Raw genomic sequence first — 57,671 nt, forward strand, 5'->3', positions numbered from 1 at the left:
ATTGGCTCTCTGGTTAGTTCTATTTTAAAATTGGCAAAAGTAAAATGGTCATACCCATTAACCCGAATATCAGAAATCATTGCGGTAGCTGCCATCATCTGTGCAGCCGTTATCATCATTGTTGATATGGGACGTCCCGATCGTTTTTTTAATGTTATCTTATACGGAAGAATACAATCTCCTATTATATGGGATGTTCTGGTTATTATGACCTATTTGGTTATTAGCGTTTTACTATTGTATCTGCCCATGCTTCCCGATATTGCACTTTGTCGGGACCGCTTAAAACACGTTGCCCAATGGAAACAAAAAATGTACAAATTTCTAGCTCTCAATTGGCAAAATAAACCCGGACAACTAAACCGTTTAAAAAAAACCTCTACAATTCTCGAAATCATGGTGATTCCAGTGGCATTTGCCATCCACACCATCACATCATGGTTGTTTGCCACAACCTGGCGCCCGGGCTGGGACAGTACCAACTTAGGCCCCTATTTTGTCTCCGGAGCCTTTATGCTGGGAGGGGCCGTTATTATTATTGCCATGTTCTTTATCCGTAAAACATTCAAGCTTGAAGATTTTATCACCAATGAGCACTTCGATAAAATGGGTAAAATCCTGGTCTTGTTATCTCTGGTTTATTTGTATTTCAATATCAATGAATATCTGGGACCGGCCTTTAAAATGGTTGGCGTTGAAGGGGAACATATTACTGAACTTTTCAGTGGTGATTATGCTGCCATGTATTGGCTCGTTCAGATTCCGGGTCTAATGCTTCCCATACTGTTTTTAGTATTTAAGCGCGGACGAAAACCATTTAATATCATGATCATCTCATTCTTCATCCTTATGGGAGCCTGGTTTAAACGATTTCTTATTGTTATCCCTTCACTTCAACACCCTTACTTACCCATTCAGGATGTGGATGAATCGTATTTGCATTATTATCCCAGCTGGGAAGAATGGGCTATCACCTTGGCTTCATTTGCCGGCGTTCTGCTTATTATCACCCTTCTGCTCAAACTATTCCCGATCATCCCCATTCAGGAGTATATCCATCATCAAAATAAAGTAGAAGACCAATCGAATGAAATATGAAAAACTCAATCGCCATAATGCTCCAATACAATCTGATCAGTAAGCTCATTATATTGATTATAATGCTAAGTAGCCTAACGGTTTTCTCTCAGAAAAAACCCGCTGAAATCCATTATAAATTTTTGGATGACCAAGCTGACAAGCGAGTCGCTATTCAGGTTTTCCAACAAGGGGATTCAGTACTTAAACCTGTTGAAGAGCTGGATGTCTCGCTCTATGTTGAGCGTCTGTTTAGTTATTTACCTGTGGGTGATCGATTCAACACAACTGATGAAAAGGGTTATGTTGAGATTCACATGCCATCGGATCTTCCTGGTGATTCAAAAGGAATTCTCAAACTTATAATAAAGATTGAAGATGCCGAAACCATTCGGGATACCCTTATACACACCGAAGTTAAATGGGGCATACCTGTTATTTACGATGTGAGCGAGGAAAAAAGATCGCTTTGGGCCGCAAGGGCCAATGCCCCTCTGAGTCTACTCCTACTGGTTAACTCATTGTTGTTGGCCGTATGGGGCATTATTATTTATATCTGTTACGAAATGTATCTAATTAAAAAGGAATAATCATTAATAAACAAAAATTATGAACACTAAGAATTTAGTTATCGTACTAATTGGAGTCTCAACTTTGTTTTTAATGGCTTTTATTAAACCATTTTCAACAAATGAGAGCTGGGAAGTTCCCTCAAAGTATAAGAAAATGAAGAACCCTTTTGCAGAAGACAAAGATTCTGGCAGAGTCGGTCAAACACTCTACGTGGTCCACTGCAAATCCTGCCATGGGAAAACGGGTATAGGAAACGGGACGAAAAGTAAATCGTTGAAAACACCCATGCCGGATTTCACAAAAAAAGAATTTCAAGATCAAACGGATGGAGAACTCTATTACAAAACCGTTTTTGGTCGGGATGAAATGCCTTCGTATGAAAAGAAAATCAGAGATGATGAAGACCGTTGGTTGTTGATCAACTACTTAAGGAAATTAAAGAATTAAAACCAACATCAAAATCCAGCAATAAGCCTTAATCTTATTGCTGGTTTTTTTTTAGCTTCCTGTTATCAGGCAAAATCACAACTCAAATTACTTTCAAAAAAAATAGCCCCAACCAAAAGCTGAGGCTAGTGACACAGATGGATTTCAAACAACAAAACCCGGTTTTGTGAAAAACAAATTACTTAAACCTAAAATTATTCCGTACTAGAAAGTATATTTAAAATGTAGCTGAAAGCGAGTACTTCCGACTTCACTTGAATCATTAACTGTGCCATCCACCTGAGTTGTTCCATAAGCTGCAGATGTATATAAAATTTGTGTTCCAATCATGAAATGACCTGAGTACACCTCTACACGAGGTCCGAATTGATACACATAGTCGATATCTGAACCACGGCTATACAGCCCCACAAAACCATCGGCATCTGTTGCCAGATTATCATCTGCACCCAAATTCTTTGTGTAACCCGCAAACAAACCATAACGCACATTTCCTGTAGTGGTGTATACATCCGACCAAACAGAACTGGTCTTTATATTGGTGTATTCGTAATCGCCATTCGCTTTCACATTCTTGACGCCATATCCCCCAATCATTACGAAGTTGTACATATTCTGTCCGTAAATGGTTTGCAAATTCCAGGCAATTTTATCTGTTTTTAAAGACATCCAGGCATTCATTTGATAGCTTGACAAGAGTTCATCTGTTTTTACTCCCATTGCGTTTACAAGCATGGGCTTCAAAAACTTATAGCCTGCTGTTGCTCCCAAACTAAATCCCTCTGCTAAATCGTACTTAACTTGAGCTGAAATTTCAGGAATACTGGCTTGTTGTGCATACTTTACATTAGCACCTTCGGGGCCCGTGCTCTTAAAATCCATCTCTGATAAAACAGCCAACATCGCATAGCCTTTGTTACTTAGCTTTCGAGTGTATCGAAACTGAGGGGCTCTTCCCAAAACATTGAAAGGTAAACCACCTCCCCAATGCAAAACATGAGGATAACATGAGGTTACAAACATGGGATGCCAATATTTTCCAACCAATAGCTCATCTTTCTCCCAATTTAATTTCACAAAGGCATGTCGTAAACGAAACAAACCAATTTTATCATTCGATGTTCCGACAAAATCTCCCTGTATGCACGCAGACCCTTTTGCTCCGAAAGCTTCGAAACCCGAAATACCAACATTCAATCGGGAATGGATGCTGGTCATATACAACTGTGACCGATCATTTAGATCTGTCCCATTAATGTCTGCCGACTTGGAGGCGGGATACAATAAAACATCACCCTCACGAGAATTGACTGTTTTTCTTGTGTCCAATATGGCTTCAGCCGACACAAAACCGCTTAATTTTACTTTTATCTCTTCTTTCTTTTGCGCTAAGCCTAAAATTGGAACCAGAGCAAAAAATAGCAACACAATTTTTTTCATGATCATCTTTCATTTAAAACACTTCAGTTTATATAATAAACATCCATCAGTGTTTGGGGTTTTAAATTATAAGGGTTAAATACAGGTTTCTAAATGCACATAAAAACAGACCCTATTCTGTCTTTTTAAAGCTATGTCTAATAAAAATTTTCAGATAAAATATCGGGTCTGTCTTATATGCATTATCACGACTACTTGAAGCGGGACATCGTCCCAAAGACGTTCTTAAACTATTTCTTCAGCAAAACATTGTGCTTGAGTCACCCGATCAACCAAATAGATAATTGACTGATACGGAACACCGCCATTATGACTCAAGCCAATTTCACAAGTTCTGCTGTTGGAATATCCGGCAACAACCTTTCCCTCGTTTAATACGGGACGTAACTTGCGAAGAGCATATTGATTAATCTCCGGAAAATTGAAGCCTCTGTCTCCGGCAAAACCACAACAACCGACTTCGCCAGGCATCACCACTTGCTGAGCACAGGCTTCGGCAACAGCTCTTAATTGGGGCGTTAATCCCATTTTTGTTGTCGTGCAGGTTGCATGAATGGCAACCACCTCGTTCACTTTTGTAAAGGTCAATCGATCCATTAAAAACTCATAAATGAATTCAACCGGTTCGTAGAGCTTTAATTTAGCATCCATCACACGACGCATGCGATACAAACAAGGAGATGTATCACAAAGAATGGGGTATTTTCCACCCTCAGATGCTTTGTTCAGAGCGGCCTCAAGTTCAGAAGATTTTTGATCAGCCTGTTTATTGAAGCCTTTACTCTCCCAGGGTGTACCACAACATAAAGAGCTCATCTTCTCAGGAAAAATCACCTCAAAACCCGCTTTCTCCAACAAATTTTGTGTTACAATATGCAAGGGTTGTTTGTAAGGATCCCCCTTTGCAGGTCCCATGGTTTGAGCAATACAAGAAGGGAAATACACCACTTTTAAGGGGTTTTCTTTATTCACCGGATGCGGTTTAGGCGCATTAGCCCCCTTAGGCATTGCCGGCGTCCAGAGTGGAATCGTCTTACCACTCAGGGTTCTGAACCCGCCAGCCACAGCTCCCAATAGAGTCGACCCCATGACAGTATGGACACCATTCACAAATTTCAAACTACCGCGAATGACGGGTCCCAATTTATGGAAATTGTCAGCCACCCACTGACTCTGTTTTTGTGGTCGATCTCCGGCCACATTTAATGATCTCAGATATTTGATGTACTTACCTGTATCGATACCAACGGGACATGAAGTAGCACATAAACCATCACCGGCACAGGTTTGTTCACCTAAATAAACAAAGCCTTTTCTCAATGCTTCCAAGCGCTCAGCATCTTCACCTGTCATTTCCAATCGCCTGATTTCGCGTTGCACCACAGTACGCTGACGAGCTGAAAGTGAATAACCCGCCGTTAAACAATTCACCTCACAAAAACCACATTCAATACAGGTATCCACAATTTCATGAACGGGTGCTAATGTCTTAAAATTCTTAATGTAACAATCAGGATCATCGTTAATAATCACACCCGGGTTTAATAATTTTTTGGGATCGAAAAGTTGTTTGATCTCTTTCATCAATTGATAAGCCTCTTCTCCCCATTCGTGTTTGACAAAGGGTGCCATATTTCGTCCTGTGCCATGCTCAGCCTTCAACGAACCGTCATATTTATCAACAACCAGATGATCAACCTCAGCCATAAACCTTTTATATTGTTCGAGCTCTTCAGGTTTATCAAAATTCTGATTGAATATAAAATGAAAGTTCCCTTCCAGAGCATGCCCGTAAATCACACCATCCTTATAACCGTGTTTTGCAATCAGATCCTGCAAGTCTGAAGTGGCTTGTGGTAAATCTTTCAGGTGAAAAGCAACATCTTCGATAATACATGTGGTCCCTTTTTCGCGTAAACCGCCAACGGCCGGGAATACCCCTTTTCGGATATTCCAATATTTTGAGTATTCTTCAACTTTATCGGTAAATTCAATAGGACGAACGGTTTCGAAACCCTTTAAAAGCGATTTAATTTCTTTGATATTCGCATAGAGTTCCCCTTTAGAACTAGCCAAAGTCTCAACAAGAATCGCTGTTACGCCATCCGGAAAATCTTTAATAAATGGAGGAATACCATCTGCATTTTCAACCGATCGCAAAGCGACTCTATCAAGCATCTCAGCTCCGTGCACAGGTCCAAGATTCATACTCAATACCGATTCACATGCGCTTACGATATCATGAAAATAAATCATGGCACTGGCTTTGAATTTTGGATTGACAACCGTCTTCATAGTCAACTCAGACATAAAAGCCAAGGTCCCTTCTGAGCCTACCATCAAATTCACAATGATCTGAAACGGATCCGTATAGTCAATAAAAGGATTGATACTCAAGCCTGTGGTATTCTTAATGCTGTACTTGTAACGAATCCGGTCAGCCAAGGTCTGATTGGCACGCACCCGATCGCGCATCTCTTCAATCTTATGAATAAAAGAAGCATGCGTTTTCATAAAATTCTTTTTGCTTTCATAACTGCCCGTGTCAAGAACGGTTCCGTCAGCAAAAATCAACCGAGCTGAAAGAATTGTTTTGTACGAATTCTCGTGTGTCCCACAATTCATACCCGAAGCATTGTTCATCACAATTCCCCCAATCATGGCGGAATTGATGGAGGCCGGATCGGGCCCTAACTTACGACCATAAGGAGCCAGAATCTGATTCACCCGTGCCCCGACAATACCGGGTTGCATTCGAATGTGTTCTCCATCTTTAAACACCTCATAATCTTCCCAGTTTTTACCGGCAACAATGAGTATAGAGTCGGTAATTGCCTGCCCAGCCAAACTCGTTCCTGCAGCCCTAAACGTTACAGGCAATTCATACTTATTGGCTAAGAGCAAGGCCTTTTGAACTTCAGATTCATTCTTAGCCCGTACAATAATCTGAGGAATTAAGCGATAAAAACCGGCATCGGTTCCGTAAGCTAAATTTCTAATTTCATCGGTATATAAACGCGAAGCCTCAATCGTTGTTTTTATTTCATCGTAAAACTTCTTATAATTTCCTTTCAACATTTTTTTATGTTTTAGTATGATCCCAATCTTAGATTAAGCTTAAATTTAGCTCATCGACAAACTGATATATTCAATTTCTATAGCCCGTATAAGCTTACAATGGCATTGGGTCAACGCCCAAACTGATCAAAACCACTATAATTAACATGATGAGAAGATAATAGATGAAGGCAGGAATTGCATTCCGACGTATAATACTTCCCTCGGCTCCGACACAACCCACAGTAGCACAAACAGCAACCACATTATTAATACAGATCATGTTTCCAAGTGCAGCACCACTGGTTTGTGCCGCTACAATTAAAACCTCCGGAATCTGAAGAATAGAAGCTGTTTCGAATTGCAAGGATGCAAACAGTAAGTTGGATACAGTTGCAGAACCCGACATAAAAGAACCCAAAACACCAACGATGGGCGAAATCACCGGGTAAGCGGCTCCAGCCAAATCAGCAATCGAATTTGCCATAACCGTCAACATACTCTCCAGTCCAGCACCATTGGTTCCCGACTTCAACATCAACTGAACCATGGCAACTCCGGCAAGCAAAGCAATTGCAGCACCATTGATTTGTTTAAATGTGGTTTTCCACGAATCAACCACCTCTTTGGTCTTCATACGGTAGATTACATTCGTAATTAAGGCAACCAAAATAAAAGGGATCGTACCAGGCAGATAGGCCCATTTCAGCACATAATTAAGCCCTTCAATCCCCAATACATTCGATAAGCTAAGGGTTTGTGAAGCCAACAAACTTTTTAATCCCAGGGATGGAATTCGTGTCACAACCAAAATGATGGCAATCATTGCATAGGGCAACCAGGCTTTTAAAAGACTCATCTTAGTTTGGCTTGGCTCCTGAATAGTTTCGTTGGACATCCATGAAGACTCCCATTCTGATTTGGCAGGGAAATCCCATTTCTTTTTAGGCACGAGAAAGCCTCTTTTAGCGGCAAAAATAACAATACCTAAACCGATGAATCCTCCTAAAAGGGAAGGTAAATCAGGACCTAAAGTTGCAGCAATCAAAACGTAAGGAATAACAAAAGCTAAACCTGCAAACAAAGCAAATGGCGCCGCCGCTAAAGCGGGTTTGATTGATTTATCCTTTCCGAAGAATCGTGTCAGAATCATCAAGCCCAACAGAGGAATAAAAATCCCTACCATAGCATTGGGTATGGCAATCCACTTGGTCAGCATCAACTTAAATCCTTCAACGTTTGCGCCAACACCCGCAAGATTCTGCTCTAAGGTCACCATGGCTCCTCCGCTGATGGGTGTCCCCACAGCACCAAATGGAACTGGCACCGAATTGTAGATTAAAGCCACCATAGCAGCAGCCAAAGGAGGAAAACCCAAACCAACTAAAAGAGGGCCTGCCAAAGCTGCCGGCGTTCCAAATCCCGCGGCACCTTCGATAAAGGCTCCAAACATAAAGCCAATGATAATGGCCTGAATACGCCTATCTGTGGTTATGCCATTGAAGCCATTATTGATGGCTGCCATCGCTCCCGATATCTTCATGGTATTCAAAATCAGGATTGCCCCGAATATGATAATAAGGATATCAAAGGCCTTTAAAAATCCGAAGACAGAATATCCTAAAATATGGTGCAAATCTATTTTCCAAACACCAAAAGCGATCGTTATTGCAAGTAATAAGGCTAAGGGTAATGCTTTTTTTGCCCCCCAGTTAAAGCCAACCATCAGAATGATGGTCAATAAAATAGGGGAAAATGCTAATAATGCGTTCATAAATTATGATTTAGGTATGGGTTAGTTACTACAGGCTTTATTCATAGCCATTTGATTTGATTGATGATCCTTATCTACAGTTTGATCATCATCCTCCTGAAGGTATTTGAGTTTAAACATGGGGTTCATAATGCCATCCAAGGCAACAAGTTTGCGTCTCAAATTCAATAGGTTTTCATTCGTTTCAATCTTATTTACATTAAATTCCATAGGGCAATTTTTTTTGTTTGTAATTATTCGACAACGACCAGATGATTTTCGATAAATTCGGTAAGGTGCATCACCTTTACTGCTTTCTTTTGGTGCATAAGACCACCATTTATCTGCATGACACAACCCGGGCAATCGGTTACAAGAATCTCAGCGTTGGTCGCTTCGATATTTTCAATTTTCTTGTTCAGAATTCCATTCGAAATACTGGAGAAATCCAAAGAGTAGGTTCCGCCAAACCCGCAACACACATTACTGTCGGTAAGGGGAATAAATTGTTTGCCAAGTACCGATGAAAGAAAAGCTTCGGCAGAATAGCTCAGAGATCTGGAATCGTGACAAGGAGTATGATAAGTCACCCTTTTGTTTCCGAGCACCTTGAATTGTATCCCCTGATCTTCCAAAAACTTCCCTACAGGTGTCACCATCTGTCCCAATTGAGAAGCCTTTTTATAACGATCAGGATCAGCTTTTGTAAAATCCAAAAACTCATGTTTAATCGCTCCGCCACATGTTGGACAAAGAACCAGCAAGGCTTCGTAGTCACCAGCATCATTAAGCTTATCAAGGGTATTAAAAATCATTGTTTTGGCATTGTCAGGATCCCCCGAGGCTATTGCAGGAATACCACAACAGGCTGCCGTTTTAGGAATATCAACCTGAATACCACTTTTCTGAAGCAACTTAACCATTGCCAATCCCATTTCAGGATAAAAATATTCGATGGCACAGCCGGGATAAAAGAAGACTTTACGTTTTGATGAAAACTGATCGTGACCGTCCTTAAAGAAACGTTTGCTAAAGGTTTTGGAAGCCAATGCAGGAAATTTCCTAAAATCCATTTCCTTAGGCAACATAGGAACTGTTTTGATTATTTTTTCCTGATTTAACTTGTTGGTTGAGGTTAAAGGAAACTGGAAATTAGCACCCAGGCTTAAAAGCGATTTCATTCGCTTAGGTTTTGCAACCACCGATTTAAACACCTTCTTTTTTACAGGATTGATACCATACTTCTTACCGACAACCAGTTTCAGATCTGAGATCAAAGTTTGAAGATCGATACCTGATGGACAATTGAAAGAACAAGCCCGGCAACCAATACACATTTTAAGAATGTCTTTGGCAGCCTCATCGCCCTGATAAAGTGCTGTCAGAATCAAGCCAATAGAACCGATATAGCGGTCGCCATAAACATGTCCCCCAACCATTTCGTAGGCAGGACAAATATTGGCGCAACTGCCACAACGAATACATTTTAATGCTTCTTTAAATTTTGGATGTTCCAAAAAGGCCAATCGACCGTTATCAAGAAACACATAATGCGTTTCTTTAATTCCATCCGCATTTTTATGTGATGGCGTTCTTCCCTTAATCCAGGTTGTATAAGAGGTAATAATCTGTCCGGTTGCACTTTTAGGCAGAACACGAACAATATCCAGGGCCTGTCCGAAATCATCGCAAAGCTTTTCGTAACCGACCAAAACAATATGCACAGGAGGCACTGTAGATGACAAGCGTGCATTGCCTTCATTGGTAACCAAACCAATGGTTCCTGTGCTGGCAACAGCAACATTAGCACCTGTCATGCCAATCCCCGCTTTAAAATAGTATTCCCGAAGGAATCGGCGCGCGATTTCAACCATGGCTTTTATATCGTCAGGATCAACTTCTTCCCCAGTATAATCTGAAAAGATCTTAGCAACCTGCTGACGCGTTTTATGAATGGCAGGCATCACCATATGGGATGGATGCTCACTGGCAATTTGCAAAATCCATTCACCTAAATCGGTTTCAATAGGACTCAAGCCTTCTTTTTCCAAGTACTGGTTCAATTGAATCTCCTCAGAGGTCATGGATTTACTCTTCACCATATATTTGGCTCCATGAGACTTCATCACATCGGCAATATATCTGCAGGCATCATCACCGGTTTTTGCCTGAAAGACTTTGCACCCATGCTTCTCAACGTTTTCTTTAAACTGATTGAATTGTTGCATGACTTTATTTAAATCACGATCCTTTAAATCATGAACTCTGGTTCGTAAGGCTTCAAAATCCAATCCTTTATAGGCATTCTCTTTTGATGCCTTATAGGCTGTAGCAAATCCCTTAAGATTTTGATACAAAACTTTATCGTTTAATTTTTCGTCTATTTTTGTATGTATTGTCATGGCTTCGGCTTATAAATCGTTCAAAATAATCACTGTCATTTCCTTGGGACCGTGTACCCCAACAGTCAATACCCTCTCGATATCTGCTGTTCGGCTGGCTCCTGTAATAAAAGCGACATAGCCACCACTCCCTGATGTCCTTTCTTCGAGAAAATCGGTCACATCATGCATACTTTCCACCAGCTTGCTTAAAGGGAGAATCACATCCAATTTTTCAGCCAGACAGCTTGCCAATCTTAAATTCTCGTTGCAACTATCAATAACAACCGAGCCTGTTTCACCAATCGCATAATCTGCCTCGATTAATGCTCTTCCGATACCCGCTTCACCCGTTTGCTTATCAAGAGATAAATTCAGGCTGGGCATATGGATATATTCATAATCTTCCCTTTTAAAATCATTCTGGAAATCTAGCGTTTTCACCAAACGGTTTTCATTCCCAACAAGAGTCGATTTTTCCAAAAACTGTTCTAGTAATTTCATAACTTTCATATAGTATTCGGGGTTAGTTTTTTTGTTTTGATGTGACTTCCCTAACCAAGAGGAGTGCCAAAAAACCACTTCAATTGTTATATAGAATCTTTCTAAGACTTTTAATACTGTATGACAGCACTTTAGGCAACGGAAAGGTTTTCAGAAATGTCCATTTCAATCGTTTTCGCTACTGTTCCATTCTGAACACTAACAAAATACGCACTGTGCCATTCTGAACAGTTGGCTAATTTTGAACAGGAAATAGGTGGGGTTTAAAACCTCAGAAGAGAACTTAAAATCATTAACCCGAAATCGACAAATAAGGGTTCTCTCTATTAAAAATGGAAATCGAAATGGAATCATCTGAGTATCCACAATCAATTTGCAGAATAAAAAAAACCTCTCTATAGAGAGGTTTTTTGAAACACATCCTTGTTTAAAACCCTTAAAGATCTTCAATGATATAAACGATGGTTTGAAGCTTATTTGAAGAGAAACACAGTTCATTATTATAGGATGTGGCAGTATGGCTGGCAATACCCCGAAACAGTTCTACGGCTGGCCTTCCATTCACAAGTTCGTGTTCTGTCATAGAATAAAGAATTTTACTGGACGGAAGAATGATATGCAAGGATTCAGCCAGAAGCAAGTTTATTAAAACATCGGAATCTTCTGTATCGACAAGCAATTTCCCGGAATCAGCAATACCAAAATCAGCCTCCAGGATCGCATTCTTAGAATCCCCTCTGTTTAAAGATGCTTTATTGAGCTCAAAACTTTTTAACCGAATAAATTCAAACTCAACATTGGGTTTGCTTGCCGCTTCAAGAAACAAGTTACGATCAACTTTTAAGGAATCATGGCCTAAGCTTTTTGAGTTTAGCAGAAATAAATCCAAAAGACTTCCATTTTGATTACCGCAAACATTTTTTTTCAATTGTGTATTCGTACTGACATCCATATCCGTTAAATTTAAGTAAGACTTCGCTTATGAGGAGGCAAAAGAAATGCCAAAGATCTAATTGAAAGCTCTAATGAACATAGCAAATCACTACAGTCTAATTACCTGACACTTACAAAACATGGAGCTGTCGTAAAGTAGAAAATCCCAATGTTCAATTCTGCACAGCCCAACAAATCCCCTTTCGAAAATGAACAGGTGTTCCAAATTGCACACAATAAAAGCCAACCCCACATGTACTTAAACATATCGGATTGGCTTTTATATAAATAGGTTGATCGTGTTCTTCGATGAGAATATTAAAGGTACATAAAATGATCTAAAGCTTATTCATCCTGCTACGAAGTGCACTTCTGGTAATGCATAAATAATCAGCCGTTTTAGATTTGTTGTTATCAAACTTCTTCAAGGCTTTCCGAACGATTTCCAACTCCAACTGCTCAATATCCAATTCGTTATCAGGTAAAACAATTCTTCCGGGAACCAAAACATGTTCTAAACTCTCAAAGTCATTATCATCAGCATGCAAAAAGCGCAAATGTTCTGGTTTTAGTTCCAGATCGTTATAAAGCAGCGTTGCTCTCTCTATAGAATTCTTAAGCTCTCTGATATTTCCAGGCCAATCGTATTCCTGTAACATCTTTTTTGCATCCTTACTGATGAAACGGAAGCGACGCCCACGTTTTTTTGAATACTGATCCAAGAAGACTTGCGAAAAGGATAAAATGGCCTCTTTGCGTTCTCTTAAGGGCGGAATATAAAGTCTGCCTGTATTTAAGCGATAATAAAGATCACTTCGGAATGTTTTTTCAGCCACCATCTGTTTCAGATTTCTATTGGTGGCAAATATCACCCTTACATCCAAACTTATGGCCTTGTTGCCTCCCACACGATACATCTCCTTTTGCTGTAAGACACGCAACAATTTGGGCTGCATATCCAAAGGCATCTCTCCTATCTCATCCAAAAACAGAGTTCCGCCTTGTGCCAATTCCAGTTTACCGAGCTTTCCTTCTTTCCGTGCGCCGGTAAAGGCCCCCGTTTCGTATCCAAACAGTTCACTTTCGAACAGTGTTGGCGATATGGCTGAACAATTGATCGAAATAAAAGGCTGAAGAATATCGCTTTCCTGTCCGAAATGAACCAAACGCGCCATAACTTCTTTCCCTGTACCTGTTTCTCCTTCAATCAAAACAGGAACTGTTCTGTCCTCATGAAACTGTTCCGCCATCTTCACCACACTACGCATGGCATCAGAAAAGACCCCCACTTTACCAACACTGGTGATATCGCGAATTGTGGTTTCGTAATATTTCACGCGTTCTCCTTCTTCACTTTTCACATTCGAAAGATCCGTGTTGGCCTGCTTATTTAAATCCGATTTTTCTGCTTTTAATTGAATGCTCTCAACAACCCGCTCAATAAGGATGGCTAATTCCTCAACATTAACAGGCTTAAGCAGGTAATCGTAAGCATTGCTACGCAAAGCCTCAATCGAGGTTTCCAGATCACCAAACCCCGTCATAATCACCACTTCGATTGCCGAGCCATTGGGGAGTTGTTTAATTCTTTTCAGAAGATCCAAACCGGAAATACCAGGCATTCTCATATCAGATATAACCATCTGGAAATTATCCTCTTTTAAAGCAAGCAAAGCCTCTTCCCCATTGTGGCAAAGTTTTGTTTTGTAACCCAGCTGCTCGTCAATAAATTCTGCAACAGCAGATCCACTGGATTTATCATCATCAACAATAAGAATATTCATATGGCTATTATTTCATGTCATTTTTACACTATTATCCGACTAATTTCAAGATAAAGGCTAGCTGTAAGCAAATATACAAGTTTACTTGCGCCCAACAGATTCAAGCTCGAAAAAACCAATCTATTTTCGATTCAGCAATTTAAATCTTAAAATAAAACTAGCCCCTCCATCTTCATTATTGTAATCGGATATCTCTGCTTGAAACCGATCGATAAACAATTTGACTATTGCCATTCCCAGACCACTCCCCTTCCCGGATTCTTTGGTCGTAAATAAGGGATCGTATATTTTCTCACGAATTGCATGATCGATACCTGTCCCGTTATCATGCACCTCCAATACCCCATGGGTATCATCCTGAAGGACAACAAGTCTGATTTTTTTATCCTTCTTCTGAACCTGATCCAAAGATTGAATGGCATTCACGATTAAATTCACAACAACTTGTTCAAACTGCACATAATTGGCATTAACCAAAATGGAACTTTGGGGCAATTCATCAACCAATTCGATACTGTGATCACAAACCTGACGTTTTACCAGAGACAAGGCTCTTTTAACCCCCTCAACCATATCGATGGTATTTTCCTCAACCACATTGGGTTTGTCATAAAACGTTCGCATGTGCTTGATAATTGCATCAATTCGTGAGGTTTCTTCCGAAATTGTGTTGATTTTCCGAACAAACATCTCAGGTAACTGACCCGGATTTCTCTTCTGCCAATACAGGACACTGTCTGCCGATATTTTAATGGCATTCAGGGGTTGATTGATTTCATGGGTAATTCCTGCAGACAAGACCCCAACTGAAGCCAGAAGAGACGACTCCTCCAACATTCGCATGGCTTCAACATTCTTCTGCTCAGCCTCAAGTCTGGCATTCATCAGTGAATTGCGCTCCCAGGCATTTGCTATCATGTTCACCGTCGAAAAGAAAACACCAATTTCGTCACGGGTCCATTTGTGAACCTCATTCTGTGAGAAACCCATCAAACCCAAAACTTCATTCCCAACCACAACCGGTAAAAGCACTACGGCTTTGATGTTTCTTTTTCTGTAATAAGCCTGTTCCTTTTCATTTAAATTTGATAAATCCGTTGAAACAACACTCAGATTCATCTTCACACGCTTAATTGCATGTTCTATTTCAGAAAAATAAAACCGATCAACATCCTTAATACGATCGCCTTTGGTTAAAACCCGACTCTTGATTTTCACAGCGGCATCTGATGAGTCGTTAAAAGAATAAAGACTGACACGAGCGACATTCATTTCATCCGTCATCAATTTCAAAACATCATCCAAAACGTTTTTAAAATCCTCGGACGCATTTAATAAACGTCCAATTTTAGCCATTAAACGCTCGTGCATGACTGATATCTTCAATCGGCCCTGCTCTCTCAACAAGGCTTTTTCTGCCTTAATTCTTCGTAAGATCGCTTGTGACAGAACCAAAATTATGGCTGTTGCAATAAGGAGAATCCCCAAAACAATCTGAATCCATTCCTTATTATCACTGTAAAAAGATTGAGGTTTATTAAGGATATGTGTCTCTGAAGGAAGTATCGCTTCGTTTATTCCAAATCGCTTGAGTTCTTTATAATTCACCACATATTCATCAAGTGGTTTTCGATAAATCGGGATAGAATCAACAGGAGTCCCCTCAATGATACTGACAACCATTTGGGCCGCCATTTGCCCATGCAATTTACCACTGACCACCTTTCCCCCAAAAACCCCATCTGAAATAAAGAAAGCCCATGCAATGTATACAGGCACTTTGCTATGAGGGACTATCAGATCTAAATTATCCTGAAAACTAATAAACTTTCCATTTTTGTCTTTGTTGAAAGTCAACAGCAAAATTGAGGTATCCCCCTGTACTTTATCAACCTTATCAACCAGCTCGTTTAAACTTTCATCCTCGTGATAAATAAAATTCAGTCTACCCTTATATTTCCCTTCAAGATCACGCATCAAAAGTTTATTCAACTTAGCAGTGGTTGTTTTATCATCGTTGATCACAAAAAGATGCTTCGTATTGGGTCGTGTGCTTAAAACCAGATCGACAGTCCCTTCCAAATCCAAATCTTCAGCAATACCGGTAATGTTTTTCATCCCGGCAATCATCTCATCTGCAAAATGATTGATTCCACAAAAGATGATGGGCGTGTTTTGAAAATATTTTTCCCGATGATCTTTGACAAAGGATAAAGCATTATTATCTGAAACAATAATCGCATCGTATTTTTCCTTTAAAAGTTTCAGATCATACAGTTCAGTGATCTTATTAAGGTATTCGAGGGAAGGGTTTCGTTTGGTATCCAGATATTCGTAATCCAATTCAAACTGATTGCCCAAAGAATCCAAAACGGTCTTAATTCCCGAATTGACATTATCGGTCCACCGCAAACCCTGGTGGTAAGAATGCAGCACCAATATCTTTTTTCTAAGAGATGAAAACGATTGAAGAGATATAAATAAAAAGCAAGCTAAAGCAATGTAGCGTATCAACTTCATAAGTAAAATTTTAGAATTGGGGAATTAAGAAGTCTAAAATAAGAATTTTGCCAATGTAATTCTCTTCAAATTTATGATTCTTTTAAAAATAATACAGATTACGGCTAAAATGATTACACACATGCAAGCAAACAGACAATAAACAACGGGAAGAAGGCTATCAGTTTAAACTAATTTCATCTATCTCCAGGCTAAAGGTTTCTGCCTTTTTATTGGCAATCAGGAAAGCAATTTCACACAGGCTTTCTCCCGGGTAATTCGGGCGATTTAATACTCTCCCCCGAAAGCGGGGATGCATATCAGCAAAATTAATTTCGATACTTTGCCACTCACCTGTTGTTGTGAAAAGTTTGACATAGGAATGAACATCACTCAAACTTGATTTAAGTCTGAATTGATAGGTCTTACCATCTCCCTTGATTCGCAGGACTACTTTTTGATGGCTTCTGACATCTATTGGTGTAAAACGATAACGCACAGAGGTAAAACCGCCATTGTTTTCGAGAGAAACCTCTCCTGAAAAAACAGCATGCCCCTCTGAGTTAATTCCAAATTGAGCTTCGGAGTCCCCTCCCATTACCCCATCGTTTACAACTTGCCAGTTGGCAAGTGTGGTATCTTTGTTAAAATCAAAAAGAATCAAATTATTCACAATCATGATACAAATTATAAGAGATAAGACTTTCATCTTCTTAAGTTAACCCTTTTCAATCAAAAAAACAGATGTATAGAATAGAACAAGACCATCAGTAAGCCTCACTTTCAATCCGACTTAAGTACATAAATAATCGGGTGATAATCCTTAATGAAATGGGCCACATCCGCATCTGAAATCCCCAAAGGATATGACATCAACAGCAGATGTAAGGGTTGCCCTCCTTCCCGATAGGCAGGCTGCTCATAATACTGATCGTTTAAAACGAAACCAATGCGTTCGTAAAATTGAATTCGCCTTTGTTTAAGCTCATCATCAGGACGTTCGACTTCCAAAACAACAGGTCTCGTATCCCTTTGCTTGAATGCATTCAGAATATCTTTACCATACCCCTTTCCCCTATGACCTGGAAGCGTCGCAAAATGTTCGATATAGCGTAAATCATCAAATTCCCACCAAAAAAGTAAACCCAGAAAACAATCATCCTCTAAAATCACTTCAAAATGATAATTGGGATGAGACATTATGGAAGCTTGTCGTTTAAGCAAACGTCTCTCATCCATAGGGAAAGCATCCTTATACAATGCCCAGGCATTGTCAAACCAGAGCTGACTTATGTCTGTTAATCTGATCTTCTCCATCATACATCAATCATCTGACTGGCTAAAATTAGGGTCTGTTAAAAACGGTTTCATCTAACTTGCAGAACTTTACAAAACACCTTCCCACTCCTGATAAAACTGTTCCAAATAGGTTTCCATAAAGGCATGACGTTTTTCAGCCATCTTTCTCCCCGCTTTGGTGTTCATTCTATCCTTTAACAAAAGCAGTTTTTCATAGAAATGATTCAATGTTGGCGCAACAGAATTCTTATACGCCTCCTTGCTCATATTCAAATTTGGCTCGATATCAGGATTGTAAATCTCTCTGTTTTTATGACCGCCATAATTAAAGGTTCGTGCAATACCAATGGCTCCCATAGCATCCAAACGATCGGCATCCTGAATGACGTCCAACTCAGCTGACTTGAAGTGCTGAATCTGATTCCCCCCTTTGAATGAGATGTTCGAAATAATATTCTCAACGTGAACAATCACAGCTTCATCCACATTTAAAGACTCTAAAAAAGCACGTGCCTTTTGAGGACCGACGGATTCATCCCCGCCATGAAACTTCGAATCGGCAATATCGTGAAGCAAGGCTCCCAGCTCAACAACAAACCAATCGACTTCCTCTGATTGTGCAATTTGTTTAGCTGATTTCCATACCCTGTAAATGTGCCACCAATCATGTCCTCCCTCGGCATCAGCCAATACGGCTTTAACAAAATCGACGGTCCGCTCTATAATCTGTTCTTGATTCATTTCTTTGTACAACTATTTATGAAGCCCTAAATGTAAATAGAAAGTTATGATTTCAGCAGCTTATCAGCCTATTTTAGTATCAAAAACAAACTTGAAAGCAGCGTAATAATCACGCTCATGTTTTTAAACAAAACGGGTGAAATGCGATGATTCAATCTTTTCCCTAAAAATGAACCCAGATAGAGTATGGGAATAAATAAGAGCGTCATTTTAAAGGTTGTCATGCTTAAGAGTCCCACAAAATAATAACCCACCAGAGCAATACATGCCGTTACAATACTAAACCATGAAAAGATTTCGCGGAATTCCTGGTTATCAACATTTGCAGAATGAAGAAAGAGAGCAAGCGGCGGTCCGCTAACGGATATACTTCCCGTTAAGAAACCTAGGAATGCGCCCATTAGCTTATACGATAAACGAGATAATTTAAGGGTATATTTAACACCTAACAAAGTCAGTATCGACAATAAGATAAAGAAAACACTCATCACAATAATAAGGGTGTGCTCCGAAATATGCTTGAGTAATAATACACCCACAATCGTAAATAATGCCCCATACACAATCAGAATTTGAAACTCTTGGTTCACAAGTTTTCTATCTTTCTTTTGCAAAACAATAACAAGGGAGGAAAACAGATTGCAAAGAATCAATACCGGAATTAACTCTTTGGGCGAATACCAAATCATCAGAGGAGGTAAAGCCACCAAAGCAAAACCAAAACCCGTAATCCCCTTAACCAAACTTGCCACTGATACAATCAGTATAATCCAAAAATAAAGCATCGCATTCAGAATTTAGATGTTAACATGATAAACGAACCCAATCCTATTAGTAACCATAGTAAAATTCCCAGAACAAAACTTTTGTATCCCGCTTTTTTGGCTTCAGAAAAAGAAATATTGGCACCTATTAAGAATAGGGCAACAACCATCCCCCGTTGACCTAACCAGTGCAGATGAGAAAAGGTTTTTGCAAAACCAGGCAGCCAATAGGCAAGCAGTATACTCATTATAAACAGACCTATAAACCAGGGAAACTTTATTTTTCCGGCCGTCTTATCCTTTTGTGAAAAAGCAACCACTAATGATAAAGGTATAATCCATAAGGCTCTTATTAATTTTACGGTTGTCGCTATTTCAAGAGCCTTGGCACCATAAGTGGCTCCGGCACCAACCACCGAACTGGTATCGTGAATTGCAATAGCTGCCCAATAACCAAAGGTTTCCTGACTTAAATGAAAATAGTGCCCAATGCCCGGAAATATGAGCAAAGCAATGGCATTGAGAATAAAGACCACAACCAAAGCAAATGAAATCTGAGCATTCTTAGCCCGAATCACCGGAGCAACAGCGGCAATAGCACTCCCCCCGCAAATTGCTGTGCCGGCAGATATCAAAAGACTGATTTTTGAATCAATCTTAAGAAATTTTCCCAATAATAAACCACAAGTCATCACAAATACAACCGAGATGGCTGTATCCACAAAACCAACCTTTGATGTGTTTATCACTTGAGTCAGATTCATACCAAAACCCATTAACACAATTGAAGCTTGTAGAGAAAAAGCCGTGTACTTGGCCGCATTCTCATATTTTAAACCCAGAAACGAAAGCATGATCCCCAAGGCCAAAGCTATGGCTGGCGAGATAAATGGCAGGAAACAGAGAAAAAGAATGATCCCGTAGAGCGTACTGGTGTGTCTTTGATTTAATTTCATGTTTGTCTTCATTATTTTAAGACAAACTTACGCCCAAGCTATAACCAAAGCAAATACTTAATTCTTATGGCTAATAACTAGAAGTTATATGCAGAAAGGAATTCAATAAATAATTTAGTCGATGAAACCTCATGGCCACGCAGAAGTGCGATTCTGAACTTTCTAGTCAAACGAATGCTATTTAAAGTAAGTTTTGTGATTTCTTTCAGTCTCAATTCTTTTTCAATCGACTTTTCTGAAACAAGGGCAATGCCATCGAAATCGCACAAAAAATTCTTAATGGCTTCGGTACTTCCCAGATGAATTAAAATATTGAGTTTATCTATGGGAATGCTGTATTTTGACAATGCTTTCTGAATCACTTCGAGTGTCCCGGATCCCTTCTCTCTCAAAACAATAGGCAGTGTTTGAAGATCGTCGGCTGAAAGGCTTTTCTTTTTGGCATACACACTGTTACTCGCTGTTACAATAACAAGTTCATCGTCGAGAAAATCGATATATTTAATACTGGCCTGAGAAGACGCATTTTCAACCAGGGCCAAATCGATCTCGTTATCAAACAGTTTTTGCTCCATCTCAAACGAATTGCCGTTTAATAAATAGAGCTCAATTTTGGGATAGCGTTTGTGAAAGGCAGCAATCACTTTAGGTATGATATATTGCGATATGGTTGAACTGGCTCCTATCCGCAATGTGCCCTTAAAGGTATCATTCAGGCGTCCCAGCTCAAATTCCATTTCCCGGTATTCCTGCTTAATCCTGTTTAAATAGTTATAGGTGAGCTTGCCCGCTTTGGTGAGATAAACCTTATTCCCTCTTCGTTCGAACAGGGCCATATTCAATTTGGCTTCCAACTCTTTGATATGCTTGGTTACAGCGGGTTGGCTTATAAACAAATCTTCTGCAGCCTTCGAGAAACTCAGATTCTCTGCAACCGATAAAAAAACCTCATCTCTATAATCCATAATTTTCTCACATCAAAGTTTAAGCATATGCTGGTCCAAACTTATTAAAATCTGTTGAATCAATCGATACCTTCGACAAAACAAAAGCCATGATTGTTAATTTCCGTAACAATAATGTCCTATTAATTGGCGCTTCGCCCCAACTGATCTTTTGCGAGATCATGAGCTTTGCGAATAGACCAAACTTCATTTTTTGGCTTGATCCAAAAAACGAAGCAAAAAAAATCAAGGCTGCTTTTTAAATATATTCCTTATTTGCCTCAAGCTTAAGTGCGGCCGGGTGATTTTCGAACAAAGTTCTCAACTTCCCGGTCTTTCTAAAGCTTTCGTAAAACGAAAAATATTTAAAAAAGATGCCACCTCTTGAGACTCACAAAAATCCTCCCCTAATATTATCATTAGTATAAAGGTATTGCTAGCAATAAAACAACGCACATGAATAAAAAACATTTAGGACGCTAATGTTTCCTTAAATCAATTCGTATCTCGATTTATTTTGCTCAACTTTGCAGCCTTACAACAAGATTCATGAACAAGCAGAATTACCCCGATCGTCAACATACGCTACAGGAGCAAGTCAAACTTAAAGCACAAATTCAGGCTTTAAGTGAGGAATTGATGCGGGTTGAACAAGAAACATTAGCCTTTGAAGCCAGGCTTCGTGCCATCCTCATCGATCTGATTATTGAGGAACAAGAACTCAGTGATCTTTACAGGCGAATGCAGAAAGCAAAAAAAGAAAAACGCCTGGAACAAAAAAAACGAGGCAAGAATTATAAAGAACCCGAACCTGCAATTAAAAAAAACAGAACGGAACACGCAAAACCTGAAACAAAGGAAACAGACAAAGAGAAAAAACGCCTCTACCGCGAAGCCATGCTGCATGTACATCCCGATAAATTTTCGATGAATGAAGATAAGATCGATTTAGCCACTGAAATCACCAGTAAACTGATTGATATTTACAGATCGGGCAGTTTAAGAGAACTCCAGGCCTTCCATTCTCATATTTTTTCGGGGAATGCCCTATTACAAGCTGAGGATTTAAACAGTGAACGCTCTTATTCTTCTATTGAAGATCTCTATTTGCAACAGGAAAAGGAAGCCCTCGAAAAGAAACTGGCTCTGGCCAAAAACAGGCAAACCTACAGGGTGCTTAAAGATTACGAAAATCCCATGCACTTTGCCGAGGAACTCAAAGCCTACTACGCCGATCGACTGTTTAAACTGAGAAAACGAACCCGGAAAGCAAAGTTGGATTAAGTTTTATTTAGATAAAAAAAATTGAATGAATCACCGAACAATCTGATTTCAAAAATGTCTTAATTCCTGCTATTCGATGAAGAGAATTCAACGGGAAAACAAAACTCAAACAAAGCTCCTTTTCCCAAGTCTGATTGAACTGAAATTCGACCATTCATCGCTTCAGCAATTTTCTTAGAAATCGCTAATCCAACTCCTACCCCACTGTATTTTCTTGTATAAGCATCATCAACCTGTCTAAAAAAGTCGAATATCAAAACCTGTTTATCTTCAGCAATTCCAATCCCTGTATCCCTAACAAAAAAAGTGATCTCCTTTTCATTCGATTTATAAAATCCAAACTCAATAGAGCCCTGTTCAGTAAATTTCACCGCATTTTTAAAGAGATTCAGCATCACCTCAACAATCTTACGCTTATCGGAGCTTATCCAATACTTTAGTAGGTGTTTATCAGGAGTAAAATCTAAATTTACCTGTGTGCTTTTGCCCGAATTATTTAATATCGTTTGCAGACTTGACATTAAATTGTGATAAAGGTTCTCAATCTTAAACGGTCGATTCATGATGCCAACTTCACCTTGTTCTGCCTGAGCCAACATAAAGATGTTTTCAATAATTTCAAGAAGATTATAACCACTCTGGTTAATCATTTTGGCGAAGTCCTTCAGTTCATTATCATGGGTCGATTCGTGTATGATATCGCTAAAACCGAGTATATGGTTCAAAGGGGTGCGAAATTCATGATTCATCGTAGTCAGAAATACCGATTTCAGATGATCACTTTCTTCTGCCTTTAATTTTGACGAAATTAAGTCCTTCAAAAGCGTATCCCTGACGGAAATATCCCTTAGGGCAGTTACCCGAACAGACTTGCCTTTATAATGCATCATCTTGCCCTGTATCTCAGCAGGAAAGGTCGATCCATCCTTTCTTAAGGCAGTCACTTCATAGGGTTCTTCACATCCGGAAATCATCTTATCCATAACCAATTGCCGATCTTCATCCACAATCCACTCAGTGCCCATTCGTCCAAGTGCATCCTCTAATTTGTAGCCAAACATTTTCTCAGCAGCAGAATTTTGCTCAATACAAACGCCCTTCTCCGAAATAAATATGGCTTCAAAAGCCGCTTCAGACAAGCCTCTATATCGCTCTTCGCTTGTCTTCAAAGCCTCTTTAACACGAATTTGTTCGGTAATATCACTAAAAAATGAACAAACCTGATAAGGGATCTTTTCTCCGTCCCTGAATTCAGGAATCGAATTAACATTAATCCAATAGTGTTTATCTTCAATAGAATTATAAATCCCCATAGTGATGTCGTGTACCGGCTTTCCTGTTTTAAGAGCAACTAAGACCGGGTATTCATCCTCACAAAAATCACTTCCGTCTTCTTTTATTGGTTTCCATCTGGATTTAAGCGACTTGAACTCCTTCATATTTTCCGTTGTCATGCCCATAATTTTCTCTGCAATTGAATTCGCAGACAAAATATACCCGTCACTCGAACGATACACCACCCCCAAAGGAATGATATCAATTAATCGTCTGTAGTCTATATTTATGAGTTTTGACACGTTCATATCTATTGTTATTTAACCAGATAAGGGTCAAGCTTTGTGAATGTTTCATTGCCTACTCATGCAAGCTGACATCCATCTATTCGATAAAAATCTACTGACAAATATTAGCTATGAATAGAAAAATGATAAACGAATCAGATTCAAACACAACATAAATTTAACACATATATCATTCAACACCATCATAATACACTGACATATTTTCATTTATAAAAAAAGAGATTCCAAAAAGCAGACAACACCGAAGGGCTCATGAGCACATTTTGAAAATTTGTTTCGCGAATAAAAGAATCAAGTCAGTCTGATCCTGGTTTGCTCATTGTTGATAGTATAGAATCACGCCTCACGGCAGGCTGACAGCTTACGCTCAAATCATCTAATCCCCATAACAGGTCATATTATTCCTGACCACCATGCCTCTTTGCCGTATCTATCCAGAGTTCAGCAAGCTCTTTGGGATTTGCACCCAAGCCACGAGCCAAATGTAATGCAACGCCCATGATTAATACAGAAGCTTCGTGGACTTCCTGAATTGTTTGCAAGGCTCCAAATTGTTCTTGTGCTTTTAATAGAATCAAGTCATTATGCTTTGCAACAAATGCAAGCGGATCATCATCCGAGATATCTGGTATCATCAAACAATCGACCCACTCAGGTCCTATCCTCTCTGCCAATACTTCCGGGGGTTCATTCCCCATCTTTCTCCACAGGGCCAATGTTTTCCTATCTCCCGATTCTGCCAAACCCGTATCAAGAAATAATTCAAAGGCTATATCTGCTATATTTTGCATCAGTTCCAAATAGCCATCCTGAGCCTTTTCGAACTTATCGGTCAGCTGCCCTTTAAGGTATTCATCGACACGAAACTGAGCTAATTCCAATACTCCCGAGCATGCTTCCAAACAAGGAAATTCGTCTCCCTGGTACATATATTGAACGTCATCGCTTTGTACCTGCCTACCCAGTGGATACAAGCGACAAGCGAGTGGACGCCCCCCATGAACACTACATCCAAAATTATCGACATATTGAGCACAAGCCCGTTGATTATTGAAACCTGTTTTGCCATCGAAGCGCAAACGAATTCCTCCAAAATCGCTATAACGATCGCGGAATTCCCTTGCCGTAATTTTCTTCTCGTTGGCAAGACTGAGCAGCTCCCACGGATTAATGTAAATAATTTTTCCAAAGCAGCAATAACCCGTTCGCGAACAGCTTAAGGGCAATATATCTTGAAGATTCAGTGTGTGTGTTTGCATTATTATGGCTTCATTCTTGATATGACAGGTGATACATCCAACAACTCAGCTCATTATCGATTGCCAAATTGTTCAAACATGATTTGAAAGCACAAAGCTATCAAATTCCATAAAATGACATTTATTGTTTCTCACGAAATTCGCACAAATTGGCTGAATGGACTAAAATCTTTACAAGCATTCGCCCCCTATGTGATTTGGGCCAATCGTGTATGCATCCGATGGGTTTTATCCTTTGAATTTATCGGTCTTCCAATTTCGAGGCTTATTGATAATATAGGCCCTGATACGTTGATATTCCTCATCATTGCAGATGATGTGGTCATGATAATCGGATTGCCGGTTTTTTATGCCCGATGAACGACAGAGACTATTGATCTGTTTTGATTTTGCCATATAAAACAAAATAGTCGCCAATTAGGTGGCACTACCCCCGCTACCGCACGATTGTATCGTGTGGGTTTATTTCCAAACAAAAGGAAGGCAATAAAACTGAAACGAAGTGGAGCTAATCGCGCAGCAGCCGGGGCGGTTCCCGCCACACGAACGCTTAGTTGTTAGTGACAGTTTTTATTTTTCAGTTTCTTTCTTTTTTTCTTAAATGTTAGAAATGTACTAATAATAAATACTGTCAGGTAAAGAAAACCTAATACTTGCTTTCTAAATACAAAATTTTCAAAATCAAATTCTCTAATCAATGCCAAACCTAATGTGAATGCCATTAGGGCAAAAATGACATTGAAACCTATTTTATCTTTCATATTTTAATGTTTTGTTAGTGTGTCTATTGTTAATCCAACTACCCCCGCTACCGCACGATTCTATCGTGTGGATTTATTTCTAAACAAAAGCAAGACGATAGAACCGAAACGAAGTGGAGCTAATCGCACAGCAGCCGGGGCTTCTTTCCTGTCAACCGACCGAAGGGAGTCTCACGCAACGTAGCAAGTAAACTGCAACTCAGTTCAAGAGGGAACGCGATAAAATCGCGCACCAGCTGGGAAACAACGTGGAGCTAATCGCGCAGCAGCCGGGGTTACTAACCTTGATATTTACCACATTGCCTGCCATTACTTATACAAAATGTTAGGGGCTGGGCTTTTTTTCAAGCACAATTATTTCAGGTAAATCTCGATGAAAAAAATATCCCTGATAATCAAGTTTATCGTTATTCAATTTAGTAATCATAAGAATATTAAACATTACTCCATAGTTATCATCGGCAAGAATGCCTAGCATCGTCGCAATATCTTGATGACTAGGAGACAAGCTAAATTTGGGGTGAGAATGCCATTCTCCAATATAATATCCTGTTCTTTTCTTATAGTGTTTTCTTAAAAGTAAGTCTGATTTTTTGACACCTCTAATAAAAGAGGCTATCGAGTATTTGTTGTCTTCATCTGAAACAGAGGCATCAATTATCTCAAAACTATTATCTTCAACTTTTTTGCCAATTAGAATTCCACCCGTTTCAAAATCACCAGATTTTCTTAAAGCTCTTTCTATTTTAGTTTCCACATCAGGAGTAACTTTAAAATTAATCTTCATCATTCTTTAAAATTGAATCATTTGCAAAATTTAAAATCTCCTGTTCTGTCAAACCAAGTTCATTCTCAATTTGCTCGTTGCCAAAACAAACAAAACAGTTTGAATATGATTTAAAGCCTGTTGTGTCAACTTTTATACATTCAAACTCTTCTTTAAAAATCCATTTTTTTTCATTTCCCCATAAAATTATATTTGGTTTAGATTTAAACACCTCTAAATTTTCTGAAAGGAGAATTTCTAGAGCCATTTTTACAGTAAAAAGCGAAATATATTTTGCGTCAATACTTAGTGCCGGAGTAGGAAGTATTTCACCTTCCTCTGTTTCGTTATAATCAATGAACTTAGTTTCTGGAGTGTCATTAAAACCATCTTGTGTTTCTAATATTCTAGATAACTTATTGTTCACACATTCAAAACAAGGTGTTATATCTGGAATTATTCTTATAATCTCTCCACCATATCCTAGTGGATAGACTTTAGAATGCAGTGATGGTATTTTATATAACCAACAAAATTCATTAATTACTTCTTCTATCTCTGCCGTTGCATTTACGATTATATCAGCGCTTTTTATTATTTCACTTACATGACTTGGTATTGTTATAATTTTAGTTTCAATGCAATCAACCTTGATAAATGGATTAATTCTTTGTAATTTATTTTTTAAGGCTTGCGTTTTCTTTAAGCCAACATCTTCAAGACCACATGTATGTCTAATTACATTCTCCACAGTTAGATAATCATCATCAATTAGTGTCAATTCTGAAATACCAGATTTCACAAATTCTTCAGCTATAACACTCCCTGAAGAACCGCAACCAATGATGGCGACTTTCTTTTTGCTAATTAATGTAGTTTTTTTAAAATCGGGAGTCCTTGAGTTGAGTTGGGTTAAATCAGGATTATAACATCCAAAATATTCAACTTTACTGTCTTTGTGATTGATTTTAGCGTATAATTCGGCTTTATTATCAGTAATAAAAACAACATGCTCAGTTTTATCTTTTTCTATTTTTTCTTGTGCCTCTTTAACCGTAAGGATTTGCTGATTATTTAAAAACTCAACGAACTTATTTAAGTCTTCTATAAACACAATTGTGTTTAGATGATTTTGAGATGCTTTAATCCAGGTTCCAACGTTTTTTGAAAAAAATAGATTTATACCCCATATTTTTAAGTACTCACTTTCTATAATTTTTTTTAAATAATCTTCATTTGGTTTTTCTACTGGTAATATAGGACTTACAATTATCCTACTTTCTCCCATTGGACTGAAATAATCAAATTTCCCAATTGTAGAATCTTTAGGCAGAGGAAGAGGAAATGGGACAATGCATCTAATAATTCTTTTTGTGATATCTAATTTAGTTGGCTCAACTTCTTCGTAAACATCTAACTTACCTGTTTTATTCTCAATCATATCTATAGCTGCTAATAACAACTTTTCCAAACTCTTTATAATATCAACTGCTGAAAGTGAAGAATTCCAAGTTTTGTCTCTAATGTCCAGACAGAAAGCTGTACTAATGAATTGATGATTTCCTACCCAGTCCTTTTCCCTTCCTTTGGGATAAATATAAGGAATAGAAAAAGGATAATTTTGAGGATATTTGAGTTCAAATGGAAATTTGATAGAACCTCCAATTTTAGTTGGAAGATATATAGTACCAGATAACCAGAGTAATTCCTTTCGAATAAAGAATTCAAAATCGTTTGATTCCCATTGAATGTTTAGCCTTATTTTTTCTCTGGCAAAAATATGCTTTTTGTCTTCCCACCATTTCATTTTTGAAAGCCTTCTCTTTTGGTTTTAGGAAGTTTTTTGGGTAATTCGGTGTCTATGTGTTGCGCTACATTTGCCGATAATAGGGTAGATGTTGATTTTAATAATCCTTTATTACTGATATTACTAAATGTTTTGTCTGTTATTCTTTTTCCAAAAATAGGCGAAAATGATTCTTGAATTTTATTTAATTCTTTTAATTCAAAAGATGAAGACAATTCTGTTTTTACCTTATTTAACCATTCGTAAAAATTCTTTTCTTTTTGAGGATTTTCAGGCCATTTGTCGGCAAAGTTTTCTTCTTCATTAACAGGATTACCTATCCATTTTATCCATTTGTTATGCTCTACAGAAAACTTTGTTTCGATGAAAGATTCCATGTTTTCAACAACATTGGTTAATGCTGTGATTATATCAGTCTCTTTATTGTATGCTTTAGAAGATAAAGTAGTGATAATTATTGAAATTGGTTTATCTTCATCTCCATCAAACATTATATCCCTATGCCTTTTAAGAATTTGTACTACTCGTTGAAGAGGAAGTTTTTCTTTTTGGTATGTTGGCAATGGATTTACTGATTCGCTAAGAAAAACAGATTTTCGAATTGAAATACTACACCTTTCTTGAAACCATGCTGCATATCCAAATGGATTACTTTTATTCCAGTAATCAGGATTGGTTTCATTGAAGTAATTATCTTCTTGGTTGTCAGTAATTCTTATTGCAGTTTTTTCAAAATCCTTAAAGTCTATTGCAGAAAATGCTTTTTCAAGGATGACTCTATGACCTTCTGAGACGATTGATGGTAAGACATCCATGTGATATTTGGAAGAATCAGCATAATTCAAAGTCCAACATCTGCGACCTTCTTCATCAAGCATTTCTTTATAAGTTTTGTTTTCTTTAAGCCTATCTCCAACAATTTTCTTTAAATGATATTGTGCCCAATCTGCTTTTTTCCCTTCCAACCTACAAACTAAATCTACATCTAGTTCATCTGAATCATTAACTGGTTTTATCATAGTACCAAGCAAGAAAGAACCCTGCGGTAAAATTTCAGGTTTGTAAGGTGATAATAATGATTTTTCGTCAGCAAGCCATTTACCTACAGCTTGATAACTTTGAACCGCGAATTTGTATTGGGTTTCTGAAATATCAAGATTGTTTCCAATTTCTTCTAATATCTCATTAAACTGGGCTTTAATTTCATTTGTTAACATAGGATTTAGTTTTATATTTCTATTGTTTTGTAAAAACCATTTCTTTCTTTGTTTTGGTCGTAAATTATTAAATCCATATCCGCTTTTGGCATCCATATTCGACCGAATTCTATTGCAGCAGAGACAGGCATTGCTGGGAATACATGCAACTTATTATCTTGACCATGTTTAGCTTTAACTATATCAAAAAAGTGCCTACATATTTTTCTAAACTTAGATAAGATAATCTTGCCTTTTAAGAAGTCATTATCCGGACTGTCATGGGTAATTGTCCAAATACAAATTTTTGAATCAAAGAGTTTTTCAATTCTATCATTTGTAATTGTAGCACTTAACGATATATTTAAAACAGGTAATCCATCAAATTCTTTTGGCTCAATTAGATTAAAATCATCAAAATCGGTTTCATCTTGCCATTCCCAAGTTTCAGGTTCTCTATGCCTTTGAAATACCTGCACATCATACAAGTCATTAAATAATGTCCCAAACTTTATAAGTAGTGGCTGAGGTGCAAGTCCAAATGCTGAAAAAGATTTGATTGGGCTATGTATTTTTAAATTCTCAACTTTCTCTCTAAATTGTCGTTCAAGATTTTTGGATTCTAACTCCCAAAATAAATCTTCATTATCTTTGATAATGCTATTTGTTATACTTAATTCAACTCCATAGCTTTCCGTTGGGAATTTATCTGGAATTATTGCTTGAAATGCAGATTCATAGTTAAGAGGAGAACCTTGATTACCAATATTTGCACCGTATAAAATTACATGTGTTTTCTTTGACGATGAAAGTGAAGTAAGCAATTCAATCCTTTTCTCATGTTCTTTTTTCATTTCAACTAACAAATTTTCTGGATGTCCATCAACATCTTCTTTATCAATTAGTCTATGATGTGCATCGCACATTAGCATTAGATTACTAAATGATTTTGCAAGTAATGGAGAACGTTCTTCATCTCCCCTTGGTCCATCAGGACTGTCCGCAACAATATGAGCAATATAAGCATTGTTCATTTTTGCCATAGACAATTCATCCTTCCATAGAGGTTTATTACATCCTCGATATTCGCATCTACCAGCCGATAAAGTCCATAATTGCGTCTTTATTTTTTCAGGTATTGAAGTCTTTGACATTTTATTTCATGTTTCAAGTTTGTAGTGTGTTTTTTGCCTTGCCCCTAACTTGTTTATATCAATCATATGGCTGTTATTTCTTATATCTCTTCTGAAAAGCTGTTCCTGAGCTATTGGAGGAATAACAACACCATATTATGATTCATCTCAAATAGCCTGTCTTATAAGATATTTAAAATTTTAACTAAGGTATTAAATCTAAACTAAGATTCGTATTGTCAAATCTGTCAAGTTTAAATACGGACAAATTCCAGTTTGAGGAAAAGGAGAATATTTAGGCTTTGCTTCATAAAGCCAGGACACAAAAAAAGCTGTGGCTCTCTAACCACAGCTTAGTTGGGCTCTTTCTAGTAATGGTTCAACCACTGAACTGTCGCAATAGAAAGAGGCACCTTATTTTATTTTACACCTCATGGGGTTCCAACAGAGGCAAGGCCTGCAGGCTAATATTAAGCTTACATGGCTTCGATTGGAAACGTCGGATAGGCACATAAAGGGTTTTGTAACCAATCGATTCAATTTTAAGCCTATGATCGCCCGTAGGGAATGATTTAAATCTGAACGTTCCTCCCGGACTAATGTCTACACGAAGTCCGAGTTTTTCTGCCGTAACTTTTCCCTCACCAATCACTTGTCCGTTGGCCTCATCGGTCAGGTATCCCATCAGTTCGTAAGGGTGTTGAATTCCCTTGGCTGTTTGTCGGGCCGCAAAGTAATGGTTCACAAAGTCGGGATGCGACTGTCGGTATCTTTCGATACTGCGATCGAGCACTGTTTTTAAAAACTGATTGGTTTTTTTCTTCAGATCGTTAAAGGCCTTATTAGAGGTCTTTTTATCTTCCATCAGAATCAAACGATCGGTTCGGTTTTTAAGAAAGTCTCCTAAATCGGTTTGCAAGCTGATAATACTTTCCTGAGTAATGGCATAGTCAGTCAGTTGAGCCAGGTTATCCTGAGCAATCTTGATACACGACTCGGTGTATTGAATTAAGTTTAGCTCGCTCAAAGCAGCCAATACCGATTTCGAAATATCAACTTGTTCGAGGATTGAGGTATTCCCATTACTATTGGCAAAACAAACCAGGTTATTGGAGAAAGGAAACAAACTGGCAATCAATTTGTTTTTAATCTCCTTTTTATTCACAACGAGCCACTCAGCCGGTGCATCCATCTTTTCGCCAAGGGCAAATAAACCTGTCTTATAAACTGTAAATTTTGCCACCTCCCCTTTGGTTGGTGCATCCGATTCGTAAATACCGCTATTTTTATCAAGAACCTGTTCAACCTCCTGATAAGAATCTAATTTTAGTTTATCTGTTGTATTCATCATTTATGAATTTGTGCAGTACGAATAAATCAAAGGATGTATCACGATTTGGTTCACACTGCTTGATTAATAATAAACTCATCTGACACAGCCAGATTTAATCATCTTAAGCTAAGCTGTCTGAGATCAGCTTAGGCTTGTGTAAACAACTGTCTTGCTTTAAATTTTATTTTTGCTTTCTTATTCAAAGCTTTTTTGCACTTCTATTCAAAATTGAATTAGCCCCTCTAAAATTTAAATTTGTTCCTTTAAAATTTGAATCACTTGCTTTCAGAAACACAAAACCTGCTTTAAAATTGAATTCACTTGCTTCCAGAAACACAAAACCTGCTTTAAAATTTGAATTACTTGCTTTCAGAAACACAAAACCTGCTTTAAAATTTAAATTACTTGCTTTCAAAATTGCGTCAGCTCCTCTCAGAGCCTAATCATTTGATTTAAAATCTTAATCAGCTGGCTTCAAACAATGAATAGAAAGCATCCGGAATAAATCATTTTAAGTCATAAGAGTGTCATTCTAAAGAAAATTGCTGGCAACGATCAAAATCGTGCAGAGAGATTCAGCAAATAGGAAATACTTCGACTTAGAAGTCATAAAAGTATTCAGAGGGCAACATACAGATTCTCTTTTAGTCTTATGATCTGTAATCTTAGTTGTTCTTGTGGTTGAACGGTAGAGCTAATTTAAAGAATTATTTCATTATACTCCAAATAAAAAATCATTGATCATGAAATAAATGCCACTCATCACACAAAACAAACCATTCACATTTAAACAGAACATCAGATAATACAAGCCATTCAGAATAAGAGCATCGATAGATATTTTTTTTTGTAAAACATCCTATTTTTGTGAATGTCTTTCCCTTTTAGGGAAAGTGCCGGCAGGCGATAAGGTGAACTTTTCAAAAGAAGAAATACAGCCTTTGGCTGATAAATTTAATTTCTTATATAGCCTTTGCACCCCTCTCCCTTCGGGATCTCCCCTGTTAGGGGAGAAAGGTGATTCAAAAGTGATTATGAATAGCTTTCCCTTTTAGGGAAAGTGCCGGCAGACGATAGGGTGAACTTTTCAACAAAAATTTGTATTTTGTATGGTCTAAGATCTTTGGAATGAAATATCACGAGATTAAAGAAATAAAACACAAACTAAAACGTAACACAACACCATCAGAGAAGCTGTTATGGAAGCATATTCGCAATAGACAGCTTAAGGGACGGAAATTTTTAAGGCAACATGCCATTATTTATGATACCGACCATGATGAATATTTCTTTTTTGTGCCTGACTTTTACTGTATTGCCGAAAAACTAGCAATTGAACTGGATGGAAAGGTTCATGACTTCAGAAAGGGAAAGGATGCTAATCGAGACGCCATATTAGAAGATCAAGACATTAGGGTGATTCGAATTAAAAATAAAGAACTGGTTAACCCAACAGCTGTTTTAGATAAGATTATATCATCCTTCAGACTAGAAGATGATGATCCTGCCTTTAAAAGAAAATCGTATCAATAAATTTTAGTTGCACCCCTCTCCCCTCGGGATCTCCCCTAATAAGGGAGAATTCATTTAATCGATCTTTCCCTGAAAAGGAACCGTAACGAAGTTTATGAATCACTTTCCCTATTTAGGGAAAGTGCCGGCAGGCGATAGGGTGAACTTTTCAAAAGAAGAAATACAGCCTTTGGCTGATAAATTTAATTTCTTATATAGCCTACACCCCTCTCCCTTCGGGATCTCCCCTGCTAAGGGAGAAAGGTGATTCAAAAGTGATTATGAATAGCTTTCCCTTTTAGGGAAAGTGCCGGCAGGCAATAGGGTGAACTTTTATCTGGCAAGTCCATTTATATATATAGCCTACACCCCTCTCCCTTCGGGATCTCCCCTGTTAGGGGAGAAAGGTGATTCAAAAGTGATTATGAATAGCTTTCCCTATTTAGGGAAAGTGCCGGCAGGCGAAAGGGTGAACTAAAACTCTTCTTTTAGACTTGCATCAAAATACGAAAGTAGAACTAAATCATTTTCAGCACCCACAATTCCACCTTCTCTTCATCACGCCAGTTCTGATTTCGTTGGGTTTTAGTCGAAGCGGCTTTTACGGCCTTGTGCAAGAGCAGTTCTTTCTGAAAACGGCCACCTTCGGCCAATTCTTTTTTAATTGGATGCTCCGCATCCTTATGGGTGATTTCGATCATATTGGAGAACAATAGAGCCACTCTGCCTCCGGGTTTCAGGTGCTTGATGGCTTCGGCAAAAAAGCGAGGGAATAAATCTTCGTCGTAATAAATGGCCATATCTATCCCTTCCAAATTGTGGGAAGCCGGCAACCAGGGCGGGTTAAAAACAATCAGCTCTGTTTTTTCAGAACAATCGGCAAACAAATCCCCATGCATCAACTCCACTTTAGCATGCAATCCGGAGCGTTTCAATTCTTCGTTGACACCTACAATCGCGTTAGGATTGGCATCGGTTCCATAAAGTTTTTGAAACCCCTGTTTCAGCATTTGCAAAGACAGCACACCACTCCCAATTCCAATATCGATGGCTGATTTCTTTTCGCCCTCATACTGTTTCAACCATTGATCAAAAAGGATGAGATGTTCGAATCGTGTAGGGAAATAAGTCCCGAAAAAGGGGCGAATCTTGCGACCTAAAACAGGTATAAAAATGCCTTTTTCGTGCCACTGCCAGGAACTGTTCAAGCCCTGCACTTGTGGAAAGGGCAATAAAAACTCATTCATATCGGGGTACAGGCTTTTAAGCCAACCTATATCCGGCGATTTTCTAACGCTTAGCTTGTTGTTGCTAACCAACAACAACAAACGGTGAGAGAGCTCGCGAAACTTATCCCGGTAATCGCGTTGTCCCTGAAAAGACTGATCGGCATATTCTTTTTTAAGGTGGTCTTTCAATACATTCAAAACCGTTAAGCCACTGCTAAAGTAATCGACGATTAAAACATAATCACCATCAATCAGGGCATCAACAGCATCCAGGGGATCCATTCGACGTTTGTAAGCCAATACATCAACATCCACTAAGGGTTCGGGACGGTTAATTTGAATGGTTTTTCCTGATACGATCCTTTCGATCGCTGATGCTTGCTTTGACATTATTCTTGTGATTTTGGAAACAAATGAAATCAGACTTAAAGCCTTAAAAAAAGAGATGTGCTCTTGTGATTGAATTTACAAGACAAAATTAGTCTATTTCTTCAAATGAACAGCCCGGAAAGGGCTCTCTCTTATCCAAAGCAGGTGAAAATCTCATGACCGCCCGGTCAAAATTGTCAAAACAATAAAAAAAGCTGCCACCCTGGGGTGACAGCTTATCTTCATACGTGTTGTAAGTCATTACGCCTCAACGAGCTTTCTCTTTTTAAGCTTTAAGCTTACTGGCGTTATGTTTCTCAAATTATCAGAAACAGGACATCTGTCTTCGATGGCCTCCAGCCATTTAGCCAAGACCTCAGGCGAGGCATCACAATCGGGTTCAATAGAAACCTCAATTCCCTTATAACCCGCTCTGTCGTCAAAAGACGTTCCGAACAAGCGATTGGGGTTGAGTTCACCAGCCATTTTAATCTTAACCGATCGCAATTCGATGTTCATCTCCTTGGCAATCACATGAGCCATTACATTGATACATCCGCAAAATGCAGCCAAAATGTATTCAACAGGATTGGCACCCTCATCGGTTCCTCCCAAATCGGCAGGTTCATCAATAATAATCTCAAAACCTCTGGCTTTTACGACCGTCTTAGTTGGATTCTCGCTATGTGCTTTTACTCTGAATTTTAAATCTGACATTGTATATGAGTTTAGTTGTTTGAATATTTTATAACACAAAAATGCAGGATCTTCATCGACTATAAAACCAGAGGAAGAAGCATAGATTCACTATATTTGATGCAATTTCACATCCATTTTAAAAGTGATTTTAAATCAAACAAATGCCAATAATGAGTTTAGAATATCAGACTAACGGATACTGTGCCGACCATCAGGCCATTAGCGCTAAAGACTGTTTTGAATCCTTAACAATGAATCAAAAAAGTTTGGTGGAAAAATCCACCAGCATACTGCAGTTTGCCAAAGGAGAAACCATCATCAAACAGGGTTTTGTGGCATCGCATATTCTATATATCGAAAAAGGGTTGGCTAAACTTGATGTCACCAATGATTCAAAACTATCAACTTTAAAACTGTTAAGTAACGATTCCTTCGTAGGCATCATGTGCAGTTTTGCATGCCGAAATCTCGATTTTTCAGCAGTGGCTTTGGAAGATACCACCATACGAATGATTGATATGGATATTTTTTTAAGCCTGATTAAAGAGAACGGGGAATTTGCTCTAAGACTGATGCGCCATATGTCGTCACTCACCAATGAGATTATGCACCGAACAAGTCGTATTGCCGGAAAGAATGTTGAAGGCTCTCTGGCTATGATCTTAAACGAATTTAAAGAGATTTATAAAAGCAATACTTTTACCTTACCGGTAACGCGTGTCGGACTGGCTTCTTTAGCTGGCTGTTCAAAAGAAAGTGCCATAAATACACTGGCTAAATTTCACAACGATGGCATTATTCATCTTAAGGATAAATGCATTACCCTTATCAAACAGGAAAGTCTTGATCTGATCATTAAGAATGGCTAATTCAAAATTATGAGTGGTGAAAGATCACTGCTAAAAGTTGAGTCTAAGTGATTATATACACTTTAGAATTATCTTGTAGATTTTTCGCTTAATCCGTCTAAGACGGATTCTACTTTTACTCATATATATAATATCATATTAAAGTATTCCTGATTTACCAATGCCTTGATGAAAAGTAACAAAAATCATCCCAATGCTTCGGGACCGGCACTCAGTGACCCATCACGTTTCAAAGGCTAAACAGACTGAACTCGTTCGTCCCTCACTCAAACAGCATTCTGTTTTTAACGCCTTTTTCACCTATGGGTACCCCACTTGCGTTGCCGAGGCCAGGAAAAAACTTCTCAAAATTTCAATCATTTTTTATGAAAATGTTTTGGAGGGCCTTGTCAGCCTGCTAACTTAAATCCTGATCGCAAAAATGGACTTGATTTACTTTAACTGTCCTGCCAGGAATCCGGTTGACCAGGCAGCCTGCAGGTTATAACCTCCGGTAATGGCATCGATATCCAGCACTTCACCTGCAAAATAAAGGTTCTTGCACTTTTTGGATTGCATGCTTGCCATATCCACGCTTTTCAGACTCACGCCTCCGCAGGTCACAAACTCATCTCTGAAAGTCGTTTTGCCTTTTACGGCATATTCATCGTTTGTAAGCAAATTGAGCAATTTATTCAGGCCTTTCTTTCCCAGTTCGCCCCAACGTTTTTGAGGTGACAAATCCCCTTTCTCCAATAGAAATTGCCAAAGTCTGTCAGGTAAAGCATAGGGTCTGTAATTAGCCAGAATCTTATTGGTATTTTCTTTGATAATCTTATTCAAGTCAGCAACAACTGCATCATTCGAAGCCTGGTTTACCCAGTTAACAAGAATATTAAAATCGTAGTCCTTTTCACTTAACACTCTGGCACCAAAAGCGGACAGCTTTAAGATAGCTGGTCCGCTCATTCCCCAATGCGTGATCAGCAAAGGACCTTCTGATTTCAACTTGGTACCCGGAAGAGATACCAAAGCATTCTCCACCACAATCCCCATGAGTTTGGTCACCGATTCATCCGGCATATTAAAGGTAAATAAGGAAGGAACCGGATCTTCAATCTTATGCCCCAGGGCTTCCAACCACTCCAATCCTTTTCGTTTAGGCGAGCCACCAGTGGTAACAATTAGCTTATCAAAGCTCCCCGACATTACATTGTCCGTATCAAAACCCAATTCGAATTGCTCATCAAGGGGCTTAATTGATTTCACAGCCAAACCCTTTTGAATCTCAATGCCCAAGCGTTTGCATTCCTTCAGAAAGCAGTCGATAATACTCTGGGAATCCTGGGAAACAGGAAAGATGCAATTGTCATCCTGTGTGACCAAGGGCACACCTCTGGATTCGAACCACTCAACACAATCCTCGTTATTAAACAGATGAAAGGCTTTTTTCAAACTTCGCCCTCCTCTGGGGTAAGCCTGATACAAATCCTGCGGATCGCAGGCATTGGTCAGGTTGCATCTGCCCCCTCCCGATATTTTAACCTTGGATAAAAGCTGTCTTGATTTTTCGATGATCACCACCTTTGCCTCAGGGTAGTTTTCCTTAGCAGCTATGGCTGAAAAGAAACCTGCTGCTCCCCCTCCTATTATTCCGATTCGCATGTGTCTTTTATATTTATTCAGAAACCAAGCTTTTATTCTACAACTGGCGCTGGATGGTTCATTAAATGCTCCCTAATTCGTATTGACAGGAACGGTCTTGCTAAGTGGCGTGCGCGATTAAAAGAATAATCTTATCAATGCGTCAAGTAAGCAAGCCGCATAAATTTGTTTATATTTTTAAGCAAACCCATTTAATTGGCTTGCTGGTTTTGTTAATTGTACTAAACTTTCGAACTGCTCATCACCGCCACACGAACGCTTAGTTGTTAGCACCCGTATTGTGTTTTAATATTTTTTCATTAATCGTATTTATAAACTCTTCTTCTTCCGTTCCATTAGAGAAACTTCTTTTAGGTATTATATAAGCAGCTATTTTGTCAACGAATAAATAATAGTGGTCTTTTGACTCTTGAATTTCTTTAAATCCATTCCAATTGGTCAAAGTTTCACTTGAATTAGATATTTCTCTAAACCCCTTGTCTTCTATCAAATATGTTCTCTCTCCAAGTATTCCTCCTTTGTCATTAGGCATTTTCTTAATTTTAGATAAACCAATTTGCTTAAAAACAACAAAAATAAGCCCCCATAAAACAGTGATCAAAAATATTTCAGTTACAATAGAAAGTAGATCGAATGGTTTACCTATATTCATTACTATAACAAAAAGTATTAAAAATGAAAAGGCAAATAAAATAGGCTTTCTATGGTTTATTGTAGACTGAACATGTTTGTTAAATTGTAAAAAGTCTTCTCTCGTAATTTCTGTTTTCATTTTTGTTATTTATGGGTGCTAACTTGCAGACAAAATTACACAGAAAATTCGGTTCACTATCCCCAACGGTCTTGCAAGTTTCGTGGGGAATTAAAAGAGTTATCTCATCAAACCGCTAAATAAGCAAGCCGCAATAAATTTGTTTATATTTTTAAGCAAACCTCTTTTTAAATCCCGAACTCCATAAAAAATAGAATAAGTGAGTCATTTTGGTAGCTTGCTGGCCCCGATGCTTCGGGGTTAATTGAACTAAGCTTTCAAGCTGAGCATCACCGCCCATGAAATTTAGCTTTTGTTAGCAGCTGATTTATATAAAGCTATTTTTTCAGAATTCCATTTTCTACGCTTTCATTTATAAGTTCCTCAGCAAATCCCCAAATTGACTTAGAGCCTTCTTTTATAAGCTTCTTTTTGTTGTAAACACTTTCATATTTAACATTAAATTCAGACCACGTCCCACCATTGTTAGAGGTATTTTGTAATAGTGGCTCGAATCTGTCCATTGCCTTGGCAAATTTGGCTTCAACAGTTTTGCCTTCCTCAAATTCCTCCCAAATCGCGATAAACTCTTGTGCTTGTTCAGTAGGCAGCATCCCAAAAATTCTTTTAGCCGCTTTCAATTCTTCATCTGTGTTAGAATGATTCTTAACAGAATCATAAATAAAGGTATCTCCAGCATCTATTTCAACAATATCATGGATCAAAACCATTTTTAATACTTTCAATACATCTATTTGCTCATTTGCATGCTCCGACAGAACAATAGTCATCATAGCTAGGTGCCAGCTATGTTCAGCGTCATTTTCATGTCTGTCACTATTGAATAGTTTTGTTTTTCGTTGGATGTATTTGATCTTATCAATTTCTTTAATGAATTCGACTTGCTTAAGAAGGTTATCAATTTTCATCATTATTAGATGTCTTATATTTTGTGAACAAATTTGCTGCTAACTTGCAGACAAAATTACACAGAAAATTCGGTTCACTATCCCCAACGGTCTTGCAAGTTTCGTGGGTAATTAAAAGAGTTATCTCATTAAACCGCTAAATAAGCAAGCCGCAATAAATTTGTTTATATTTTTAAGCAAACCTCTTTTTAAATCCCGAACTCCATAAAAAATAGAATAAGTGAGTCATTTTGGTAGCTTGCTGGCCCCAATGCTTCGGGGTTAATTGAACTAAGCTTTCAAGCTGAGCATCACCGCCCATGAAAATTAGCTTTTTTTATTTTGTCACAGCATACACTTCACATGGTTTCCCGGTGGAAGAATTGTTCGTTTCAATTTTGATTTTAATACTGGCGATTGATTTGGCAATAGTTTGATTCATAAAGATATTTTCAATTACGAAACAATTTTGTCTTTCACATTTCTTATCAAATTTAATGTGTTCGTCTCCATGATTTCCAATACCACAAGAGTCGATTAAAATAAACTTTGGTTCCAGAGACAAAATATAATCAAGAACTGGTTCTGATAAAAAAGTATTTGCTTTACCATATTTCTCTGTTCCATATCCATGTTTATTCAAAACATCAGTGTAAAGAATTAATGCTTTACCTTGGATATTTCTTTTTTCTATATCAGATATTTTAGGCATATTATTGAGGCAGTTTATTAATTCTGCTTCTAATTCATAAATTGCTTCTGAAGGTGAAGCTGTATAGCAATCAATATGTGTTCCAATATGTCCTAAGGCGTTTACTGAGTCTGATTGTTTCTTTGCCCATAAATATGCTGGGTGCTCTTTTGATAGTTCCAAACTTAATTTATACATCACTTCTTTCTTTTTATTAAAAATTGCGTATTACGACATAAATAGGGGGAAATCCTCATGCTAATAAACTTTTACCTTAGCAGCTGACTCCGCCACAAGCTCTTCAATAATTTCCATAATCTTCTCGTTTTCAACAATGGTTAAACCGAGCCGTTCCGCAGAAATACCCTCTTCAAGTTTATAATCATATTTGGGTTTCCCCTCTTCAAGGCGAGAGCTAAAACACTTGAAACAGGTTCCATCCAATTTTTCCAGTTCATGACCAACCTCAACAATATGCGTCGATATAAAAAACAGGGAAGTCTTAATCTTCACAAACCCGCTGGTCACCAGCAAGGTGGCATCATAGGCATCCTTCACATTGGTTCCCCTAAACAGTTCATCAAAAATAACAAAGACCTTCTTATACTCCCTTATCTTCAAAGCTATATCCTTCACCCGTTTCACCTCGCTGTAATAGTGGCTATGCCCTTTTTCTATATCATCCGATATATTGATGGTAGAATACAGACCTTTAAAGACAGAACAAGTCATGGATTTGGCTGGCACAGGGAAACCAACATGAGCGAGATACAGACACAAGCCGATCGACTTCAAAAAAGTAGACTTTCCTGCCATATTGGCTCCCGAAACAAAACACAGGTTTTGATGACTACCCGTTTCGATATCATTGGCAACAGGAGCTTCCAAAAAAGGGTGGTAGAAACTCTCAATTTTTAAACAAGGTGCTTCAGATTCTATATATTCCGGGAATGCCAAAGACTTTTCCCCAGCCGTTTCGGCAACAGACATATAGGCATCAAGCTGATAAGTGAGTCTCAAGAGCTCGAGCACCCGTCCCTTTTCATTGCTTCTTATCAAATTATCGAGGTGACTTAATTCGAGAGTTGAGAATTGATCATGTTTCGAATTGAGAATCTTCTTAATACGAGGCAAGGCTTCAAATTCACCAACAGCCTGAACCAGCTTTGTAAAAAACACAGGTACATCTGCCTGATTAAACCCATTGACCAAGACGGAAAGTCCCTGAATATAGGTCTTCACATATTCAACTCCCCTTGTAATGATATAGTACTCGTTGGAGGGTTTTATTTGATTCTTAACCCAAGTAAGGGAGGAATCAATTAAATTGCTCCTAAGAATATCGGTATTTTGATTCAGGTAATGCTCTATAAAATCCAGGGCATCCTTATCAAAATTATATTTAACTTGATGATCACAAATAAATCGAATCGTTTCTATTCGCTGATTGATTTCATTCAAATCGCAGGATGGGCTTTCCATTAAATTCTCCAATTTCAACAAGCCTCCTTTGGTTTTTGTCCGATTGTAAAAATCAAAAACAGAGAGGTCTCCCTTTGACTTTGAGAATAAATTTAAATCTTGCTTAGTCTGTTTATCTGTTCCAAAAATCATTTGATTGTCTTCTTTTAGAGAGTTAGGAATTCCTTTGTGCTATATGTTTCACACATCATTACCCGTCTAAAGTAGATAAAACGATTAATCTTTTGAACTTAAAATTTGTTATAGATCATGAATTTTTACTAAATCTAAATCCCCTTTTTATACTGAATACAAGTTGTAGAATCAATCGACTGATGAAGTGCTTGCTCAGAGCCGGCATCTCCATTGATCGTCCTTTCAAAAAGTTGAATCAATTTCGATTTGTCAACATTTAGCTGTGTTCCTGTTTCGATATCTCTTAAATCAACCAGATAACTTGAAAACTGATTTGGTATATCCTTCACAATTTTCGTATTCAAAAATTTTGAAGCATTATAGATCTTGTGATAATTCCCCTTACTCTTCTCAATAAAAAAAGAATCCTTTTTCATATTGGTAATCGTAGAGGTCTTTTCACAATTCTGAATGCAAGTGTCATCCACTCGATTCTTTTCGCAACCCGTAACCTGATGGAACAGACATTGTCTGCATGTCATCAAAACAATGGGATGATAAATGCTATACTGCAAGTCAAAATTCTTAGGACACTTGATTTGTTTGATTTGATTCCGATTGAGTTCATTCGATATAAAAGCACCGGAACAATTCATGTTCTCTTTCAAACTCAAAAGGCTATAGGAATTTGTAAGATTCATTTGAGGCCCGGCCACCCATGCAATCCCTCTTTTAAAGGCTTCATAAGCAATGCCCGTATTGTTGGTCACAAGCATTCCGGGTTTTAGCTGATCGAGAAACTGCAAGGCCATATCGTAATCATCACCAATAATCACCGAAGGAAACCAGGGAATTAGGCTTGTGTGCTTTCTAAAAAGCCCGAGATAATCGTCCAATCGATTTTTAAAACAATTGGGCAATTGAAAATAGTAATTTGCAGAACTGACTTCAAGCAAATGCAGATCGTCTGCTGAGGAAATTAGGATAGACAGTTTGGCTTTCTCTTCGCTTGGACTGAGCGTTTTTAACTGAGGAAGTTGAACAGGTTCGATAATCTCTTTCGATCCATTCAATAAAAACAAAGCACGGTTTTTCAAAGAGGTCAGTTCCTTAAAAGGTATAAACAAACCTTCACCCAAGCCACTAAAATCAAGCCTTTCAATAAAATATTCCGTCTCATTCAGTGCTTTAAAGCGTTTCAGAACCATCGCCTCATTCAAACTCTGCCCTTCTTTTCTCACAAGCGACATGTCCGATATCAGTTCAAAAGAGCTGTCAGGTGTTTGAATTTCAACTTTCAGAGATTCATGACATTTGCCGGAAAAATAAATTGCAAGTGCTGCCTTCTCTGCACTTAAGGTCTTGATTTTATTCTCCACGGATAGCTTCATCGCCTCCTTTTCCTCATACAAAGCCAGGTGTGCCTCTTCCAGCTTTTCAGGACTGGCAAAGGTATTCGTCATCGACAAATGCTCAATGGAATGATCTCTAGGATTATCGATAAACATGTCCCTATTGATATCTCCCTTGAGATAGGTATTTGAAAAATCGCGATTGAAGACCTTATACAAAGCACTGTTATCCGCACTTTCATTTTCTTGCTTATACAGGGCCTGAATATTTTTATTCCAGCTATCCACAACCGTATAAACGTAGTCGGCTTTCTTAATTCGTCCCTCAATTTTCAGGGAATAAACGCCGGCCTCATAAAGTGCTTTCAAATCGAAATAGGCTGAGTTGTCTTTCAGGTTAAGCGGATAATCCTTCCCAGCAGCTGTTCTCAGGTAACGATCTCTACAGGGTTGACTGCATCGGCCCCGGTTACCCGAATTCCCCCCTTGAACGGAGCTGATATAACAGATTCCTGAAAAAGAAATGCAGTTGGAGCCATGAACAAAAACCTCAGTCAAAACCTGATTATCCTGAGCATAAGTTGATAGTTCATTTATCTCGTTAAGATTTAGTTCTCTTGAAAGGTTTACACGAGAAACAGATTGCTCAGATAGGAATTTAATCTGTCCCTTATTGTGGGTGGTCATCTGTGTGGATGCATGCACATCGAGACGCTTATAATGCTTATTCAACAGATAAAGCATGCCCAAATCCTGAACAATCACCCCATCGATACGGGTGTTTACCAACTTGTTCAACAAATCAATCAAAGCAGGAATCTCATTCTCAACAATCAGAATATTCAGGGTGATAAATATCTCGCAATCGTGCTGATGAGCCAGCCGCAAAATCCCTTGCAAATCATCGAAACTTATATTGGCAGCACGGTTTCGGGCATTGAACTTATCTAAACCACAATATATCGCATTAGCCCCGGCAAGTATGGCTGCTTTTATGGCATCAACATCTCCTCCCGGCGCAAGTAATTCTAATTTTCTCTCCACTATTCCAATGATAAGCTATTTAATACTCTCTGTCACTATTCAATATTGTTCAGAGAACAAAAGTAAGGCTTTTAATTTGTTTAGAGATACTTGATTTATCACATTAAAGTGAACTAATCCCAAACATATCGCTCATCATGGTCCATCTTATGTTTATCTAAAAATGCTTTATATTCATTTTTAAAATCTTTTGTTCGATGATGTTGGTCTTGATTTTTAATATATTGAACGACCACATCAATCTCATGGGGATTAACCGAAAAGGCTCCATAGCCATCTTGCCAATAAAAGTTTGAAAGACTAGGATCCAGAGTCTTGATCCACCTGGAAGAATGTGACTTAACCTGTTCAATTAATTTCGCCAATTTAATGTTCTGAGAAAGTCGACATAAGATGTGAATGTGATCCTTATAGCCTCCAATAATCAAGGGTTGACAATTTTGTTGCTTACATATACCTCCCAAATAAGCATGAATCTTTTCTTTGTAAGGAGGATGAATTAATTCTTCTCGCTGCTTTGTACTAAATACAATATGCATATAATTCTTTACCAATGACTGTCCCATAGAATTTATGATTGCACCCCTTCGGGGCTGATTTTATCAAATCACAACTATCGATGGGATTCTCCCATCGCTATAAAAAAGACACCCCTTTGGGGCTTTATACAAATTAACTCTAAGCTTAAAATCATACAATTTGGCTAGATCTTACAATCCATATCAATCATACTCCCACATTAAATAACTCAAACTCTCTTCTTCATCTATTAAGAAACCTCTTTTGGGGCTTTATACAAATTAACTCTAAGCTTAAAATCATACAATTTGGCTAGATCTTACAATCCATATCAATCATACCCCCTAATGAAACAACTCAAATTCCTATATTACAACATTGTGCCCCAAAGGGGCTTAAGCTATCAAAAATGGGTGAAGCCCATTGGTTCGGATATCTTAACTAAAGAATAGCCCTGATAGGGCAATAGAATATATAAGAAAAACGAAGTGGAGATATCTCATGAATCCCAAACATATCTCTCATCAGAATCCATATTAAATTCTTCTTAAAAGCCAGGTTACCAAATCTATCAAAATAGACTAATATAAAAAGCCACAGACAAGGCTGCGGCTCATAATAAAAATGAAATCATGATAAAGTCAGTTAGGCTTAAATAATTAAGGTCTTGAATTATTTATCGTAAAAATAAAACTGGACCCAACATCTTTTAAACTTTCGACCCAGATCTGCCCACCATGCTTCTCAACAAAGTCTTTGCATAGGATTAAACCCAAACCTGTTCCCAGCTCATCTTCTGTCCCTGAAGTCGAATATTTTTCATCTATTCTAAAGAGTTTGGATATGACGGCTTCAGAGATACCCACCCCTGTATCGCTAACAACAACTTTAAGATGATGTGCGAGTTGTTCGGCTTTTATGCTCACAGAGCCTCCATTACGGGTAAATTTAATAGCGTTTGAGATCAGATTTCTTAAAACAGTCGAAATCATGGCATAATCAGCACAAACCGGCAGTTTCGAATCAAAATCCATATTTATTTTGATATTCTTACCTTTGGCGATACAGGTAAAAACCGAAACTGTTTCCTTAGCCAATTCGTGAAAATCAACGGCTGTTGGTTCATAAACCATTCGCCCGGTTTGAGATCGAGCCCAATCCATTAAATTGGTTAATAAATCGAATGCTAAATTGGAGGAATCCAAAACAATCTCAGCGTATTTTTCTATGCCCTCAATATTCTTAGACTTTATTTCTTCAATTAAGATCTTACTAAAACCCACTATTGCATTAAAGGGGCTTTTTAAATCATGAGCTATTATTGAAAAGAATTTATCCTTCTGTGCATTTAAAATATACAATTGCTTATTTTTCTCCTGAATCTCTTGCTGCTTCTTTTTACGCTTTGTAATATCGAAAAGAACCCCTGTCCAAACCACATCGCCATTGGGCAATAGTCTGGGAACAGACTCAAAGTGAACCCAAATAATCTTGTTACGCACAAACAAACGACCCTCCCAGATAAATGGGTTGAGGCTACGGTTTGCTTCAATATTCTTCTGAATAAAGTCTTCCCTGTCAGAATCAAATATGAAATCGTTTATTATACCGGGGCTTTTCAGAAATTCTTTCAGATTAACATTCAAAATATCACAGAATCGCGTATTGGCAAACTCGATAATATAAGGGGCATCACTTATACTAAAAAACTTAGATTCATCAACACTATTAGCTTTGGGGATACGTAAACGGTAAACACCCGTGGGTTGAGAATTAGCCAAGTCGAAATACAACTGACGCTCCTGTTCGAGATCTTCCTTAATTTTACGATGTTTCTCTTCAATCAAATGAATCACAGACGAATCAATATTGGTTTTGGCCAATATATCAACTACACTCTTATTGGATTTTGATTGGGGTTTCATATATAGTGCTGATAAAATAGGTCGTTTGAGATTAACGCTCTTTTACAAGTATCAATAGTAATTTTTGTTTCCAGATTATTAAATATACGATATAAAAAAAGCCCAACCAAAGACTATTAGCTCGATAGGCTTCGTTTAAAGAAACTCTAAAAACTAAAAACACCTCACTTTAAATATTATTATTCACAAGAATATTTTTTAATTAGAAAGCGAAATTTAAAACAATATTTTATCAATAAAATATTCCAAAATGACTTTCACACAGGAATAACCCTGAATAAAACTATAGTTTATGAAACAGTTACAGCTCCTTTTCCTACTAATCAAAAAAAGGTTATCAACTTAAATTTAAAATTCAAAATCAACAAATTTCCCGAAATAATACCAATCCTATTATTCAGATTAATTTAAATAAAAGCTGGGATTAACTACATATAAGCAGACCCCTTATATAGAATAAATTAAAATAAAATCGCAAATTCTAATTAAAAAACTAAGACTTCCTTTTTACCCCTCTTATTGCCTCAGCCTCATAAGGATTTTCAGGCCAGTAATGCTTGGCATAGCGAATACGCAATTCCTTACGCACTTCGAAATAGGTATTCTCCCAAAAGTTGGGTAGGTCTGAAGTAATCTGAATAGGTCGTGATGCCGGCGATAACAAATGCATCAATACCGACACTTGTCCCTGATTCACCCTGGGATTTTCTGCCAAACCAAACACCTCCTGAATACGCACGGCCAAAATAGGCGCCTCCCCATTGGCTTGGTATTGCAGACGAATTTTCGAACCACTGGGAACAATCAAATGCTTAGGTGCAAGTGCATTCAATTCTGTTTGTTTTTCCCAAGGCAGATGGTTTTGCAAGACTTCCTCCAAATCGATCTTTGCCAAATCTTCGGGCTTTCGAATATTAGATAAATAAGGGCTTAACCAATCCATATTGCTCTTCAACAAACTGGCTGTACTCACATCGGGCCAATTGGCTTCAGGCTGCCATTTTCGTAGACTCAATACCCGATTCTGCCATTGCGTAAACTCAGGACTGAAGTTCAATAATGTGCTTCCCTCTTTTTCAATCGCTTTTGATATAACCGCCACAAGCCGCTCCCCATCCGGATTCCGAAGTGGCTTCGATTGCAAAACAATACGCCCAATTCTCAGCTCCTTGCTTGCAATCAGTCCTCCTTTACGTGTATCCCAAACCATATTCTCCCGATCCTTAACCAAGGGTGCCAAATCCTGCGGGTTAAGAGCCGAAGCCATAAAGATCTTACCGCCACGCTCACGATCATCCACATGAGCGATAGCCAACCAGGGCTCGTAAGCCAAATCATCCTTGTGACTGGCCATGGCCTGCTTACCATTTGCCATCATAAAACGGGCATTGGTTCCCGGACTGGCATGAGCAATCCGTTCCGGATAAGCCTGCACCAAAATCACACCTGTTTCATAGGGATCTACTGGACCATTCTCTGCTTTTATATCAAAAAGCTGTCGGTAGGAAGCTGCGATTTTCTCAATCTTATTCAGCGATTTTAATGTTCTATCTCCCTTGCGATGACGACGCAGAGCCTCTATTCTCAAATTGATATCAATACCCGTTTCACGAGGCAAAGGGTCTCGTTCTTCCAAAAGAGCAGCCAAATCGGTAGCCAGTGGCAACAAATCTTCCTCTTTAGCCTTGAGCAGCATGTGCGCAATTCGCGGATGACATGGCAATTTCTGAATCTGACGACCGTGCCTGGTAATGCGATCGTTCTCCAAAGCCTCCAGCTCATGCAAACTTTCACTAGCCTGTGCCACAGCTGCAAGAGGTGGTGCACTTAACCATGTGAGCCCCTGAATATCATCCACGCCCCAAGCCGCCATCTCCAAAACCAAGGTGCTGAGGTCGGCTTCCAAAATTTCCGGGATTCGATGTTTTTTTAATCGATTCTGCGTTGCTAATGGCCACATGCGGTAACAAACGCCAGGCCCCAATCTCCCGGCACGTCCTGCCCGCTGATCAGCTGAGTCTTTTGAGATTTCTATGGTTTCCAAACGGGACAATCCTGTCTTGGGGTCGAATCGGGACACCCGACTAAAGCCACAATCAACAACCGTTTTAATCCCCTCTATGGTCAAACTGGTTTCAGCAATAGCTGTTGCCAATACAATTTTTCGTCTCCCCTGCTTGTCGGGCATAATAGCAGCCTGCTGCTGATTACCGGCCAACATACCAAATAAGGGATGGATCATGAAACCGGAAAGTTGTGCCTTCAGCAAGGCTTCACATTTTCGGATCTCCCCCTCGCCAGGTAAAAAGACAAGCGTATCGCCGGATTGTTCCTTGACTGCCCTTACCACCGTATTCGCTGTTATCTCTGGAAGAAGTCTCACATCACTGGCATCAGTATAAATCAAATCGACAGGGTACTGTCGTCCCTTACTTTCAATCACCTCAGCATTCAGACGATCACTTAATTCAGTGCTATTAATCGTAGCAGACATAAGCATAATGCGCAAATCATCACGCAAAACATCCTGACTTTCCCGACACAAAGCCAAGGCCAGATCGGCATGCAGACTTCGTTCGTGTATCTCATCAAAAATAACCAATCCAACCCCTTCAAGAGCATTATCAGACTGTAACATTCGAGAGAGAATTCCTTCGGTCAACACCTCAATTCGCGTCGACTTTGAAACCCGCTTTTCAAAACGAATACGGTAACCAATACGTTGCCCTACTTCCTCTCCCAAAAGAGAAGCCATACGCATAGCAATACTCTTAGCAGCCAAACGACGGGGCTCCAACATTAGAATCTTCTGCCCTTTTAGCCAGCTTTCTTCCATTAAAGCCAAAGGCAACAAGGTACTCTTCCCTGCTCCCGGAGGGGCTGAAATAATGAGTGTATTCTTCTTCGCCAGATGTTCTCTGGTTTCTGAGATAATTTCTTTTACGGGTAAATCTATACTGAAAGGATCGAAAGTCAAGTTGAAAGGCTTTTATTAAATCGAAATGCTTTTGAGGTGCAAATTTAGTAAAAATGCGTCAGGCATAAAATGTGATCCTGAGGGGGCTCACTCTTTTGTAAAATTCTCAGTAAAGCAACAATCCTTATAAAAAAAACTTAGTCGTACCGTAACACTTCCGGCTTACTTATAATCATTGCACGACAAGATATGCCAGCAGATTCATCACAGCCTTATTTTATAAATAAGACTCAATGATCTTTTAAATCTGCTATTTCTTTGCAGGACAAAAGCTTTAAGTTACTTTTGCACGATTAAAAAATGGGATCAAATTCCAATTAAATAAAGATTAGAAAAGATGATAAGGATGAGATGGATGTTGTTTGTTGCTGCAATCGTATTAAGCAGTTGCAGTAAAGTGCCGGAAAGAAATTTTGAGTTTAACTATAAAGTGAGCCTGCAAGCCAATTCAGGTCAAAATATGAAGGTTTGGATTCCGATCCCCCAATCAAACGAAATTCAAAATATCAGTAAGTTGACCATTGATACGGATATTCCCTATTCAATTAAAACAGAAGAACAGCATGGTAATACCTACTTATACGCTGAGTTAAAAGAAGGCCTGGCACAAGCGACGGATATCAACATTCACTTTAATGTGATACGCAAGCAAAGAGGAGCTGCAAAATTTGGTGAGCTTGATGCCAACCAATATCTAAAGGCAAACCGTTTGGTGCCTGTGGGCGGTCGGTTCGATTCAATCGCAAAAGCAAAACAGTTTTCTCCAGAAAACATGAAGGCTGTTTACGATTTTGTTCTGAATGAAATGTATTACGGGAAACCTAAAGCTCAAAGTTCAAAGGATCACTATTATGCCAGCTTACCCACAACGATTAAAAAAGGGATTAGCAAGGACAGCGTGGTATCCCTTTATCTGAATACTACAAAAATAGCCGGGGAATTCACCTTTGGAAACGGCAACTCAAATTACGCCTGCGATATATCGGTAGGTAATTGTACCGACTTTCATTCCTACTTTATGTCTTTAGCTCGTAGCATGCAAGTTCCGGCTCGTTTTCATATTGGCTTTTCTATTCCTGAAGGGAAAGAAGGAAAAATTGGAGGCTACCACTGTTGGGCTGACTATTATCAAAACAAGACGTGGTTTCCTGTCGATATTTCAGAAGCGGATAAAGCACCTGAAAAAGCTGAATTCTATTTTGGAAATTTAGATGTCAATCGTGTTGAAATGACTCAAGGTCGTGATTTAATATTGGAAGGTTATTCTAAAGGTCCAGTCAACTTCTTCGTCTATCCCATCGTAGAGTGTGAGGGACAAGCTGCAGCATACACAAAAGCATTCTCTTTTAAGGAGATCTAAACAGAATGACTCAAATGAACTTGAAAAGGCTGGGGAAACTCAGCCTTTTTTTTTTATTCTTCACCCCATGACTTGTCAAGCGAACTTATTGGTTTAGCCATTTTTTAAAATCCGAACTTCTATCCTGACTCACAATAGCATCCATTGCTTCCTCACAAGTCGGCTTAAGGTTCAATTTTATTCGTGTTTTTGAATAGTAAACCATATCTATTATGGAAGAATAACTAACGATAAATTTTCTGTTGATTCTAAAGAAAATATTGGGATCTAGTTTCTTTTCAAGGTTAGCTAAAGTTCCATCAAACAAATAACGTGTTCCATCTTTACTAAAAAGGTAACAGGCTTTACCATCTGCCATAAAATAGGATACCTGATCCAAATCCAGAGAGAGAATACGATCGCCCCGACTGACCATAAAACGCTCCTGATACTTTTGACCACCAATAATGGATTGCAGCGAATTCTGTAAAGATTCAATATCAACCGACTTGGGCTTGACAAACATATCATCGTATTTATTAAGAGCCTGCTCCAGATCATCTTCATCAATGGGTTTTAATAGATAATCAATACTACACTGCTTAAAAGCCTGAATAGCATACTGATCGTAAGCCGTTGTAAATATCACGGGCGTTTTCAGTTCTATTTGTTCAAAGATAGAAAAGCTATTGCCATCACCCAGATGCACATCCATAAAGATAAGATCAACCTCATTCTCAGAAAACCAAGCCACAGCCTGACTCACATTCTCAAGCTTAACCTTGATATGTACTGCATCTGGCCGCAAGCTCAATAAGTTATTCTCCAACTCACGAGCCGCAAGATGCTCATCCTCTACTATCGCAACACTAATCATACTTCGAATATTTAGACTACAAATTTAAAAAGAAATGAGGCTTTCTAGTATAGAAAGCCCCATTTTGATTCAGATATATTTTATTACCACTTAAACTAATTGTTCAAGTTTGGATTGTTATCAACCGCTTCCTGTGGAAAACGAAGTGTATATCTTGGATCTCCAACTTGTAAAGTAGCTGATTCTCCCTGATAAGAGTGCTCAATTTGTTCTTGAGTAGTTCTTCTTAGATCAAACCAACGCTGCCCTTCAAATGCAAATTCTCTGAATCTCTCATTTGCAATTTCAGCAATTAATTCTGCTTTATTTAATCCAGCAATACGAGTTACTTCTGTATTGTAAAAATCAGTGAGTAAACGTTTTTCTTTCAATTGATTTAAATAAGTACGAGCTTGTTCCAAATCATCAGTTTGTGCAGCAGCTTCTGCAACAGTCAGGTACATTTCTGCATTTCTAAAAGAACATTTTGATCCACTTTCAGTTCCTTTGTTTGGTTTAAAATTACCAGCACCTTCATCAGAAAAATACAAGCCAAAACGTAGATCATTCGTTTGATCATACAATGCAAGTAATTTATCTGATACTAAAGAAGCAGACTTAATTTCAGAATAGAATACCGTTTCCAAAGCTAAAATACTCTCAACCGCGTCATACATGTGAGGTGCAAGTGATGCATCTGCAACTAGATCTTGCAAATCAGAATTTATGGCTAAAGCTTCTAAGGCAGCAGTCTTTGCTGTAGCGAAATCACCCATGTACAGATACACTCGCGATTTCAAAGCCCAAGCAGCCAATTTGCTAAATCTGTAATTTAATCCTGTTTCATAACGGTCCACATTAATCTTAGACATAGCTGCATCGATGTCTAAAGTAATTTGAGCATAAACCTCTTCAACAGTATTGGGGACATATTCTGCCTCTGTATCAATTTTTAATGAAAGAGGAATACCTCGATCAGTAGATGCAGTAGAAGCATTATAAGGCAATCCATATTGATTCACCAAGTTGAAATGCATTAATGCTCTTAACAAATAGGCTTCTCCTACAATTTGATCTATTTCTTCAGTACTTCCTTTAGTAGCATCAACACCTTCATCAATAATATGATTCGCATACATGATTGCTTTATAGAATGACTGATAAGAAAACTGTACAGTATTAGCGGCAGAATTTACATCATTCCATAAGAAGATATCTTTCACCCCCGATAAATCCCAAGCAGAATTATCCAGTTTTAATTCATCAGTTCTAAAGGTCAACCTCATTTTATCGGCAGGAACCCCGTTATATGCACTCGTAATTAATGCACGAAAATCGTCTGCCGTTTCAGGTATTACACGATCCTTTGGTTTCACATCCAAATAATCGTCGCAAGCAGAAAAGCTAACTACTGCCAACAACAGCGCAATGTATATATTTAATTTTTTCATTTTATAAATCATTAGAAAGTTAAATTAACACCTAAAGTATATGATTTTTGCTGTGGCTGAGCGTAGATATTACCATATGATTCTGGATCAAAGTAACCATCATAACCATTCGAAATAACAAAAGGATTACGTGCTTCGAAACTAAATCTAACATTAGACAATCCGACTTTGTTTAAAACATCCTGTGATAAGCTATATCCAAGACGAATACTACTGATTCTTAAATAATCAACCTCTTTGTGCCAGATATCTAAATGATTGTAAAAATCTGGTCGCAATGTATTGTATAATTGTGTTTGCATCCAGTACTGTCCTTCACCCGAAGCTGCACCCATTAAATTAGGTAGTATTGTATTGCTTCCATTCAATACATTTAAAAGATCAGTTGATGTATTTCTGGCTTTATCATACTCCGTAATGCTGTATGGAGGTCTTTCAATAACATTCATACCCAAATTGAAATTTGCTGAAACAGTTAAATCGATGTTTTTATATCTAAATGTATTGATAATACCACCAGAATACTCAGGATCACTAGATCCTACATTCACAAATAACTCGTTTAACTCATCATTTGATAGGTTCGATCCAGCTTTGTTGTTAGGATAGAAATCTGCCCATTCATCATACAAGCCAAAATATTCATCTCCAGAAACAATGTTACCGTCTTTTTTAAATTGAGGGTAACCATTCGCATCTAATCCTTCAGTTTTAATTACCCAAATAGAATTCGCTGAATAGCCTTCTCTAGAAGGTGTCAATTGATTTACCCTTGCCTGTTCCTTCAATACTTCATTCTCATTATGAGATATATTAAAGCTGGTATTCCACTCAAAGTTCTCCGTTTGAATATTTCTGGTAGAAATACTCAATTCCCAACCTTTGTTTGTCATCTTTGCCCAGTTAACAGGCATTGAATTATATCCTGATTCTGTTGGCACTGCTTGGATTCCAATTAAATCAGTTCCTTTACGAGTGTAATAGTCGAATGACATGCGAACTGCATGACGTAAAACTGCTAAATCAAAACCAACATTATAAGTAGAGGTCTTTTCCCATCTTAACTTTTCATTTGGTAAACCTTCTACAATAATTGCATCTTCACTTTGACCTGGAAGGTTGGACACAACAGATGGAGTTCCTACGATATAAGGAGAACTTTGTTTATCAATATTCCCTTGCAATCCATATGATGATCTAAATTTCAAAGAACTTAACCAATCAATATCACTAAGGAAAGATTCCTCACTAGCATTCCACGATCCACTTAAAGCATACAATGGCAAGTATCTGTATTTATCGTCAACACCAAATAAGTCTGAACCATCAAAACGAACACTTCCAAAAAAAGTATACTTACGATTGAAAGTATATGAACCAGTTGCAAAAAATGAAGCATATCTGTTTTTACGATATGTTTTAGTGAAAAGAGGAAATGATTTTGCATCACTTTCATCTCTAAAAATAACTGGCTTGGAAGTATTATTTCTCCCATTCCAACCATAAGCCGCTGAAAATACTTGAGTATATTTAGATTCTCTTAACTCATTACCAACCATTACATCTACTTCGTGCAGATCATTAAATAGTTTTGAATACTCTAAAATATTTTTTAAGTTGTAATAAGTGTTATCAGAATCCCAATTCTTCAACATCCCTCCTTGAGGAATAAAATATTTATTGTATTTGAAATCTGTAACTCCATCATATCCACTCTTATTGCGTGTTCTTCTTACGTAATAAGATTCTTCTACAGCTTCTTTTGTAGTATTTGCTTTATCTACACTGTAACCAAACTGAGAACGGAATGTGAAATTAGAATTCAATTTCCAATTTAAGTCAAAAATTGAATTCAGACTTTGTCCTTTTAAAATATGGCTTGTTCCTTCACGTTCTTCAAGAATATTATAATTTAATCTAACAATATTCCATGAACCTTGTTCAAGATTATGGTGAACAAAGTCTCCATTCTCATCTCTTAATCTCAAATATGGATTTGATGAACGAATGTATTGAGAAGGGTTTGTTAACATACTTCCCTCAGTTAAGAAACTTTTATTCTTTCGCTGATTTGCAAACATACTTACTCCAAAAGTCAAATTATCTGTTAATTTGATATTGGTTTTTAAAGTAACATTGTAGCGACTTAATGAAGTCCCCTTAGTCGTTCCTTTTTCGGTGTGAGATCCTAATGAGAAATAGTAAGTTGCCAAATCATTTCCTCCAGAAAAACTCAAACTTTGATCCTGATTAACAGCATTCTGATACAATTCATCTTCCAAATTTGGGTCAATTGTACGTAATGCATTTATTGCAGCTAACGATTCAGGTGAAATTCCATCAATACCGTTAGATTGATAATTGGCCCAATCATTATTAGCATTTAAAATTTCAGCTACACCTCCTCGATAAGAATCGTAAGTTAAATCAGTACGAGAAGCAATTGCTAATTCAGCATCCACCTTTTCATCCGAATTCATAAGGTTCAAACGATCAAAATCTGGTTTTGAGATAAAAGATGTATTACTCGAAAATTGCACCTTCATTTTACCTGCTTTACCTTTTTTTGATGTAATAACAATAACTCCATTTGCAGCACGCGCTCCATAAATAGCAGTTGCAGCAGCATCTTTTAAAATTGTAATATCCTTAATATCTTGTGGATTTAAGCCTGCGATTGATGAATTGTACAATTGATCGATATTGTCCTTATCATTGTAGTCTGGCACTTCGTTTCCTTCCAATGGAATTCCATCCAACACCCAAAGAGGATCTTGTGTACCATTCAAAGAAGCCGTACCACGAATTCTTATTTTAGTTGGAGCACCCGGAGCTCCAGTTTCTGACACTGCAGTAATACCAGCCAATTGTCCACTAAGCATTTGATCAACACTAGCAATACCTGCTTGGCGAATATTATCAGCATTAACTTTTGCTACCGCAGATGTCAACTTACGTTTTTCAATTTTCTGATATCCAGTCACAACAATTTCACCTAACTGACTGTTGGAATCATTTAGCTTGATTGTCACAAAATCTTTTCCTGCGATATCAACAACTTGAGTTTCGAAACCCAAAAAGCTACACGAGATAGTTTTCAATGCTTTAGGTACTTCAAGTATGAAATTACCGTCCAAATCAGTAATCGTTCCCATTGTGATATTCTCTATCACTCCTTTTACTCCCGTTTCAGCTCCAATTGTCGATTTGTCTATAAACACAGAAGCACCGATCAGCACATCGCCGTCGGTTGTTGAGAGTACTCTCCCCTTAATTTGCCTTGTCTCTTGTGCCATTACAATGGCAGGCAAACAGATCAAAAGCCAGGTTAGCAGTCTTTTCATAGTTCAATTTTTAAAGGTTATTAAAATAGTGGTTTTTGTAAGTAAAAAAACAGATAGGGTAGATTTCTTTACCCTATCTGTCAAACAGATTTATATTATTTCATATTGAGTGCTTCTTCAATTCTCAAAATCAAATCAGTATAGTGATAGCGAGTCGCTTCATCTTTTATCGTCAAACGTTTCTTCAATAAGGATCGAATCTTCATCAATTCACCTCTTTTCATTGAAACGGCATCAGAAACTCGATTCATCGTGGCATAGACCAGATTACGATTAAAATTCCTTGTATCATCGCCAACAGCCTTTTCATCTTCAAACATGT

General features: G+C 38.1%; 46 protein-coding genes (2 of these 46 cut by a window edge). 8 read left to right on the top strand and 38 right to left on the bottom strand.

The genetic code is table 11. The annotated features are described in order from the left end of the window. The 3 genes in view from nrfD to EV201_RS04460 are tightly spaced (at most 19 nt apart) and all read left to right on the top strand, a layout consistent with a single transcriptional unit that may run on beyond the window. A protein-coding gene (gene nrfD, locus EV201_RS04450) for an NrfD/PsrC family molybdoenzyme membrane anchor subunit (RefSeq protein ID WP_130306186.1) crosses the window boundary here: on the top strand, positions 1-1,098 show its 3' portion. 225 nt of this gene lie to the left of the window's left edge; the window shows 1,098 of its 1,323 coding nt (coding positions 226-1,323); its start codon lies off the left edge, out of view; it ends in the stop codon at positions 1,096-1,098. Further along, positions 1,095-1,667, top strand: coding sequence for a hypothetical protein (locus EV201_RS04455; RefSeq protein WP_130306187.1), 573 nt, complete (start codon positions 1,095-1,097; stop codon positions 1,665-1,667). The genes nrfD and EV201_RS04455 overlap by 4 nt, the downstream gene beginning before the upstream one ends. Before the next feature lie 19 nt (positions 1,668-1,686). Beyond that, positions 1,687-2,097 (top strand): c-type cytochrome, encoded by a 411-nt coding sequence (locus EV201_RS04460; protein WP_130306188.1) that lies wholly within the window; start codon positions 1,687-1,689, stop codon positions 2,095-2,097. Positions 2,098-2,301: 204 nt separating this feature from the next. Here the strand turns inward: EV201_RS04460 and EV201_RS04465 are convergent, their stop codons facing one another. The 15 genes from EV201_RS04465 to EV201_RS04535 form a co-directional block, all read right to left on the bottom strand. Then, positions 2,302-3,537, bottom strand: a complete 1,236-nt coding sequence (locus EV201_RS04465; RefSeq protein ID WP_130306189.1) for a hypothetical protein — start codon at positions 3,535-3,537, stop codon at positions 2,302-2,304. Between the two features lie 225 nt (positions 3,538-3,762). Continuing rightward, a complete protein-coding gene (locus EV201_RS04470) occupies positions 3,763-6,615 on the bottom strand; it encodes an FAD-binding and (Fe-S)-binding domain-containing protein (protein WP_130306190.1) in 2,853 nt (950 codons plus the stop codon). A 94-nt stretch (positions 6,616-6,709) separates the two neighbouring features. Next, positions 6,710-8,368: an L-lactate permease gene (locus tag EV201_RS04475; protein ID WP_130306191.1), complete on the bottom strand. Its 1,659-nt coding sequence runs from the start codon at positions 8,366-8,368 to the stop codon at positions 6,710-6,712. Between the two features lie 21 nt (positions 8,369-8,389). Next, positions 8,390-8,578 carry a hypothetical protein gene (locus EV201_RS04480; protein WP_130306192.1) on the bottom strand — a complete coding sequence of 63 codons (189 nt, stop codon included), beginning with the start codon at positions 8,576-8,578 and terminating at the stop codon, positions 8,390-8,392. A 23-nt stretch (positions 8,579-8,601) separates the two neighbouring features. After that, positions 8,602-10,749 carry an L-lactate dehydrogenase (quinone) large subunit LdhH gene (ldhH, locus tag EV201_RS04485; RefSeq protein ID WP_130306193.1) on the bottom strand — a complete coding sequence of 716 codons (2,148 nt, stop codon included), beginning with the start codon at positions 10,747-10,749 and terminating at the stop codon, positions 8,602-8,604. A 9-nt stretch (positions 10,750-10,758) separates the two neighbouring features. Then, positions 10,759-11,232: a LutC/YkgG family protein gene (locus EV201_RS04490; RefSeq protein WP_165389580.1), complete on the bottom strand. Its 474-nt coding sequence runs from the start codon at positions 11,230-11,232 to the stop codon at positions 10,759-10,761. A 436-nt stretch (positions 11,233-11,668) separates the two neighbouring features. After that, positions 11,669-12,184: a hypothetical protein gene (locus EV201_RS04495; RefSeq protein WP_130306195.1), complete on the bottom strand. Its 516-nt coding sequence runs from the start codon at positions 12,182-12,184 to the stop codon at positions 11,669-11,671. 319 nt (positions 12,185-12,503) lie between these two features. After that, positions 12,504-13,949 carry a sigma-54-dependent transcriptional regulator gene (locus tag EV201_RS04500; RefSeq protein ID WP_130306196.1) on the bottom strand — a complete coding sequence of 482 codons (1,446 nt, stop codon included), beginning with the start codon at positions 13,947-13,949 and terminating at the stop codon, positions 12,504-12,506. A 120-nt stretch (positions 13,950-14,069) separates the two neighbouring features. Further along, positions 14,070-16,469 (bottom strand): ABC transporter substrate binding protein, encoded by a 2,400-nt coding sequence (locus EV201_RS04505; RefSeq protein ID WP_130306197.1) that lies wholly within the window; start codon positions 16,467-16,469, stop codon positions 14,070-14,072. Between the two features lie 160 nt (positions 16,470-16,629). Next, positions 16,630-17,127 carry a CIA30 family protein gene (locus EV201_RS04510; RefSeq protein ID WP_207224379.1) on the bottom strand — a complete coding sequence of 166 codons (498 nt, stop codon included), beginning with the start codon at positions 17,125-17,127 and terminating at the stop codon, positions 16,630-16,632. A gap of 104 nt (positions 17,128-17,231) precedes the next feature. Next, positions 17,232-17,768, bottom strand: coding sequence for a GNAT family N-acetyltransferase (locus EV201_RS04515; protein ID WP_207224380.1), 537 nt, complete (start codon positions 17,766-17,768; stop codon positions 17,232-17,234). A gap of 66 nt (positions 17,769-17,834) precedes the next feature. Then, on the bottom strand, positions 17,835-18,488 hold the full coding sequence (locus EV201_RS04520; RefSeq protein ID WP_130306199.1) for an HD domain-containing protein: 654 nt from the start codon (positions 18,486-18,488) through the stop codon (positions 17,835-17,837). 68 nt (positions 18,489-18,556) lie between these two features. Further along, on the bottom strand, positions 18,557-19,273 hold the full coding sequence (locus EV201_RS04525) for a sulfite exporter TauE/SafE family protein (protein ID WP_130306200.1): 717 nt from the start codon (positions 19,271-19,273) through the stop codon (positions 18,557-18,559). Positions 19,274-19,278: 5 nt separating this feature from the next. Next, a complete protein-coding gene (locus tag EV201_RS04530; protein WP_242610453.1) occupies positions 19,279-20,208 on the bottom strand; it encodes a YeiH family protein in 930 nt (309 codons plus the stop codon). Between the two features lie 77 nt (positions 20,209-20,285). Then, positions 20,286-21,173 carry a LysR family transcriptional regulator gene (locus EV201_RS04535; RefSeq protein WP_130306202.1) on the bottom strand — a complete coding sequence of 296 codons (888 nt, stop codon included), beginning with the start codon at positions 21,171-21,173 and terminating at the stop codon, positions 20,286-20,288. A 528-nt stretch (positions 21,174-21,701) separates the two neighbouring features. On the opposite strand from EV201_RS04535, the gene EV201_RS04540 reads away from it, so the two are divergent. After that, a complete protein-coding gene (locus EV201_RS04540; protein WP_130306203.1) occupies positions 21,702-22,436 on the top strand; it encodes a hypothetical protein in 735 nt (244 codons plus the stop codon). Between the two features lie 59 nt (positions 22,437-22,495). On the opposite strand, the gene EV201_RS04545 is transcribed toward EV201_RS04540, so the two are convergent. Further along, a complete protein-coding gene (locus EV201_RS04545; protein ID WP_130306204.1) occupies positions 22,496-24,019 on the bottom strand; it encodes a PAS domain-containing sensor histidine kinase in 1,524 nt (507 codons plus the stop codon). Between the two features lie 398 nt (positions 24,020-24,417). Next, on the bottom strand, positions 24,418-25,278 hold the full coding sequence (locus EV201_RS04550) for a YkgJ family cysteine cluster protein (RefSeq protein ID WP_130306205.1): 861 nt from the start codon (positions 25,276-25,278) through the stop codon (positions 24,418-24,420). A 114-nt stretch (positions 25,279-25,392) separates the two neighbouring features. Here EV201_RS04550 and EV201_RS04555 point away from each other — a divergent pair, with 114 nt between their 5' ends. Next, positions 25,393-25,638 (top strand): hypothetical protein, encoded by a 246-nt coding sequence (locus EV201_RS04555; RefSeq protein ID WP_130306206.1) that lies wholly within the window; start codon positions 25,393-25,395, stop codon positions 25,636-25,638. A gap of 197 nt (positions 25,639-25,835) precedes the next feature. Here EV201_RS04555 and EV201_RS04560 read toward each other — a convergent pair whose 3' ends face one another. The 6 genes from EV201_RS04560 to EV201_RS04585 form a co-directional block, all read right to left on the bottom strand. Then, complete coding sequence (locus EV201_RS04560; RefSeq protein WP_130306207.1) at positions 25,836-26,039, bottom strand: hypothetical protein; 204 nt, start codon at positions 26,037-26,039, stop codon at positions 25,836-25,838. Between the two features lie 325 nt (positions 26,040-26,364). Continuing rightward, positions 26,365-26,829 carry a Mov34/MPN/PAD-1 family protein gene (locus EV201_RS04565; RefSeq protein WP_130306208.1) on the bottom strand — a complete coding sequence of 155 codons (465 nt, stop codon included), beginning with the start codon at positions 26,827-26,829 and terminating at the stop codon, positions 26,365-26,367. Next, positions 26,816-28,612, bottom strand: a complete 1,797-nt coding sequence (locus tag EV201_RS04570; RefSeq protein ID WP_130306209.1) for a ThiF family adenylyltransferase — start codon at positions 28,610-28,612, stop codon at positions 26,816-26,818. Before EV201_RS04570 ends, EV201_RS04565 begins: the two co-directional genes overlap by 14 nt. Then, positions 28,609-29,925 carry a nucleotidyltransferase domain-containing protein gene (locus EV201_RS04575; protein ID WP_207224381.1) on the bottom strand — a complete coding sequence of 439 codons (1,317 nt, stop codon included), beginning with the start codon at positions 29,923-29,925 and terminating at the stop codon, positions 28,609-28,611. The genes EV201_RS04570 and EV201_RS04575 overlap by 4 nt, the downstream gene beginning before the upstream one ends. After that, positions 29,841-30,962, bottom strand: coding sequence for an SAVED domain-containing protein (locus EV201_RS04580; protein WP_130306211.1), 1,122 nt, complete (start codon positions 30,960-30,962; stop codon positions 29,841-29,843). The genes EV201_RS04575 and EV201_RS04580 overlap by 85 nt, the downstream gene beginning before the upstream one ends. A gap of 403 nt (positions 30,963-31,365) precedes the next feature. Next, entirely contained in the window at positions 31,366-32,289 is a 924-nt protein-coding gene (locus tag EV201_RS04585; protein ID WP_130306212.1) for a carboxypeptidase-like regulatory domain-containing protein, read from the bottom strand. 1,113 nt (positions 32,290-33,402) lie between these two features. Here EV201_RS04585 and EV201_RS04590 point away from each other — a divergent pair. Then, a complete protein-coding gene (locus tag EV201_RS04590; RefSeq protein WP_130306213.1) occupies positions 33,403-33,807 on the top strand; it encodes an endonuclease domain-containing protein in 405 nt (134 codons plus the stop codon). Positions 33,808-34,304: 497 nt separating this feature from the next. Here EV201_RS04590 and EV201_RS04595 read toward each other — a convergent pair whose 3' ends face one another. Next, positions 34,305-35,405 (bottom strand): methyltransferase, encoded by a 1,101-nt coding sequence (locus EV201_RS04595; RefSeq protein ID WP_130306214.1) that lies wholly within the window; start codon positions 35,403-35,405, stop codon positions 34,305-34,307. 240 nt (positions 35,406-35,645) lie between these two features. Then, on the bottom strand, positions 35,646-36,101 hold the full coding sequence (locus EV201_RS04600; RefSeq protein ID WP_130306215.1) for an OsmC family protein: 456 nt from the start codon (positions 36,099-36,101) through the stop codon (positions 35,646-35,648). Between the two features lie 152 nt (positions 36,102-36,253). On the opposite strand from EV201_RS04600, the gene EV201_RS04605 reads away from it, so the two are divergent. Then, positions 36,254-36,952 (top strand): Crp/Fnr family transcriptional regulator, encoded by a 699-nt coding sequence (locus EV201_RS04605; RefSeq protein WP_165389581.1) that lies wholly within the window; start codon positions 36,254-36,256, stop codon positions 36,950-36,952. A gap of 432 nt (positions 36,953-37,384) precedes the next feature. Here the strand turns inward: EV201_RS04605 and EV201_RS04610 are convergent, their stop codons facing one another. The 9 genes from EV201_RS04610 to hrpB form a co-directional block, all read right to left on the bottom strand. Continuing rightward, positions 37,385-38,596, bottom strand: a complete 1,212-nt coding sequence (locus EV201_RS04610; RefSeq protein WP_130306217.1) for a BaiN/RdsA family NAD(P)/FAD-dependent oxidoreductase — start codon at positions 38,594-38,596, stop codon at positions 37,385-37,387. 259 nt (positions 38,597-38,855) lie between these two features. Then, positions 38,856-39,368 (bottom strand): YcxB family protein, encoded by a 513-nt coding sequence (locus EV201_RS04615; protein ID WP_130306218.1) that lies wholly within the window; start codon positions 39,366-39,368, stop codon positions 38,856-38,858. 317 nt (positions 39,369-39,685) lie between these two features. Further along, positions 39,686-40,279, bottom strand: a complete 594-nt coding sequence (locus EV201_RS04620) for an HD domain-containing protein (protein ID WP_207224382.1) — start codon at positions 40,277-40,279, stop codon at positions 39,686-39,688. Between the two features lie 313 nt (positions 40,280-40,592). Beyond that, on the bottom strand, positions 40,593-41,144 hold the full coding sequence (locus EV201_RS04625) for a cyclase family protein (protein ID WP_130306219.1): 552 nt from the start codon (positions 41,142-41,144) through the stop codon (positions 40,593-40,595). Positions 41,145-41,204: 60 nt separating this feature from the next. Next, complete coding sequence (locus tag EV201_RS04630; protein ID WP_130306220.1) at positions 41,205-42,560, bottom strand: MutS-related protein; 1,356 nt, start codon at positions 42,558-42,560, stop codon at positions 41,205-41,207. A 134-nt stretch (positions 42,561-42,694) separates the two neighbouring features. Next, positions 42,695-44,938, bottom strand: a complete 2,244-nt coding sequence (locus tag EV201_RS04635) for a U32 family peptidase (RefSeq protein ID WP_130306221.1) — start codon at positions 44,936-44,938, stop codon at positions 42,695-42,697. A gap of 113 nt (positions 44,939-45,051) precedes the next feature. Then, a complete protein-coding gene (tnpA, locus tag EV201_RS04640; RefSeq protein ID WP_130306222.1) occupies positions 45,052-45,504 on the bottom strand; it encodes an IS200/IS605 family transposase in 453 nt (150 codons plus the stop codon). Between the two features lie 612 nt (positions 45,505-46,116). Then, positions 46,117-47,382 (bottom strand): PAS domain-containing sensor histidine kinase, encoded by a 1,266-nt coding sequence (locus tag EV201_RS04645; RefSeq protein WP_130306223.1) that lies wholly within the window; start codon positions 47,380-47,382, stop codon positions 46,117-46,119. Between the two features lie 493 nt (positions 47,383-47,875). Further along, a complete protein-coding gene (gene hrpB / locus EV201_RS04650; protein WP_130306224.1) occupies positions 47,876-50,359 on the bottom strand; it encodes an ATP-dependent helicase HrpB in 2,484 nt (827 codons plus the stop codon). 337 nt (positions 50,360-50,696) lie between these two features. Here hrpB and EV201_RS04655 point away from each other — a divergent pair, with 337 nt between their 5' ends. Continuing rightward, complete coding sequence (locus tag EV201_RS04655) at positions 50,697-51,719, top strand: transglutaminase-like domain-containing protein (RefSeq protein ID WP_130306225.1); 1,023 nt, start codon at positions 50,697-50,699, stop codon at positions 51,717-51,719. 85 nt (positions 51,720-51,804) lie between these two features. On the opposite strand, the gene EV201_RS04660 is transcribed toward EV201_RS04655, so the two are convergent. The 4 genes from EV201_RS04660 to EV201_RS04675 form a co-directional block, all read right to left on the bottom strand. After that, positions 51,805-52,575: a LytR/AlgR family response regulator transcription factor gene (locus tag EV201_RS04660; RefSeq protein ID WP_207224383.1), complete on the bottom strand. Its 771-nt coding sequence runs from the start codon at positions 52,573-52,575 to the stop codon at positions 51,805-51,807. 95 nt (positions 52,576-52,670) lie between these two features. Further along, complete coding sequence (locus EV201_RS04665) at positions 52,671-54,005, bottom strand: RagB/SusD family nutrient uptake outer membrane protein (RefSeq protein ID WP_130306226.1); 1,335 nt, start codon at positions 54,003-54,005, stop codon at positions 52,671-52,673. Between the two features lie 11 nt (positions 54,006-54,016). Next, on the bottom strand, positions 54,017-57,349 hold the full coding sequence (locus EV201_RS04670; protein WP_130306227.1) for a SusC/RagA family TonB-linked outer membrane protein: 3,333 nt from the start codon (positions 57,347-57,349) through the stop codon (positions 54,017-54,019). A 95-nt stretch (positions 57,350-57,444) separates the two neighbouring features. Further along, positions 57,445-57,671: the 3' end of a zinc-dependent metalloprotease gene (locus tag EV201_RS04675; protein WP_207224384.1), read on the bottom strand. 2,464 nt of this gene lie beyond the right edge of the window; the window shows 227 of its 2,691 coding nt (coding positions 2,465-2,691); its start codon lies off the right edge, out of view; its stop codon occupies positions 57,445-57,447.

Source organism: Ancylomarina subtilis (assembly GCF_004217115.1).
In the GTDB taxonomy this organism is placed as follows: Bacteria; Bacteroidota; Bacteroidia; order Bacteroidales; family Marinifilaceae; genus Ancylomarina; species Ancylomarina subtilis.

Coding starts and splice junctions, on each gene's coding strand:
- EV201_RS04530 (WP_242610453.1), bottom strand. CDS start 20,208: ATGAAATTAAATCAAAGACACACCAGTACGCTCTACGGGATCATTCTT.
- tnpA (WP_130306222.1), bottom strand. CDS start 45,504: ATGGGACAGTCATTGGTAAAGAATTATATGCATATTGTATTTAGTACA.
- EV201_RS04555 (WP_130306206.1), top strand. CDS start 25,393: ATGACATTTATTGTTTCTCACGAAATTCGCACAAATTGGCTGAATGGA.
- EV201_RS04570 (WP_130306209.1), bottom strand. CDS start 28,612: ATGAAATGGTGGGAAGACAAAAAGCATATTTTTGCCAGAGAAAAAATA.
- EV201_RS04460 (WP_130306188.1), top strand. CDS start 1,687: ATGAACACTAAGAATTTAGTTATCGTACTAATTGGAGTCTCAACTTTG.
- EV201_RS04590 (WP_130306213.1), top strand. CDS start 33,403: ATGAAATATCACGAGATTAAAGAAATAAAACACAAACTAAAACGTAAC.
- ldhH (WP_130306193.1), bottom strand. CDS start 10,749: ATGACAATACATACAAAAATAGACGAAAAATTAAACGATAAAGTTTTG.
- EV201_RS04585 (WP_130306212.1), bottom strand. CDS start 32,289: ATGAATACAACAGATAAACTAAAATTAGATTCTTATCAGGAGGTTGAA.
- EV201_RS04455 (WP_130306187.1), top strand. CDS start 1,095: ATGAAAAACTCAATCGCCATAATGCTCCAATACAATCTGATCAGTAAG.
- EV201_RS04550 (WP_130306205.1), bottom strand. CDS start 25,278: ATGCAAACACACACACTGAATCTTCAAGATATATTGCCCTTAAGCTGT.
- EV201_RS04470 (WP_130306190.1), bottom strand. CDS start 6,615: ATGTTGAAAGGAAATTATAAGAAGTTTTACGATGAAATAAAAACAACG.
- EV201_RS04670 (WP_130306227.1), bottom strand. CDS start 57,349: ATGAAAAGACTGCTAACCTGGCTTTTGATCTGTTTGCCTGCCATTGTA.
- EV201_RS04630 (WP_130306220.1), bottom strand. CDS start 42,560: ATGATTTTTGGAACAGATAAACAGACTAAGCAAGATTTAAATTTATTC.
- EV201_RS04540 (WP_130306203.1), top strand. CDS start 21,702: ATGAACAAGCAGAATTACCCCGATCGTCAACATACGCTACAGGAGCAA.
- EV201_RS04595 (WP_130306214.1), bottom strand. CDS start 35,405: ATGTCAAAGCAAGCATCAGCGATCGAAAGGATCGTATCAGGAAAAACC.
- EV201_RS04660 (WP_207224383.1), bottom strand. CDS start 52,575: ATGATTAGTGTTGCGATAGTAGAGGATGAGCATCTTGCGGCTCGTGAG.
- EV201_RS04610 (WP_130306217.1), bottom strand. CDS start 38,596: ATGCGAATCGGAATAATAGGAGGGGGAGCAGCAGGTTTCTTTTCAGCC.
- EV201_RS04480 (WP_130306192.1), bottom strand. CDS start 8,578: ATGGAATTTAATGTAAATAAGATTGAAACGAATGAAAACCTATTGAAT.
- EV201_RS04535 (WP_130306202.1), bottom strand. CDS start 21,173: ATGGATTATAGAGATGAGGTTTTTTTATCGGTTGCAGAGAATCTGAGT.
- EV201_RS04615 (WP_130306218.1), bottom strand. CDS start 39,368: ATGAAAACAGAAATTACGAGAGAAGACTTTTTACAATTTAACAAACAT.
- EV201_RS04510 (WP_207224379.1), bottom strand. CDS start 17,127: ATGATTGTGAATAATTTGATTCTTTTTGATTTTAACAAAGATACCACA.
- EV201_RS04490 (WP_165389580.1), bottom strand. CDS start 11,232: ATGAAATTACTAGAACAGTTTTTGGAAAAATCGACTCTTGTTGGGAAT.
- EV201_RS04625 (WP_130306219.1), bottom strand. CDS start 41,144: ATGTATAAATTAAGTTTGGAACTATCAAAAGAGCACCCAGCATATTTA.
- EV201_RS04475 (WP_130306191.1), bottom strand. CDS start 8,368: ATGAACGCATTATTAGCATTTTCCCCTATTTTATTGACCATCATTCTG.
- EV201_RS04515 (WP_207224380.1), bottom strand. CDS start 17,768: ATGATGGAGAAGATCAGATTAACAGACATAAGTCAGCTCTGGTTTGAC.
- EV201_RS04560 (WP_130306207.1), bottom strand. CDS start 26,039: ATGAAAGATAAAATAGGTTTCAATGTCATTTTTGCCCTAATGGCATTC.
- EV201_RS04580 (WP_130306211.1), bottom strand. CDS start 30,962: ATGTCAAAGACTTCAATACCTGAAAAAATAAAGACGCAATTATGGACT.
- EV201_RS04505 (WP_130306197.1), bottom strand. CDS start 16,469: ATGAAGTTGATACGCTACATTGCTTTAGCTTGCTTTTTATTTATATCT.
- EV201_RS04520 (WP_130306199.1), bottom strand. CDS start 18,488: ATGAATCAAGAACAGATTATAGAGCGGACCGTCGATTTTGTTAAAGCC.
- EV201_RS04465 (WP_130306189.1), bottom strand. CDS start 3,537: ATGAAAAAAATTGTGTTGCTATTTTTTGCTCTGGTTCCAATTTTAGGC.
- EV201_RS04500 (WP_130306196.1), bottom strand. CDS start 13,949: ATGAATATTCTTATTGTTGATGATGATAAATCCAGTGGATCTGCTGTT.
- EV201_RS04545 (WP_130306204.1), bottom strand. CDS start 24,019: ATGAACGTGTCAAAACTCATAAATATAGACTACAGACGATTAATTGAT.
- EV201_RS04605 (WP_165389581.1), top strand. CDS start 36,254: ATGAGTTTAGAATATCAGACTAACGGATACTGTGCCGACCATCAGGCC.
- EV201_RS04655 (WP_130306225.1), top strand. CDS start 50,697: ATGATAAGGATGAGATGGATGTTGTTTGTTGCTGCAATCGTATTAAGC.
- EV201_RS04645 (WP_130306223.1), bottom strand. CDS start 47,382: ATGAAACCCCAATCAAAATCCAATAAGAGTGTAGTTGATATATTGGCC.
- EV201_RS04620 (WP_207224382.1), bottom strand. CDS start 40,279: ATGATGAAAATTGATAACCTTCTTAAGCAAGTCGAATTCATTAAAGAA.
- EV201_RS04495 (WP_130306195.1), bottom strand. CDS start 12,184: ATGGATGTCAGTACGAATACACAATTGAAAAAAAATGTTTGCGGTAAT.
- EV201_RS04565 (WP_130306208.1), bottom strand. CDS start 26,829: ATGATGAAGATTAATTTTAAAGTTACTCCTGATGTGGAAACTAAAATA.
- EV201_RS04575 (WP_207224381.1), bottom strand. CDS start 29,925: ATGGATGCCAAAAGCGGATATGGATTTAATAATTTACGACCAAAACAA.
- EV201_RS04600 (WP_130306215.1), bottom strand. CDS start 36,101: ATGTCAGATTTAAAATTCAGAGTAAAAGCACATAGCGAGAATCCAACT.
- EV201_RS04665 (WP_130306226.1), bottom strand. CDS start 54,005: ATGAAAAAATTAAATATATACATTGCGCTGTTGTTGGCAGTAGTTAGC.
- EV201_RS04525 (WP_130306200.1), bottom strand. CDS start 19,273: ATGCTTTATTTTTGGATTATACTGATTGTATCAGTGGCAAGTTTGGTT.